The organism is Vibrio sp. 2092 (genome assembly GCF_033339635.1).
GTDB classification, from domain to species: Bacteria; Pseudomonadota; Gammaproteobacteria; order Enterobacterales; family Vibrionaceae; genus Vibrio; species Vibrio alginolyticus.
In genome coordinates, this window is sequence record NZ_JAWOUY010000003.1 from 115,343 (window position 1) to 173,013 (window position 57,671).

Annotated in this window: 48 protein-coding genes (2 of these 48 running past the window's edge); 26 read left to right on the forward strand and 22 right to left on the reverse strand. The window is 44.4% G+C overall.

Annotation, left to right across the window (positions count from 1 at the left end; all coding sequences use genetic code 11):
- Positions 1-506, forward strand: partial view of a TatD family hydrolase gene (locus R7P80_RS06960; protein WP_005380129.1) — the 3' portion only. 268 nt of this gene lie to the left of the window's left edge; 506 of the gene's 774 nt are visible here — the last part of the coding sequence; its start codon lies beyond the left edge, outside the window; the stop codon is at positions 504-506.
- A 204-nt stretch (positions 507-710) separates the two neighbouring features.
- A complete protein-coding gene (locus R7P80_RS06965; protein WP_005380131.1) occupies positions 711-1,994 on the forward strand; it encodes a NupC/NupG family nucleoside CNT transporter in 1,284 nt (427 codons plus the stop codon).
- A gap of 358 nt (positions 1,995-2,352) precedes the next feature.
- Here R7P80_RS06965 and R7P80_RS06970 read toward each other — a convergent pair whose 3' ends face one another.
- Entirely contained in the window at positions 2,353-2,487 is a 135-nt protein-coding gene (locus tag R7P80_RS06970; RefSeq protein WP_005391675.1) for a hypothetical protein, read from the reverse strand.
- A 90-nt stretch (positions 2,488-2,577) separates the two neighbouring features.
- Between R7P80_RS06970 and deoC the strand changes: the two genes are divergently transcribed.
- The 4 genes from deoC to deoD all read left to right on the forward strand — a co-directional run bounded on the left by deoC (position 2,578) and on the right by deoD (position 6,932).
- A complete protein-coding gene (gene deoC / locus R7P80_RS06975; RefSeq protein ID WP_005380133.1) occupies positions 2,578-3,354 on the forward strand; it encodes a deoxyribose-phosphate aldolase in 777 nt (258 codons plus the stop codon).
- Between the two features lie 97 nt (positions 3,355-3,451).
- Positions 3,452-4,780, forward strand: coding sequence for a thymidine phosphorylase (deoA, locus tag R7P80_RS06980; protein WP_225491532.1), 1,329 nt, complete (start codon positions 3,452-3,454; stop codon positions 4,778-4,780).
- Positions 4,781-4,848: 68 nt separating this feature from the next.
- Entirely contained in the window at positions 4,849-6,069 is a 1,221-nt protein-coding gene (locus R7P80_RS06985) for a phosphopentomutase (RefSeq protein ID WP_017820430.1), read from the forward strand.
- Positions 6,070-6,212: 143 nt separating this feature from the next.
- A complete protein-coding gene (gene deoD / locus R7P80_RS06990; RefSeq protein WP_005380140.1) occupies positions 6,213-6,932 on the forward strand; it encodes a purine-nucleoside phosphorylase in 720 nt (239 codons plus the stop codon).
- Positions 6,933-7,026: 94 nt separating this feature from the next.
- Here the strand turns inward: deoD and R7P80_RS06995 are convergent, their stop codons facing one another.
- On the reverse strand, positions 7,027-7,632 hold the full coding sequence (locus R7P80_RS06995) for a YtjB family periplasmic protein (RefSeq protein WP_005391677.1): 606 nt from the start codon (positions 7,630-7,632) through the stop codon (positions 7,027-7,029).
- A 91-nt stretch (positions 7,633-7,723) separates the two neighbouring features.
- Here R7P80_RS06995 and serB point away from each other — a divergent pair, with 91 nt between their 5' ends.
- Positions 7,724-8,704: a phosphoserine phosphatase gene (gene serB / locus R7P80_RS07000; protein WP_225491531.1), complete on the forward strand. Its 981-nt coding sequence runs from the start codon at positions 7,724-7,726 to the stop codon at positions 8,702-8,704.
- 63 nt (positions 8,705-8,767) lie between these two features.
- Here the strand turns inward: serB and R7P80_RS07005 are convergent, their stop codons facing one another.
- Positions 8,768-11,116 (reverse strand): PilZ domain-containing protein, encoded by a 2,349-nt coding sequence (locus tag R7P80_RS07005; RefSeq protein ID WP_170890502.1) that lies wholly within the window; start codon positions 11,114-11,116, stop codon positions 8,768-8,770.
- A gap of 136 nt (positions 11,117-11,252) precedes the next feature.
- Between R7P80_RS07005 and radA the strand changes: the two genes are divergently transcribed.
- Positions 11,253-12,632, forward strand: a complete 1,380-nt coding sequence (gene radA, locus R7P80_RS07010) for a DNA repair protein RadA (protein ID WP_005386443.1) — start codon at positions 11,253-11,255, stop codon at positions 12,630-12,632.
- 215 nt (positions 12,633-12,847) lie between these two features.
- Positions 12,848-14,938, forward strand: coding sequence for an elongation factor G (gene fusA / locus R7P80_RS07015; RefSeq protein ID WP_005386444.1), 2,091 nt, complete (start codon positions 12,848-12,850; stop codon positions 14,936-14,938).
- A 96-nt stretch (positions 14,939-15,034) separates the two neighbouring features.
- Here the strand turns inward: fusA and R7P80_RS07020 are convergent, their stop codons facing one another.
- Complete coding sequence (locus tag R7P80_RS07020; RefSeq protein ID WP_170893994.1) at positions 15,035-15,982, reverse strand: LysR substrate-binding domain-containing protein; 948 nt, start codon at positions 15,980-15,982, stop codon at positions 15,035-15,037.
- A 106-nt stretch (positions 15,983-16,088) separates the two neighbouring features.
- Between R7P80_RS07020 and R7P80_RS07025 the strand changes: the two genes are divergently transcribed.
- Positions 16,089-16,289, forward strand: coding sequence for a DUF1127 domain-containing protein (locus R7P80_RS07025; protein ID WP_224721253.1), 201 nt, complete (start codon positions 16,089-16,091; stop codon positions 16,287-16,289).
- Between the two features lie 68 nt (positions 16,290-16,357).
- Here the strand turns inward: R7P80_RS07025 and R7P80_RS07030 are convergent, their stop codons facing one another.
- Positions 16,358-18,049 (reverse strand): AMP-binding protein, encoded by a 1,692-nt coding sequence (locus tag R7P80_RS07030; protein ID WP_170893995.1) that lies wholly within the window; start codon positions 18,047-18,049, stop codon positions 16,358-16,360.
- Between the two features lie 477 nt (positions 18,050-18,526).
- On the opposite strand from R7P80_RS07030, the gene R7P80_RS07035 reads away from it, so the two are divergent.
- A complete protein-coding gene (locus tag R7P80_RS07035) occupies positions 18,527-19,522 on the forward strand; it encodes a transporter (RefSeq protein ID WP_005380160.1) in 996 nt (331 codons plus the stop codon).
- A gap of 224 nt (positions 19,523-19,746) precedes the next feature.
- On the opposite strand, the gene R7P80_RS07040 is transcribed toward R7P80_RS07035, so the two are convergent.
- Genes R7P80_RS07040 through R7P80_RS07055 form a run of 4 tightly spaced genes read right to left on the reverse strand, consistent with a single transcriptional unit; the run spans position 19,747 to position 22,324 of the window.
- Positions 19,747-20,313, reverse strand: coding sequence for a hypothetical protein (locus tag R7P80_RS07040; protein WP_025768212.1), 567 nt, complete (start codon positions 20,311-20,313; stop codon positions 19,747-19,749).
- Between the two features lie 54 nt (positions 20,314-20,367).
- On the reverse strand, positions 20,368-21,045 hold the full coding sequence (locus tag R7P80_RS07045) for a C39 family peptidase (protein WP_005380165.1): 678 nt from the start codon (positions 21,043-21,045) through the stop codon (positions 20,368-20,370).
- Between the two features lie 5 nt (positions 21,046-21,050).
- Complete coding sequence (locus tag R7P80_RS07050) at positions 21,051-21,374, reverse strand: hypothetical protein (RefSeq protein WP_005380167.1); 324 nt, start codon at positions 21,372-21,374, stop codon at positions 21,051-21,053.
- 20 nt (positions 21,375-21,394) lie between these two features.
- The gene (locus R7P80_RS07055) at positions 21,395-22,324 is read right to left on the reverse strand and encodes a hypothetical protein (protein WP_005391691.1); all 930 of its coding nucleotides are present in this window, start codon (positions 22,322-22,324) and stop codon (positions 21,395-21,397) included.
- 568 nt (positions 22,325-22,892) lie between these two features.
- On the opposite strand from R7P80_RS07055, the gene R7P80_RS07060 reads away from it, so the two are divergent.
- The gene (locus R7P80_RS07060) at positions 22,893-23,537 is read left to right on the forward strand and encodes a helix-turn-helix transcriptional regulator (protein ID WP_005380169.1); all 645 of its coding nucleotides are present in this window, start codon (positions 22,893-22,895) and stop codon (positions 23,535-23,537) included.
- Between the two features lie 128 nt (positions 23,538-23,665).
- On the opposite strand, the gene chrA is transcribed toward R7P80_RS07060, so the two are convergent.
- Complete coding sequence (gene chrA, locus R7P80_RS07065) at positions 23,666-24,805, reverse strand: chromate efflux transporter (RefSeq protein ID WP_064354266.1); 1,140 nt, start codon at positions 24,803-24,805, stop codon at positions 23,666-23,668.
- A gap of 112 nt (positions 24,806-24,917) precedes the next feature.
- Here chrA and R7P80_RS07070 point away from each other — a divergent pair, with 112 nt between their 5' ends.
- The gene (locus tag R7P80_RS07070) at positions 24,918-25,838 is read left to right on the forward strand and encodes a LysR family transcriptional regulator (protein WP_079400319.1); all 921 of its coding nucleotides are present in this window, start codon (positions 24,918-24,920) and stop codon (positions 25,836-25,838) included.
- Between the two features lie 48 nt (positions 25,839-25,886).
- Here R7P80_RS07070 and R7P80_RS07075 read toward each other — a convergent pair whose 3' ends face one another.
- The 4 genes from R7P80_RS07075 to ebgR form a co-directional block, all read right to left on the reverse strand.
- Positions 25,887-27,320 (reverse strand): amino acid permease, encoded by a 1,434-nt coding sequence (locus tag R7P80_RS07075; protein ID WP_193292265.1) that lies wholly within the window; start codon positions 27,318-27,320, stop codon positions 25,887-25,889.
- Positions 27,321-27,398: 78 nt separating this feature from the next.
- Complete coding sequence (locus R7P80_RS07080; protein ID WP_025525301.1) at positions 27,399-27,851, reverse strand: beta-galactosidase subunit beta; 453 nt, start codon at positions 27,849-27,851, stop codon at positions 27,399-27,401.
- A 3-nt stretch (positions 27,852-27,854) separates the two neighbouring features.
- Positions 27,855-30,953: a beta-galactosidase subunit alpha gene (gene ebgA / locus R7P80_RS07085; protein ID WP_225491529.1), complete on the reverse strand. Its 3,099-nt coding sequence runs from the start codon at positions 30,951-30,953 to the stop codon at positions 27,855-27,857.
- A gap of 347 nt (positions 30,954-31,300) precedes the next feature.
- Positions 31,301-32,287 carry a transcriptional regulator EbgR gene (ebgR, locus tag R7P80_RS07090; protein ID WP_005494135.1) on the reverse strand — a complete coding sequence of 329 codons (987 nt, stop codon included), beginning with the start codon at positions 32,285-32,287 and terminating at the stop codon, positions 31,301-31,303.
- 379 nt (positions 32,288-32,666) lie between these two features.
- On the opposite strand from ebgR, the gene galE reads away from it, so the two are divergent.
- The 7 genes from galE (at position 32,667) to R7P80_RS07125 (ending at position 41,753) form a co-directional block, all read left to right on the forward strand.
- Complete coding sequence (galE, locus tag R7P80_RS07095) at positions 32,667-33,713, forward strand: UDP-glucose 4-epimerase GalE (protein ID WP_064354263.1); 1,047 nt, start codon at positions 32,667-32,669, stop codon at positions 33,711-33,713.
- Between the two features lies 1 nt (position 33,714).
- On the forward strand, positions 33,715-34,767 hold the full coding sequence (locus tag R7P80_RS07100; protein ID WP_005482347.1) for a UDP-glucose--hexose-1-phosphate uridylyltransferase: 1,053 nt from the start codon (positions 33,715-33,717) through the stop codon (positions 34,765-34,767).
- A gap of 109 nt (positions 34,768-34,876) precedes the next feature.
- A complete protein-coding gene (gene galK / locus R7P80_RS07105; RefSeq protein WP_064354262.1) occupies positions 34,877-36,037 on the forward strand; it encodes a galactokinase in 1,161 nt (386 codons plus the stop codon).
- Between the two features lie 9 nt (positions 36,038-36,046).
- Positions 36,047-37,111 carry a galactose-1-epimerase gene (galM, locus tag R7P80_RS07110; protein ID WP_064354261.1) on the forward strand — a complete coding sequence of 355 codons (1,065 nt, stop codon included), beginning with the start codon at positions 36,047-36,049 and terminating at the stop codon, positions 37,109-37,111.
- A 399-nt stretch (positions 37,112-37,510) separates the two neighbouring features.
- Complete coding sequence (locus R7P80_RS07115) at positions 37,511-39,142, forward strand: sodium/sugar symporter (RefSeq protein WP_064354260.1); 1,632 nt, start codon at positions 37,511-37,513, stop codon at positions 39,140-39,142.
- Positions 39,143-39,205: 63 nt separating this feature from the next.
- On the forward strand, positions 39,206-41,047 hold the full coding sequence (locus R7P80_RS07120) for a DUF294 nucleotidyltransferase-like domain-containing protein (protein WP_225491528.1): 1,842 nt from the start codon (positions 39,206-39,208) through the stop codon (positions 41,045-41,047).
- Position 41,048: 1 nt separating this feature from the next.
- A complete protein-coding gene (locus R7P80_RS07125; RefSeq protein ID WP_064354258.1) occupies positions 41,049-41,753 on the forward strand; it encodes a 3'-5' exonuclease in 705 nt (234 codons plus the stop codon).
- Positions 41,754-41,768: 15 nt separating this feature from the next.
- Here the strand turns inward: R7P80_RS07125 and R7P80_RS07130 are convergent, their stop codons facing one another.
- Positions 41,769-42,767, reverse strand: a complete 999-nt coding sequence (locus tag R7P80_RS07130) for a substrate-binding domain-containing protein (RefSeq protein WP_017447736.1) — start codon at positions 42,765-42,767, stop codon at positions 41,769-41,771.
- A gap of 176 nt (positions 42,768-42,943) precedes the next feature.
- On the opposite strand from R7P80_RS07130, the gene R7P80_RS07135 reads away from it, so the two are divergent.
- Positions 42,944-43,276, forward strand: a complete 333-nt coding sequence (locus tag R7P80_RS07135) for a tRNA-binding protein (protein ID WP_005494151.1) — start codon at positions 42,944-42,946, stop codon at positions 43,274-43,276.
- A gap of 69 nt (positions 43,277-43,345) precedes the next feature.
- Here R7P80_RS07135 and R7P80_RS07140 read toward each other — a convergent pair whose 3' ends face one another.
- On the reverse strand, positions 43,346-43,897 hold the full coding sequence (locus R7P80_RS07140; RefSeq protein WP_225491527.1) for a gamma-glutamylcyclotransferase family protein: 552 nt from the start codon (positions 43,895-43,897) through the stop codon (positions 43,346-43,348).
- Between the two features lie 184 nt (positions 43,898-44,081).
- Between R7P80_RS07140 and R7P80_RS07145 the strand changes: the two genes are divergently transcribed.
- Positions 44,082-45,266, forward strand: coding sequence for an NnrS family protein (locus tag R7P80_RS07145; protein WP_005391701.1), 1,185 nt, complete (start codon positions 44,082-44,084; stop codon positions 45,264-45,266).
- 73 nt (positions 45,267-45,339) lie between these two features.
- On the opposite strand, the gene R7P80_RS07150 is transcribed toward R7P80_RS07145, so the two are convergent.
- The 5 genes from R7P80_RS07150 to R7P80_RS07170 all read right to left on the reverse strand — a co-directional run bounded on the left by R7P80_RS07150 (position 45,340) and on the right by R7P80_RS07170 (position 51,687).
- On the reverse strand, positions 45,340-46,293 hold the full coding sequence (locus R7P80_RS07150) for a CorA family divalent cation transporter (protein WP_005391702.1): 954 nt from the start codon (positions 46,291-46,293) through the stop codon (positions 45,340-45,342).
- A 275-nt stretch (positions 46,294-46,568) separates the two neighbouring features.
- Positions 46,569-48,128 (reverse strand): glycerol-3-phosphate dehydrogenase, encoded by a 1,560-nt coding sequence (gene glpD / locus R7P80_RS07155; RefSeq protein WP_225491526.1) that lies wholly within the window; start codon positions 48,126-48,128, stop codon positions 46,569-46,571.
- Positions 48,129-48,304: 176 nt separating this feature from the next.
- A complete protein-coding gene (locus tag R7P80_RS07160) occupies positions 48,305-49,096 on the reverse strand; it encodes a DeoR/GlpR family transcriptional regulator (protein ID WP_005380192.1) in 792 nt (263 codons plus the stop codon).
- A 159-nt stretch (positions 49,097-49,255) separates the two neighbouring features.
- A complete protein-coding gene (gene glpK / locus R7P80_RS07165) occupies positions 49,256-50,773 on the reverse strand; it encodes a glycerol kinase GlpK (protein ID WP_005380193.1) in 1,518 nt (505 codons plus the stop codon).
- A gap of 59 nt (positions 50,774-50,832) precedes the next feature.
- On the reverse strand, positions 50,833-51,687 hold the full coding sequence (locus tag R7P80_RS07170) for an MIP/aquaporin family protein (protein ID WP_005380195.1): 855 nt from the start codon (positions 51,685-51,687) through the stop codon (positions 50,833-50,835).
- A gap of 896 nt (positions 51,688-52,583) precedes the next feature.
- On the opposite strand from R7P80_RS07170, the gene glpT reads away from it, so the two are divergent.
- Entirely contained in the window at positions 52,584-53,948 is a 1,365-nt protein-coding gene (gene glpT, locus R7P80_RS07175; protein ID WP_005380199.1) for a glycerol-3-phosphate transporter, read from the forward strand.
- A 56-nt stretch (positions 53,949-54,004) separates the two neighbouring features.
- Positions 54,005-55,060 (forward strand): glycerophosphodiester phosphodiesterase, encoded by a 1,056-nt coding sequence (glpQ, locus tag R7P80_RS07180; protein WP_005380201.1) that lies wholly within the window; start codon positions 54,005-54,007, stop codon positions 55,058-55,060.
- An 88-nt stretch (positions 55,061-55,148) separates the two neighbouring features.
- On the opposite strand, the gene dapD is transcribed toward glpQ, so the two are convergent.
- Positions 55,149-56,180, reverse strand: coding sequence for a 2,3,4,5-tetrahydropyridine-2,6-dicarboxylate N-succinyltransferase (dapD, locus tag R7P80_RS07185; protein ID WP_225491525.1), 1,032 nt, complete (start codon positions 56,178-56,180; stop codon positions 55,149-55,151).
- A gap of 446 nt (positions 56,181-56,626) precedes the next feature.
- Between dapD and R7P80_RS07190 the strand changes: the two genes are divergently transcribed.
- Positions 56,627-57,241 carry an AHH domain-containing protein gene (locus R7P80_RS07190; RefSeq protein WP_225491524.1) on the forward strand — a complete coding sequence of 205 codons (615 nt, stop codon included), beginning with the start codon at positions 56,627-56,629 and terminating at the stop codon, positions 57,239-57,241.
- Positions 57,231-57,671, forward strand: the 5' portion of a protein-coding gene (locus tag R7P80_RS07195) for a hypothetical protein (protein WP_225491523.1). It continues 156 nt past the right edge of the window; 441 of the gene's 597 nt are visible here — the first part of the coding sequence; the start codon lies at positions 57,231-57,233; its stop codon lies beyond the right edge, outside the window. The genes R7P80_RS07190 and R7P80_RS07195 overlap by 11 nt, the downstream gene beginning before the upstream one ends.

Consider the following 57,671-nt stretch of genomic DNA (forward strand, 5'->3'; position numbering starts at 1 on the left):
GCGTGGCAATAGGAGAGTGTGGTTTAGATTTTGCCATTGATGTTGATCCACAGTTGCAAGAAAAGATACTTGAAGTTCAATTTGAGCTGGCTAGACGCTTCGAACTCCCAGTTATTTTACATAGCCGAAAAGCGCACAATCGCCTAATTCAAATGGTGAAAGCGGCGAATCTCCCTAGAGGTGGTGTGCTACACGCTTTTTCTGGGAGTTATCAGCAAGCCATGGAGTGGGTCAAATTAGGTTTTTTTATCGGTGTAGGAGGAACGATTACCTACCCAAGAGCCAAGAAAACACGCGACGCAATTCAAAAATTACCACTCGAAAACCTAGTAATCGAAACAGACGCACCAGATATGCCTATACTTGGATATCAAGGGGAGTCAAATCACCCAGCCAAACTCATTCACGTCTTTAATGAGCTCGTAGAGTTGCATAACGGCCGAAAGCAATCGATTGCCTCTCAACTGTGGAAAAATAGCAATTTTGCTTTCTCGATATGTGAATAGAATCTAAAGATGTGGTTTGAAATCGAAAACGTTTTCCTGCTTATTGTGAATTAACTCACAAAGCTGGTTGAATCAATCATGAATCTTATAGGAAAGTGTGAGGCTGGCATTACTTTAATTGATTCTGCATGAGTATAATTGCCCCCGCTTTATAGCTCCATTTTGTAACACGCCAATAAATAACTTATAAGGAAGTCATAAACTATGAGCCTGTTTATGAGCCTAATCGGTATGGTAGTGCTTCTTGCGATTGCAGTGGCATTTTCTAACAACCGAAAAGCTATCAACTTTAGAACTGTGGGTGGCGCATTCGCTATCCAATTCGCATTAGGTGCATTTGTTCTGTATGTACCTTGGGGCCGTGATCTACTAAACGGTTTCTCTTCAGGTGTTTCTAACGTTATCAACTACGGTAACGATGGTTCATCATTCCTGTTCGGTGGTCTTGTTTCTGACAAGATGTTCGAAGTATTCGGCGGCGGCGGTTTCATCTTCGCATTCCGTGTTCTTCCTACACTGATCTTCTTCTCTGCACTGATTTCAGTTCTTTACTACATTGGCGTTATGCAATGGGTTATCAAGATTCTTGGTGGTGCACTACAAAAAGCGCTAGGCACTTCGCGTGCGGAATCAATGTCAGCGGCAGCTAACATCTTCGTAGGTCAAACTGAGGCACCTCTAGTTGTTCGTCCATTCGTTCCAAAAATGACTCAATCAGAGCTATTCGCGGTAATGTGTGGTGGTCTAGCTTCTGTTGCTGGTGGTGTACTAGCTGGTTACGCATCTATGGGTGTTCCACTAGAGTACCTAGTTGCGGCATCATTCATGGCAGCACCAGGTGGTCTACTGTTCGCTAAAATTCTTCACCCTGAGACTGACCAGCCTCACGAAAGTATCGAAGAAGCGATGGACGGCGGTGACGACAAACCAGTTAACGTAATCGACGCAGCTGCGGGCGGTGCGGCTTCTGGTCTACAACTTGCGCTTAACGTAGGTGCAATGCTAATCGCATTCGTTGGTCTAATCGCGCTAATCAACGGTATGCTAGGTGGCATCGGTGGTTGGTTCGGCATGCCAGAACTAACACTAGAGCTAATCCTAGGTTACGCGTTCTCTCCACTAGCATTCCTAATCGGTGTTCCATGGGCAGAAGCTGTAACAGCTGGTTCATTCATCGGTCAGAAAATCGTAGTGAACGAATTCGTTGCTTACTTGAACTTCACACCATATCTAGGTGAAAACGCTCAAGTAATCGCGGCAACTGGTGAAGTAATGTCTGAGAAGACAACAGCTATCATCTCATTCGCACTATGTGGTTTCGCGAACCTTTCTTCTATCGCGATTCTACTTGGTGGTCTAGGTAGCCTTGCACCAAACCGTCGTAGTGACATCGCTCGCATGGGTGTTAAAGCAGTTCTTGCAGGTACGTTGTCTAACCTTATGGCAGCGACAATTGCAGGCTTCTGCTTAAGCCTTGCAGCACTATAATTAGAATCGGTTCTTAATATATAGACGCCGTTTTACATCATGCCCTGTAGCAAGAGATTGCTGCGGGGCATTTTTCGTTTTTCGGGCTCCAAAATTTCATCGGGTGTTTGCCTTAGTCGAGGTATTACGCAGTCAATGGAATAGGGGCTAGGAAATTTTGAGATACAAACCGTTTGCGCTCTATTTGGTGCTACAGTTTTGCGGTGAAACTCTATAATGTATTAATCACAGGATAGTGGTTAAGCTTGATTCTTAATCACGTAATGAATATTACATAATCGATGGGCAAATGAATTGCCCTGCAATATCAGATCTAATAGGCGTTTTGCTTTGTGATGTGATATTAAAGACACCGCAATCATAGATTGTTGTGCCATAGGCCAAACTGGTACTGTGCGGTGACAAGGATAGCAATTGGCATATGATAAATTTTCGCTGTATATGCCGAGTCTTCAGGGAACCAAGTCCGTTCATTAATAGACTGTTTAGCCATTTACTCACATTGTCTCGACTTGTTGATTATAGTTAAAGACGTGATGTAAGGCTGAGTAGTGAATTTTTTGAATATTGATCGGAGATAGAAATGAGCGATTTAAAAGCAGCAGCGCTACGTGCACTTAAACTTATGGACCTAACTACGTTGAATGACGATGACACTGATGCAAAAGTGATCTCACTATGTCATGATGCGAAAACAGCAGTAGGCAACACAGCTGCAATTTGTATTTACCCTCGCTTTATTCCTATTGCTAAGAAGACACTTCGTGAGCAAGGTACGCCAGAGGTTCGTATTGCAACAGTAACGAACTTCCCACATGGTAACGACGACATTGAAATCGCAGTTGCTGAAACAAAAGCGGCGGTTGCTTACGGTGCAGACGAAGTTGACGTAGTTTTTCCTTACCGCGCGCTAATGGCGGGTGATGAGAAAGTAGGCTTCGAACTAGTTAAGCAATGTAAAGAAGCTTGTGGTGACATTCTTCTTAAAGTGATCATCGAAACAGGTGAACTAAAAGAAGAAGCACTAATCAAGAAAGCATCTCAAATCTGTATTGAAGCAGGTGCTGACTTCATTAAAACTTCAACTGGTAAAGTGCCAGTAAACGCAACACCAGAATACGCTCGCATGATGCTTGAAGTTATTCGCGACATGGGTGTTGCAGAAACTGTTGGTTTCAAACCAGCAGGTGGTGTGCGCACTGCTGAAGACGCAGCAGCATACCTAGCAATGGCTGACGAAATCCTAGGTGACAACTGGGTTGATGCTCGTCACTACCGTTTTGGTGCGTCTAGCCTGCTAACCAACCTACTAAATACATTAGAAGTATCGGACGACGTCGCTGATCCAACAGCGTACTAATTCCAATAATACGTCTGAACGGTAGCACCTAAACGGGTGCTACCAAACCTCTTCTATCCTACTACAACCATGGCTCAAAAGAGCTTGGGAGGCACTAATGTATTTACCACAAGAAATCATTCGTAAAAAACGTGACGGCGAAGTCCTAACCGCCGACGAAATCAACTTCTTTATTCAAGGCGTAGCGAACAACACGGTATCTGAAGGTCAGATTGCGGCGTTTGCTATGACGATTTTCTTTAATGAAATGACCATGGATGAGCGCATCGCCTTAACGTGTGCAATGCGTGATTCGGGCATGGTTATCGACTGGAGCCACATGAACTTCGGTGGTCCAATTGTCGACAAACACTCAACCGGTGGTGTGGGTGACGTAACTTCTTTAATGCTTGGCCCAATGGTGGCAGCGTGTGGCGGTTTCGTACCTATGATCTCTGGCCGCGGTCTTGGTCATACAGGCGGTACGCTGGATAAACTTGAATCTATCCCTGGTTACAACATTACGCCGAGCAACGATGTTTTTGGTCAAGTAACCAAAGACGCTGGTGTGGCGATCATCGGTCAAACTGGTGACCTTGCTCCTGCGGATAAGCGTGTTTACGCGACTCGTGATATTACCGCAACGGTAGACAATATCTCCCTGATTACGGCGTCGATCCTTTCTAAGAAACTGGCGGCGGGTCTGGAATCGCTAGTGATGGACGTAAAAGTGGGTTCAGGTGCATTTATGCCAACTTACGAAGCGTCTGAAGAGCTAGCAAAATCAATCGTTGCGGTAGCAAACGGTGCTGGCACTAAAACTACGGCAATTCTTACGGACATGAACCAAGTATTGGCGTCTTCAGCGGGTAACGCAGTGGAAGTTCGTGAAGCGGTTCGTTTCTTAACGGGTGAATACCGTAATCCTCGTCTACTTGAAGTGACCATGGCTTCATGTGCTGAAATGTTAGTACTTGGCAAGCTTGCTGAGAACACAGAAGACGCACGCGCAAAACTGATGGAAGTGCTGGATAACGGCAAAGCGGCTGAGTGCTTCGGCAAGATGGTTGCCGGTTTAGGCGGCCCTGCGGACTTCGTAGAAAACTACGACAACTACTTAGAAAAAGCAGCAATCATTAAGCCAGTTTACGCAACAGAAACGGGCATTGTCTCTGCAATGGATACACGTGCTATCGGCATGGCTGTGGTTGCTATGGGTGGTGGTCGTCGTGTTGCTACTGATGAAATCGACTACGCAGTTGGTTTCGACGAGTTCATCCGCCTAGGTGAGGTCGCAGACAGTGATAAACCTCTTGCGTTCATCCACGCTCGCACTGAAGAGCAATGGGAAGAAGCGGCAAAAGCACTGCGCAGTGCAATCAAAGTAGGTGGTGAATACACACCAACTCCAGAGGTTTACCGCCAAATTCGTGCAGAAGATATCTAATAGAACAAGCAATTACACAAGGCCTACTCAACCATAATAAAAAGCCGAGTGGGCCTAAGGAACGAGCAATGAAAAGAGCATTTATTTTAGTACTAGACTCATTCGGTATCGGTGCAACTGCCGACGCTAAAGAATTTGGTGATGTAGGTTCAGACACACTAGGTCACATCGCTGACCAATGTGAAAAAGGCTTAGCAGATAACGACAATCGCCAAGGTGCACTTCGCCTTCCAAATCTATCGAAACTTGGTTTGGCAATGGCGCATAAAGAATCGACAGGTCGCTTCGCACCTGGACTAGACGCAGACGCTGAAATCATTGGTGCATACGGTCATGCAGCAGAGCTTTCTTCAGGTAAAGACACGCCGTCTGGTCACTGGGAAATCGCAGGTGTTCCTGTTCTGTTTGACTGGGGTTACTTCACTGACAAAGCAAACAGCTTCCCGAAAGAACTGACTGACCGCATTCTTGAGCGTGCAGGTCTTGACGGTTTCCTAGGTAACTGTCACGCGTCTGGTACTCAAGTTCTTGACGATCTTGGTGAAGAGCACATGAAGACTGGCAAACCAATCTTCTACACGTCTGCTGACTCTGTATTCCAAATCGCATGTCACGAAGAGACTTTCGGTCTAGACCGTCTACTAGAGCTTTGCCAAATCGCACGTGAAGAGCTAGAAGATTACAACATTGGTCGTGTTATCGCGCGCCCATTCGTTGGTGCTGGTAAAGGTCAATTTGAGCGTACAGGTAATCGTCGTGATCTTTCTGTAGAGCCACCATCAGCAACGGTTCTTCAGAAGCTCGTTGATGAGAAGCAAGGCAACGTGGTTTCTATTGGTAAGATTGCTGATATCTACGCAAACTGCGGCATCACTAAGAAAGTGAAAGCGACAGGTATCCCTGCATTGTTCGAAGCAACGCTAGAGCAAATCAAAGAAGCGGGCGACAACACGATCGTATTCACTAACTTTGTAGACTTCGACTCAGCTTACGGTCACCGTCGTGACGTAGCGGGTTACGCAGCGGCACTTGAGTACTTCGATGGTCGTATCAACGAAGTGCTAGAGATTATGGAAGAAGACGATGTGCTTATCCTAACGGCAGACCACGGCTGTGACCCAACATGGCCAGGCACTGACCATACTCGTGAGCACATCCCAGTATTGGTTTATGGTCAAAAAGTACCAGCTGGTTCTCTTGGCCGCCGCGAAACATTCGCAGATATCGGTCAAACATTGGCAAGTTACTTCGGTACTTCTCCAATGGATTACGGTAAGAACTTCCTATAATTAGTTAGGTTTTTGAAAACTAGGAGCTCGATTGCTCCTAGTTTTATGTTTGCAGTATGTAAATGCTGCTTGTCGGAAATGAGAATACTCTGGCTTATATCGCCTTAAGCGCGGAGCGCTAGAGAAAGGTTAAGGAAAAGAAAATGGCAACTCCACATATCAATGCTGAAATGGGTGCATTTGCAGACGTCGTACTGATGCCTGGTGATCCACTACGTGCAAAATACATCGCAGAGACTTTCCTTGAAGATGTCGTTCAAGTGTGTGACGTTCGTAATATGTTTGGTTACACAGGCACATACAAAGGCCGTAAGATCTCGGTAATGGGCCACGGTATGGGTATCCCATCATGCTCGATTTACGCGACTGAACTAATCAAAGACTTCGGCGTGAAGAAAATCATCCGTGTTGGCAGCTGTGGCGCAGTGAATGAAGACATCAAAGTGCGTGATGTTGTGATCGGCATGGGTGCATGTACTGACTCTAAAGTGAACCGTATCCGCTTTAAAGGTCATGACTTCGCGGCAATCGCAGACTACAACATGGTTCGTGCGGCAGAAGACGCTGCAAAAGCTCGCGGTATTGACGTTAAAGTTGGTAACCTATTCTCAGCAGAGCTTTTCTACACGCCAGATCCAGAAATGTTCGATGTAATGGACAAGTACGGCATTGTTGGTGTTGAAATGGAAGCGGCTGGTATTTACGGTGTTGCGGCAGAATACGGTGCAAAAGCTCTGACAATCTGTACGGTTTCTGATCATATCAAGACTGGCGAACAGACTACATCTGACGAGCGTCAAACGACATTCAACGACATGATGCTAATCGCACTAGATTCAGTATTGCTTGGTGACGAAGAGTAAGCGACGAAGAGTCATTCTATTTTTCGCTCTCAAGAGCTAAAAAACAGCCCGCACATTGCGGGCTGTTTTTATATGAGTTATTAGCGCTACCTAGTTACTTGGTTAGCAGAAGGTTTGGCGCTTTTTTACGACGTATCGGTTGTCGACGTAAAATCAAGATGAACAACATACCACAGACAAAGCTCATTAAGACCATCATGTACATATAACGATCACTCTTGCGATAGTGGTGGTCAGAAATAGCCGTCACCCGGCCCGTCTCAAAGGTCACGCGAACAAAACCGATAAGCGCACCATCTGCAAAAACTGGTTCAACCAACTGCTGGCGACCAATGGAAGCTGTTGCCAAAGGCGTATCCAGGCCAAGAACTTCGCGTACCGATAATGCCTCTTCACTAGATGCTAAACGTACACCCTGTGCATCGTAGATTGTTGCATCAAACACTAAACGGTCTTGTGCTAGCTGGTTTGTTAGCTGAAGTAATCGTTCTTGATCTTTAGTTAAAATCATCTCACTGGCAGAAAGAGACGCCTGTGAAATCAAAACTTTGGTGAGTGTTTCAAGCTGTTGTGCTTGAATTTTCTCATTACCCTTACTGATCACAACACTGTTTTTTATTGTGATAAACAACATCACACACAGCAGGATTAGTGCCAGAATTCTTAGGGCATTCCTTACTGAGAACAAAGATTCACTCATGCTCTTTACTCATCCATTTAAAATAAAACAAAGACTTGCCTTTTTAGTTTGTTGAGGTAACGTTTTAGCAAAGTCATAAGGGATTATATACATGGACGCGTCAAAAAGCTTGCCTATCAGAAAACATACGACACTTTTAAAACGATTACCCGAGACTCGATTTGCCTCCCAATTAGATAAAGCAAAAGCAAACTGGATCGTATTTGCTGAGTACCTTTCGCCAAGTCACTTCGAAGACATTGATTTCTTCACCGGCTTTTACAACCCGATACTAGAAACGTGGAAAGTTGGCCAATATGAAGTAGCCCTGATGGCCGGAGAGTTGACTCCTCAACATGAAACGATCTTACAAAGTCTCAACCTAGATTACGCCTCGCTTAATGAAGTGCCCGATCTATCAACCCAAGGGTTGATTGTATTTGATATGGATTCAACGGCGATCCAGATAGAGTGTATTGATGAAATCGCGAAACAGGCAGGAGTAGGGGATGAGGTCGCTGAAGTCACTGAACGTGCCATGCAAGGTGAGCTGGATTTTGAGCAAAGTTTACGTCAGCGAGTTGGTAAGCTCAAAGGTGCCGATGAATCAATTCTTGAACAAGTTCGTTCCCAGTTACCATTCATGCCGGACTTTGAAGCGCTAATTGCGACGTTGAAAGCCTTGGGCTGGAACACAGCGATTGCTTCCGGTGGTTTTACTTACTTCTCTGATTACATCAAAGATAAAGTCGACTTAGATTTTGCTCGCTCCAATCAATTAGAAATTATTGACGGCAAACTCACGGGTAACGTACTTGGTGATGTGGTAACGGCGCAGATGAAGTCTGACATTCTAGTGGAACTGGCGGATGAATATGAAATTGAGCAGCACAACACGGTTGCTGTCGGTGATGGCGCTAATGATCTTGTGATGATGTCGGTGGCAGGATTAGGGATTGCGTATCACGCAAAACCAAAAGTGGAAGCTCAAGCGCAATCTGCGATTCGCTTTGCTGGGTTGGGCGGTGTGCTCTGTATTTTATCTGGCGCATTGGTGAAGCAGCAAAAGGTTAGCTGGAAAGCTAAACCTTAACCATCCATTCAAAAACACCGCCAGAAAGGCGGTGTTTTTTTTCAATTTGGTATGACTTTGAATTTACTCGGTTAACTCCAATCTAATTACAACCTCTTCAGTAATGTCTTCAAATTCACTGTAACCAACGAGCGCCGTCAACTCTTTTTCTAACTTGCTCGCTTGATGTACACCAAATTGGGTTAAGTCACTTAAATCTTGTTGCAGTAATGATGTCATCGGATCGAAAATTGGTGCAGTAGAAAGGCGAAGCACGTAAAAGTCACCCATCATTCGCGCTTTCTTTATAAATTGAATCCGCTCTTTTACGCTGTTGAACTCTTGATGAAGCTTTGACTCAATGCCTGTAATTTTATTGCCTACTTTTGCGGCGCTTATGTAGATATCCTGATGTCTGGCTTGAGCACCTTCTACACGTTTTATTGGCTCTGCGATTAATGTGCTTGTCCGGCCTTTAAAGATAGGTTCAAGTGACAACAGTTGGTCATGCCCAAGACGGGCAAAAAGTTCAATGTGTTTAGGTAGCGGCAAGTTCACCCCGATAACGGGGGTTTTTATTGAAGATGACGTACTCTTACTGATAAAAATGGGCGTGCTCAGCGTACGCGAGAGCAACATGCAGTGCAGCCTTTCAAGTAGAGCATTACTTGGTAGCGTCTCTTTTTGCGGGATTAGCTTGTCTTGATTGTGCTCGATAATGCTGTTGAAAAAAGCGATTACCTTCATGGTTTGGCTGCTTTCATCAATAACTAACTGCACGCTACAACCATCTGGGCTTACACGAATTACTCGGTATGGTACCGACATTAACGGCAATTTTTTATCGTAGAGTTGTAATTCTCGAAAGTTGATTCTTACCTCTTGCCCAGAACGTAACATCGTGGGCTCACTTAGCCTAATTCCGAGTCCTCGTTTGGAAAGGTCAACAGTACAGCCGCCTGTTTTAGTTTGTCCTGAGTACAACTCTAAAGGTGTTTTAAAACGATAACGAGGCTCTTTACGACGAGACTTTGCATCAAAATAAATGCCCTTTGGATTGCCAATAACTCTTCTCGGATGGCGAAACGCGTTTAACGTATTAGCGGGTAAGCGCGGCTTTTCAGTTAGCAGGTAATCCTGCCCTGACTTTTCGTCAGCAATTTCTTGCAAAATACCAATATGAGTCAGTGATTGAGACGTTTCTGCCAACTCTGGAGAGAATGCTGCTAGGTCTTCCTGTTCTTGCTCTGATAGTTCAAAGATTGAAATTCTAAAGGCGCGCCAACTCTCTCGTTTGCCACCTAAATGCCAAAATAGCTGGCGCTGTTCGCGAGTTGCTTCAGGGCGAAACATCGAATAGAAATAGGTTCGATTCTCGTGCTCGTGAGTAAATGAATAAAGGACATTGGTTGTTCCTTTCACACCAGGCTTAATGAGTGACGCGATGCGTTGCTCGTTGAATAAGGAACCAAACATTTGCTGGTTTCTCTCATCGTGCCAGTATTGCCAAAGCTTTTGATTGTTTGGCGTTAACATTGCTAATTTTAGGTCACTACCATCAAAGAATAGAGGCAAGCTGCTGGTGTGCTTTAGTGCGATGTGCTCATAACCGCGAGTTCGAGCTCGAATAATCTTGTCTTGATTGTCGTGACGAGCCCTTTTAACAGCACTGTTGAGCGCTTCATCTATCACTCTGGTGACGACATTGGTATCAGTTAAGCGTATGGTTCTGAGGTATCGAACTGAGTCATTTTCGTAACAGTCATCAACCGCGAGTATGCGGTATGCAAGCGGTTTCTCTATACCTGCAACGTTAGATTTGCTGGCAAATTCAGTAAACGTGACCTGAATAATTTCCCCAAGGTTATATTTAAATGCGCTAGGGACTTTGAACTTTGCGCCAGAGCTAGATAAATCAATGCTTAATCCATGAAGAAGCTGTCCTTTAGAACGGCAAATTTCAACTTGAGATTGGACTTTCAAGCGTTTTTCTTGGCGCTTTAAATCGTAGCCTAGGTGAACGGGTTCTGCTAAGAACGGGCTTTTAGGATCCGTTAACGATTGCGTTTTTTGCTGAGTAAGGCGCTTGCTCATTACGCGAAAGTTATTTCGCGTGTTGACCAATGCTTCCCACATTCCTTCCGTGTAGCAGCCAAACTTTTTGATGTTTTTATGGTAAGCGTTGAAAGCAACATCATCCAACCAATGTGGAATACCATCCAAAATATACTCGCGACATTCGCCTTGAACGCGACCTCGCAAATCAATGCTTTTTTTGCATGGAGCCATTAAGCGGTTAAGTTCCATTTTAACCAAAATTTTGGCCGAAGGCGGCTCTTCCTCGGTCAGTTGGCCAAGGACAAAGTCAAAGTCATTCGTACCGTAAACGGGAATGAGTCGTTCTGCGAGCGAGAGAATTTCAGATTGCTGCATTATTTCTGTTAGAGTATGTCGTTACTTTAAATTGTATCGGCTAAGCGAAGTAATACTTAAGTATATCAATAGTTCATTTCAGTTCAGGTCTGACTTGGCTGTGCTTAGTCACATTTGTAGAAAAAATTGAGGCATCATGGCGAAAGCAAAACGAGCGTATGTTTGTAATGATTGTGGCGCGGACTTTCCCCGTTGGCAGGGGCAGTGTAACGCATGTGGTGCATGGAATACGATAACAGAAGTACGTATCGCTGCATCGCCAACCGTTGCTCGCAATGAACGCTTAAGCGGCTACGCTGGTTCCGCAACAGAAGCTACGGTTCAAACGCTATCCGAAATTGATCTGCAAGAAGTACCTCGCTTCACCAGTGGGTTTAAAGAGCTTGACCGCGTGTTGGGTGGTGGTGTTGTACCAGGTGCCGCAATTTTGATTGGTGGTAACCCTGGCGCTGGTAAATCAACCCTTCTGTTGCAAACCATGTGTAGTTTATCTGCGCAAATGCCAACGCTTTACGTAACCGGTGAAGAGTCATTACAGCAGGTGGCAATGCGTGCTTCCCGATTGGGCTTGCCGAAAGATCATTTAAAAATGCTATCGGAAACGAACGTCGACAAAATTTGCCAAATCGCCGAAAAAGAGCAGCCTCGTATAATGGTGATAGACTCGATTCAGGTGATGCACGTTTCTGATGTTCAATCGTCGCCTGGCAGTGTTGCTCAGGTACGTGAATCTGCGACGGCTCTGACACGATACGCAAAACAGAATAATGTTGCGGTATTTATTGTTGGTCACGTAACAAAAGATGGTACCCTTGCGGGCCCTAAAGTTCTTGAACACATTATCGACTGTTCGGTACTACTCGATGGTGGAACGGATAGCCGATTCCGCACTTTGCGTAGTCATAAAAACCGTTTTGGCGCTGTGAATGAGCTTGGTGTCTTTGCAATGACAGGCCAAGGATTGAAAGAAGTGAGTAACCCATCTGCGATCTTCCTTTCTCGTGGTGAAGAAGAAACATCAGGCTCTTCCGTCATGGTGGTTTGGGAAGGTACGCGCCCTCTGCTAGTAGAGATTCAAGCGCTGGTGGATTACTCGCAGTTAGCCAACCCTCGTCGTGTTGCGGTCGGCTTGGAGCAGAACCGCCTATCACTTTTGCTTGCTGTGTTGCATAAGCATGGTGGCTTACAAATGGCAGACCAAGATGTCTTTGTTAATGTGGTTGGCGGTGTTAAGGTGACGGAGACAAGCGCTGATCTTGCTTTAGTTATGGCGCTTTTATCGAGTTTTCGTGACCGTCCACTCCCTAAAGATGTGGTGATTTTTGGTGAGGTAGGGCTTGCGGGCGAAATCCGTCCAGTACCAAGTGGGCAAGAGCGTTTGAATGAAGCGTTCAAACATGGTTTCAAGAAAGCCATCGTGCCAGCAGCCAACATGCCGAAAGGTGGCATCCCTGGCATGCAAATTCACGGCGTTAAGAAATTGTCGGAAGCTATAGAGGCTTTTGACGAGCTGTAATGCTCATAAGAATGGTATTTGTGCAATCACAAACTGTTCTATTCGTCCTCAATAAAATGCGAATAAAGTACATAAATTGCTGTGTTTGACTATGCTTTGGGGACGGAAATTTCACGTTAAAATTTTTTTTCTTCCATCCGCACGCAAGGGTATCAGTATTGACAGAATGTGATATACTCTGCGCGCACTTTATACCTTATTAACAGAGTAAGACAATGACTGATTTATCAAAATACAGAAACATTGGTATTTTTGCTCACGTAGACGCGGGTAAAACTACCTCTACAGAGCGTATCCTAAAGCTAACTGGTAAGATCCATAAGATCGGTGACACTCACGACGGTTCAACTACTACTGACTTCATGGAGCAGGAAGCTGAGCGTGGTATCACAATCCAGTCTGCAGCAACAACTTGTTTCTGGAACGATCACCGTCTAAACATCATCGATACTCCTGGACACGTTGACTTCACTATCGAAGTTTACCGTTCTCTAAAAGTACTTGACGGTGGTATCGGTGTATTCTGTGGTTCTGGTGGTGTTGAGCCTCAGTCAGAAACTAACTGGCGTTACGCTGACGAATCACACGTATCACGTCTGATCTTCGTTAACAAACTAGACCGTATGGGCGCAGATTTCTACAAAGTTGTAGATCAAGTACAGAACGTACTAGGTGCTACACCTCTAGTTATGACTCTACCTATCGGTATCGAAGAAGATTTCGTAGGTGTTGTAGACGTACTAAGCCAACAAGCTTACGTATGGGATGAGTCTGGCCAACCAGAGAACTACGAAGTTCAAGATATTCCAGCAGACATGGTAGAGAAAGCTGCTGAATACCGTGAAATGCTAATCGAAACTGCTCTAGAGCAAGACGAAGATCTAATGATGGCTTACCTAGAAGAAGGCGAAGAGCCATCTCTAGAAGACATCAAACGTTGTATCCGTAAAGGTACTCGTGATCTAGCATTCTTCCCAACTTACTGTGGTTCAGCGTACAAGAACAAAGGTATCCAACTTATTCTTGACGCGGTAATTGATTACCTACCATCTCCAACAGAAGTTGATCCACAGCCTCTAACTGATTCAGAGACTGGTGAGCCAACTGGTGAAGTTGCGACTGTATCTGCAGACGAGCCACTACGTGCTCTTGCATTTAAGATTATGGATGACCGCTTCGGTGCTCTAACCTTTATCCGCATCTACTCTGGTAAGATGAAGAAAGGTGACACAATCCTTAACTCTGCAACTGGTAAAACAGAGCGTATCGGCCGTATGGTTGAGATGCACGCGGACGAGCGTAACGAGATCGATTCAGCACAAGCTGGTGACATCATCGCTGTAGTTGGTATGAAGAACGTTCAAACTGGTCACACTCTATGTGATCCTAAGCACGAATGTACTCTTGAGCCAATGATCTTCCCAGATCCAGTAATCTCTATCGCAGTTAAGCCTAAAGATAAAGGCGGTTCTGAGAAGATGGGTATCGCGATCGGTAAAATGGTTGCAGAAGATCCATCATTCCAAGTTGAGACTGATGAAGATTCAGGCGAAACTATCCTGAAAGGTATGGGTGAACTTCACCTAGACATCAAGGTAGATATCCTTAAGCGTACTTACGGCGTTGAGCTAGAAGTTGGTGCTCCACAGGTTGCTTACCGTGAAACTATCACTCAAGCAATCGAAGATAGCTACACGCACAAGAAACAGTCTGGTGGTTCTGGTCAGTTCGGTAAGATCGACTACCGCATCAAACCAGGTGAGCCAAACTCTGGCTTCACGTTCAAATCTACAGTTGTTGGTGGTAACGTACCTAAAGAATTCTGGCCTGCAGTTGAGAAAGGCTTTGCGTCAATGATGGAGCACGGTGTTCTAGCTGGCTTCCCTACTCTAGACGTTGAAGTTGAACTATTCGACGGTGGTTTCCACGCAGTTGACTCTTCAGCTATCGCTTACGAAATCGCAGCGAAAGGTGCATTCCGTCAGTCTATGCCTAAAGCTGGCGCGCAACTTCTTGAGCCAATCATGAAAGTTGACGTGTTCACTCCAGAAGATCACGTTGGTGACGTAATCGGTGACCTTAACCGTCGTCGTGGTATGATCAAAGACCAACAAGCAGCGTCTACTGGCGTACGTATCAAGGGTGATGTACCTCTATCAGAAATGTTTGGTTACATCGGTACTCTACGTACTATGACTTCTGGTCGTGGTCAGTTCTCTATGGAGTTCTCACACTACGCACCATGTCCAACAAACGTTGCAGAGCAAGTAATTGCTGACGTTAAAGAGCGTAACGCTAAGAAGTAATTCTTAAGTTAACTCTATAACTTGAAAGCCCCGCTTAGTGCGGGGCTTTTTGTATTTAGCAGTCTTATACGCAGAGCGTGTTTGTTTTGATGATTGTTATGATGCCGTTCTAGTACTGTTGCCTTTTAGGTCAATGGTCCTAAAGTCTGGTACCACTGACTTTTCAAATATTTCTATTTCTTCCTTCAACCATTGCGCAAACAATTGAGCTTTAGGTCTTTTTAAGTAGCCTTTTGGCGCGCATAAGTAATACGCAAAATTGGGCTTGATGGCGATATCTCCAATTCGGACCAATTTGCCAGAACGAAAATATTGATGAGCTAAACTGTGTTTTACCAATGCGACGCCTTGAAGTGATAGTGCAGCCTCAAGCACGAGATGTGATCCACTGTATTTTAAGGTAGGCTTTGCTGCGCAGTGACCCAAGGTTGCTAACCACATATTCCAATCAAGATCAGGCCAAACATCTTCAATCAGCTCAGCTTTGCTTAAATCCTCGATGTTATAGATCCCGTGCTCTTTCTGATACACCGGATGACAAGCAGGATAAAAAGCTTCGTCCATCAGCCATTGTGATTCTAAATTGGGATATTTTCCTAAACCGTAACGAACACATAAATCTATCTGGCTATCTTGAAAAGACACCAAATCATTGGTTGGTTCTAATAGCAAGGCGATATCAGGGTGACGCTGGCGAAAAGCCGTAATCTTCGGGACCAACCAATGATGAGCGAAAGAGGGGAGTGTTGATATCGAAAGGTGGTTCGGGTTTGGATCTTGATTGACTAATCTAACCCCTTGCTGCAAATGAGCAAACCCTCTTTCTGCCTGAGTAAACAGTAGCTCTCCCTCAGGTGTGAGCACGATTTTTCTGTGCTGACGAACAAATAGGTCCGTGCCTAAGAACTCTTCTAAATGACGAATTTGCTGACTAATGGCCGCTGGCGTAACAAACAGTTCTTTTGCTGCCGTTTTAAAGCTTCCTTCCTTTGCTGCAACGAAAAAGTAATACAAGCCCTGTAAGGGAGGCATTCGATCTTTCACATTAGTTTTCCTTAACTCTATGGCAGATTCTATCGTTTGAGGATATCAGCGTAGTCGCTGATTATTAAGTGGTCAACATTGTATAGGAATCTCTGAAATGGAAAACATGACACACACTTGTGAGCGTACTATACCTACTGCCCATCAGAGCGGGTTACAGTTAATTTATTCTAAACTGGCGGCTTGGAGAAGGAACTATAAGACACGTCGTCACTTGAGAGAGTTACCAAAGCACCTTTGGGACGATATTGGATTAGGTGAAAGGGAGATTAGTTGTGAAGTGAGTAAGCCATTCTGGAGAGAGTAGTCTATGAGTTTGATTCAAGCTCAAAGTTAAGCTGCACTCCCCAATGGTGTTGAGGAGTGCAAGCAAAATTACAAGTCTTCTTCCCACACGACCAATTCATCTTTTGGCCAATTGTGGCCTATCTCATGATACTTTTGTTCGAGCACATGACGTTTAATTTTAAGTGTTGGCGTCAGTACGCCATTTTCTATACTCCAAGGTTCTTTAATCATTAACACGCCTTTGATTTGCTCATGAGAGGCGAGTTCTTGATTCATCCTGGCAATAACTTTACGTGTGGTACGTGCGTATCGCTCTCGATCAAAGTTAGGGAAGTCATGTGGCACAACCAAAAGAATCGGAGCGGGTAGCCCTAAACCGATGAGACACATCATCTCTACGCGACTGTACTCGAAAAGCTTTTTCTCGATAGGAACCGGAGAGACAAATTTACCTTTGGCGGTTTTGAAGTTATCTTTTTTACGGCCTTGAATCGTTAGATAACCATCTGAATCGATAGCGCCGATATCGCCTGTGTGTAGCCAGCCCTCTGAATCAAAAGACTCTTGGGTGGCAATGTCATTTTTGTAGTAGCCAGAAAATAGCCCTTTGCCACGCACCATGATTTCATCATCAGCTGCGATTTTTAACTCAATGCCTGGCCCTGCATTACCGACACTACCAATTTTGTCAGCTCTAAATGGGTAGTTGAGCGTGCTGTAGGCAAATGATTCCGTCATCCCCCAAGCCTCTGTGATATCAAGGCCCACTGAGTGGTACCATTCCAACAGCGCTGGCGATACAGGTGCGGAGCCACAGCCTAATACTCGAGCCTGATCTAAACCTAGACCATTTGCTAGCTTTTTCTTGATCAAAGAATTGACGAATGGGATTTTCAACAGAATATTGAGCTTCTTCTGTGGAAGTTTGTCTTGAATACGTTGCTGGAATAGCGTCCATAATCGTGGGACGGAGATAAACAGAGTTGGTCGGTGCATCTTCACATCTTCGATAAAAGTGTCCAGTGACTCTGGAAATGCTGTTGGCACGCCACCCATAATCGATGAACCGAAGATATAAACACGCTCTGTAATATGAGCGAGCGGTAAATAAGAGAACAATCGGTCGTTTTCTTGGATACCAATATGATTGATCAGTTGCTGAACAGACCAACTGAATGCGCCGTAAGTTAGCATCGCGCCTTTCGGTAACCCTGATGTGCCTGAGGTATACACCAACGACATTAGCTTGTCATCGTAATGCTGCGGACGCTCTTCACTTGGCACTGCATCAGCAATGAGCGCTTGGTATTCGTGCTTACACTTTGGTGCCGTGTCATAAGGTAGAGCGATGCTAATGAGTTCAGGCATAGCATCAATGACTTGCTGAGTTGCTTTGGGATCATCGAGTTTTCCGCCAATGATCGCTTTACTTTCACTATGAGTCACACAGTATTCGATGGTGTCTGCACCGGCGGTAGGAAAGATTGGCACACTGACATAGTCACCAAGCATCATAGCAAGATCGCAAATAAACCATTCTGCACAGTTTTTAGATACTAACGCGACTTTGTCGCCAGGCTTTACACCAAGCGTGCGTAGTGCGCTGACAAGTTTTAAGGCTTGATCTGCAACATCAGAGAATGTGTACTCAACAAACTGTCGGTTAATAATTTGTTTTAGGTAGACCTCATTTGGACGCTCTTGAGCCCATTTGAGGATCATTTCATTTGGTGGTGGGAGAGCGCAACCAGCAGCGCTATTTAGATTCGGCTGATTCATTTTAAGTGACTCCATGTCTTCTCATTGTATTTATAATTGTTAACGCATTGTTAACTTTAGCATGTTAAATCGCGACACGGGAATGCATTTTGATGAAATATGTGGGGAAGATAGCGTTAGTTATGGTTGAAGTCGGAGCGACTCGATCTAAAAAAGCAATGTGATTGATGCTACGCAAAAGAGAACAGGCTTTTCAGCTGTTATGTCATATCGACTTCATACTAAGAGCACAGGTAAGCAATTTATTTTATTAATAATATTGCGAAAACATAGAATCTATCCTAATTATTTATTAACTAGTGGCTTAGTGTTGAAGATAAGTATAAATGTCTCCTAATTTCTTCAAAGCGCCAAACTTAAAGGTATGTCGTGGTTTTGAAGTAGCTATACTAATCTTACTTTGGAAAGTTAGGAGCTTCACCTCAAGCTATTGCCTGAGATTACTTGGGTACGATCATCAGCAAAAGGAAAGATGTGATGTTACGGAAGACTTTACTGGGTACCTATCTTTGTAGTTTATTCATTGCGGGGAATGCATATGGTGCTGAAGGAGATGATATTCCTCAGCGCGCCCAAACGGTTGGTGATGTTATTGAGCGCCCAGGCGTTCTCACACCTAAAGGTAAATGGTCATTTGATTCGTCTTTAAGCTATACACAAAACTCTTCAAACAAAGTATCTGTTGTTGGGTATACAGTCTTACCAACTCTGATTGTTGGGCGAATTGAAGTGAGTGATTCGGATAGGACTACAGTAACCGTTGGATTAACTGCTCGGTACGGTTTAACAAACGCCACAGAGTTAGAAGTTAGAGTGCCGTATGTGTATCGTAATGACCAAGTTTCTACGCGCCCCATTCAAGATGGTTCAAACAGTGAAGTAGTAAACACAACGGTGGATGGCGGAGGGCTTGGTGATGTAGAGTTCGCATTGAGGCACCAGTTTAACTTTGAGTCTGCGCCATACTGGGTAGGTGGCCTTAGAGTAAAGTCGGATACAGGACGATCGCCTTATGATGTTTCTATTGAAGATGGAAGCAACTCATTTAGTGATGTCCCTACAGGTTCGGGTTTTTGGAGTTTTGAGCCTAATTTATCTCTTATTCACCCTGTTGATCCTGCGGTCTTGTTCGCTAGTCTAAGTTATATTTATAACTTAGAGGATACTGTTACAGTTGGCGACACAAAAGCTGATGTTGAACTTGGAGACACTATTTCTCTTTCAGGAGGAATGGGGTTTGCGGTGAATCCTGATCTTTCATTCTCTTTAGGACTTAGCCATAAAACTATTTTAAAAAGCAAAGTAAATGGCAGATCGGCAGATGATGCTAAGTTGCTTCAATTAGATGCATTAACTTTTGGTATAAACTATGCCTTTAGTGAACGCTCATCTATCAATGTTAGTGCTCAAGCTGGTCTTACAGAAGATACTCCCGACTTTCAATTAACAGTACGAGTACCTTTTAATTTGTAAAATGGATATTAGGCCCTTGAGTCTTGGGCCTAATTTATCGTTAGCGCCTAGTGTTCGCATTATAAATTGATTGGATTATATTGGATAAAGTAGGTATATATTCTTAAAATGATGGTGGCCGATTGATATATCGAACTTTCTTTTGGTATGTAATCATAGATCTCAGTCGTTTCTAATATCAAAGAAGCTTAACGTGACAATTTTTCAGATAAAAATGGAAATGCTCATTGAAGGTGGTTCAATAAGGCGTCTTCTAATTGTTGGTTTGCTTTGATTTCCCGTATTACCCCATTTACTTGAGCATCAATGTCTACGAGCGTGCTAAGTCCAATAATACTGTTATCTTTCGTGTTTTGAATAATATTGATAATACTTGAATTTATAAAGTCTGAACTTATTATATTAGGATTTTGAGACGAAGGCATTTTGGGTGAATCTATAGAATCATCTCCAATAATATTGCCTTCACCAAATTGTATGATGTTAACAATACCCTGGTTGAAAACATCTCCACTTTGATTTTCACTATTTGCGCTAATGTTTTTTAAATTACCATTTTCAATTACTAAGTTGGCAATATTTGTGTTCAAAATATCATCGCCATTTATAGTCGTAGTAATGCTTAATCCAATATTAATAATATACTCGTCCGTAATTTGGAAACCACCTCGATATTCTTCTAAAGATAAATTTGAAAGAGGAGTAAGTTCTTGCAGGCCAACATCTTTAGCATTCACATTAAAATGAGGTATTAGCATACAAAGCACTAACAAAAATTTATTGTAGTTCATAATGTAGGCCTTTCAGGTTGTTAAGTTCTTAAAGTTATTTAAAACAATGTTATATTAATTTTCACCGGAAACTGGGAGAGTAATGCTAAATACCCCTAAGGAATCTCTAGACACTCCTGTTTTTAATGGTGATCTTTGATATACGGTGAAATTATCATTGGTTATAAAGCTAGACCGTCCCATTTCCGCTTCGTTACGGACCAGTAACACAATTCCTTGGTAATATTTTTCAAACTCATCCAGTTTCATTATCATGGTTCCTCTAGAGGGGTCTCCTAGAATAACTGAGTGATTGTTTATACCTCTGATGACAACAAAATGCATATACCCGTCGAAATTAACGAGAGTAATCCCAGGGACGCCGACTTCTTTAATTTTCTCCAGTCCTACTTGAAAGCCGTCAGAACGTAACCCTATGGAATCCAAGTAAAACTTCATATCCAACAAAGAAAAACCTTTCTCTTTGATTTTTTCTTTATCACCTTTTTCAAACATGCTTTTGAAGATATCTTGTTCAGATGACTCTGTTGCATAATGAAAAGTGAGAAGAGAAGCCAGGGCGGCAGAGCCACAGCTGAAGTCATACTGTTGGCGAAAAACATCACCGAACACTATTTCTTTGTAGCTTTTAACAGGAACAGAGTAATGTGCTCGGTAAGGTAGCAGTTCTAATGAAATGGCTGATGCTGAATAAACGAGCATCAGCCAAATTAAGTTATTTAATACTTTCATATTGTTTACTTGAGTGTCAGGTTAACGACGGTAGAGTTCTGGATTAAAACGTTGTTTCCGCTGTTCTGAATTACGTTGGATATACCCGAACTGTCTGCGAACGCTCCACTTGATAGTATATTGTTACCACTCACGGTGTTTGACGCGACATTATCTGACGAAATACCATTGATATCTGATTCTGCATAAACCAAGTCGAGTTCAACATTTTGTCCACCTCTTGATTCATTCATGATATCCAAGCTAACTTCTCCGCCAGATAATGCAATGTCATCAGCGAGTGCAGTGCAGGCAACTATCATACTCAAAGTACAGATTGCCAAACGCATCGCTTTCTCCTACTAGTCGGTTACTCACCCCCAGTAAACACACTTGCATTAGTTGTAACAGATTGTTGTACAAGTGAATTTGAACCAGCATTTTGACCAACGGTAGTAATACCAGCTGCACCACCAAGACCACCAAGGGTGTTCATGTTTTCAACTCGAACTCGAGTATCATCCGCGTTAGTTGCATAAATAACTGATGCACCTGTAACACCACCCATTAGGCTTGAGCTCGCAACAACCATATCTGTATCCATATGGACTTGATTGAAGCTATCAACATTTGTTGAGCTCGAGTCACTTTGATAGTTACTATTGTCGTTAAAGCTGTTCGAGTTTGTTGTGCTTGAATCAGCGTAGCTACGGTTATCACTCTGGTTACGGTTGTCGCTTTGATTACGATTATCGCTGTTATCGTTAAAGCTACTGTTGATACTAGAGTCACTGTTGTCGTTGTTGCTACGTCTTACAGTAGTACTAGAGTCGCTGTTGTCGTTGTGGCTTCTATTTGTGTTAGTACTTGAGTCACTACTATCACTATTTAGGCTCACATCAAGATCAGCACTGGTACTGTTGTCGTTAGCGTTAGATGTACTATTGTCGTTGTGGCTTTGAGCTGTGTTAGTGCTCGAGTTTGAGTTGTCGCTGTTGTTATTAAAGCTGTCATCAACACCAAGAGTTGCACTGTTGTCAGTGTCGCTGTTGTCGTTGAAGCTATGACCAATACCTAGTGACGCACTATTATCGCTGTTGTCGTTGAAGCTATCACCAACACCGAGAGATGCGCTATTGTCACTGTTATCATTGAAGCTGCCAGATAAACCGATATCGGTATTAGCGCTGTCAGTCCATTGCATGTTGTCGTCTCCATCATCGATCTCATTCGCGATTAGAGAGCCACTAAATAAAATTGCTGACATTGCTAAAGCAAGCCCTGTTTTGTTTAGAGTCATAACGATTACTCCATTTCCTGTTATTCCTGATTAAAAATGACTGCACTTAACTTCTTGCTGCTTCCTTCAAATGTTGTGGGAAGCGATGAAATTATAAGAAAGGATCAGTGAAAGCTGTTCTCATTATTGAGAATGATTCAGGCTGGAAGGGAGTATTTAGGTACGTCTATTTAAAGTATTAAAGAAAAAAATAACATAATCATAATGTTATTTTTTGTATTTACTTTAAGTACTCATCAAGTATGAAATGAAGCCAATATAAAGAAGTAATTTGTTCTATTGCACTGAGCGGAGCAGTCATCCATTTTTTATAAATGGCATTTTATCCAATTATTATCTTTATTATTTAATATTATAAATCATATCCTTATGCTAACACAGGTTGAAAAGTATGGATAAAAACACAACAGGTTCATACTTTTTAAGTCTTTTTCGGTGCTGAAAAGCAATGCGATATCATTCTGAAGTGCTATATTTTCTACTTAAAATGAAGATAAATTCTCTTTGCTGCCTCCAATTAATTTTCTAACGGGGGTTGGTGAAACAGGTAAGTTAATGTGGTGGGACTATGGAAAAGAAGCACTTGATACTGCTAGCTGAGAGTAATTTACAAAGTAACTTAATAAAAAAACAGCTGTCTTCCATTCATGATGTCGATGTAAAGATAATGCAACCAGATGAAGTGGTGTTCAGAAGTCACTCACTCAGTATCGATTTGATGTTTATTGATTACGATTTTATGCGTCAGCTTGAAGTACAAGGAAAGTTACCAGATTTTGATCTATTTGGGTGGTCCTTTATGCTTCACAACGTCCCTTGTGAAAAAGTACAAACGGACTTACTGCATTGGAAGTTGTTAAAAGGAATTTTGCTCCGAAGTGCATCAGTGACACATATATGTGATGGCGCGGAATACGTACTGAAAGGTGGGTTGTGGCTACCAAGAATGTACCTAGAGAAGTTAGTCCTCAATTATCGGCATGCAAATTTGTCCGAAGAACAGCAGCATGATGAGTTAACATGCAGAGAAAAACAGATTCTAGAGCTACTTGTGTACGGCATTTCAAATCAACAAATTGCTTCAAGACTTTTTTTATCTGAAAGTACAGTGAAAAGCCATATATACAAGTTGTACAAAAAACTCGATGTCCATTCTCGTCATGATGCAGTTAAGTTGGTAAGAATGAACAATGGCTTAACCGAGAGAAGTTAAGTCATAATTTGTGATGCTCTTTTTATCGGGGTCTGTTCCGTTTTCACTATCTAATCTAATCTAAGCAAGGGCACTCGTATTTGAGTGCCCGTGGTTTATCTAGATTCAATAGTTGGCGTATCAGCAGGCTACATCATGCCCGTGACAAGGCCTGCTGCCACAAAAAACACGATCATCCATAGTACCGAAAGGTTGAGCTTTTTGTGTAGATAGAAACCCGCAATCACTAACGCCATGTCGATGGGAGCAACAACTGCGCTGCTAAATACTGGCTGGTAAAGTGCCGCGAGTAGTAACCCTACTACCGAGGCATTTACACCGTTGATGGCGCCGGAGACCAGCGGTTTGCCTGCCAGTGCTTGCCAGTTTTTAAGAACGCCAAGCAGTAAAAGAAACCCTGGGAGGAATACGCCAAGCGTTGCGATCAGAGCGCCTAAAATTGGCGTATCCGAAAGCTCATAACCGATAAAAGTCGCAAAGGTGAACATTGGCCCCGGTACAGCTTGTGCAGCGGCGTAGCCTGTTAAAAATGCATCTTGGCTGAGCTGGTCGCCAACAATGTTTTGCAGAAGCGGCAGAACCACATGACCGCCACCAAACACTAAGCTACCAGCTTGGAAAAAATCACTAAACAGCCCAAGCAAAGGTAACGTATGAGCCACTAACGGTAAGCCGAGTAAAAGCACCGCAAATAGAGCCAATGGCGCGATAGACGGTTTAAACGACTCGGCTGATGGCGCGGAGTCTTTCTTTAGATATCGCATTCCGACAAAACCTGCTGCGATCAACACGAACATTTGCGTCATGATGCTTGGTGCCACCAGCAACGCAATCGCAGTCGCGACGCACACACCCGCGGTCAGTTTACTTTGGCAGAAGTTTTTGTACATGCCCCAAGTCGCATCCGCCACGACGACGACTGCGAGCAGTTTTAGGCCGTGAACGATGTTTTGGAACACTGCGGTGTCGGTGATTTGGCTGCTCACCATCGCCAGCGCCAACATGATGGCCACTGAAGGAAGCGTGAATCCGACAAATGCTGCGCATGCGCCACCTAAACCGCCACGTTTATAGCCTAAAGCAAAGCCAACTTGGCTTGAGCCCGGTCCCGGCAAAAACTGACTGAGCGCGACAATTTGCGCGTACTCGCTGTCATCAAGCCATTTCAGTTTCTCAACAAATGTTTGGCGAAAATAACCAATATGAGCCGCAGGGCCGCCGAAGCTGAACCAACCCAGCCAGAAAAAAGTTTTGAATATGGTGAACATGTCGAACCTGTTTATCTAAAAAGCATTGTTGCTAATTTATCGAATGCTCTAAAATGACTCAAATTGATGATTTTAATTTCATCTATGAATGAAATGGGATGAGGATGTTGGAGTGAAAGAGGACATTCAGTGGCGCAACATTGACTTGAACTTATTGGTGACGTTTTCCTACTTGTATCGCTATCGAAGCGTTAGCGTCGCGGCAGAGAAAAGTTACGTTAGCCAGTCGGCGATGAGTCATAGTTTGTCTCGTTTAAGGTTGTTGTTTGACGACCCGCTTTTTGAGCGAAAAGGGCACAAGATGGAGCCCACCGAGCACGCTCACCACATCGCGCCAACTGTGCATCACTTATTGGATTCTATCGCCAAAGACTTGCTCACTAAGTCTGCCTTCCAACCTGAAAATTACGCGGGTGTATGTCGCATCGGGTTAACGGATTATGCCGAGTTTATCTTTGCTCCTCGGCTTTACGACGAAATACGCCAGCGCGCACCAGAGGCGCAGATCAGTTTTATTAACGTCAATCGTAGCAACTACGTGGCATTAACTGAGCATGAAAAGCTCGATGTCATTATTGGCAGCATGCCAGTGTTGGATGACAACTTTGAGAGCTTGTACTTGTACACGGAAAAACACGTGTGTATGTGTGATAAACAGGTATTGAAAGGGGAAACACAGCTGTCTCTGGAAGCGTTCGCGAACATAGAGCAAGCTCTGGTAAGTCCTGATGGGAGCTTAAAGACACAAGTAGACCAAAAGCTCGCAGAACATGGCTTGAGCCGTAAAGTCACCGTGGCGTCGCGCAACTTTCTCACTATTCGGCATTTATTGAAAAAGCGCGATCTCATTGCCATCGTGCCAGAAAAAATGGCGTTGGCGGAGGGCTTTTCGGACGATCTCATTACTATTAAGCCGCCGATCGCCGTTGCGGATTTTGATATTGCCATGCTGTGGCATTCCAGCCGAAACAATGAAGACAAAGGCATTTGGCTACGCGAGTTGGTTTCTTCGACCATCACCTCTCACATATAAAAAAGGGCACCAAAGGGTGCCCAGAATGTTTGTCATTGAGAGTCTGTGTTATACCGCTTGCGAAGCTGGCGCGGCTTCTTTTATACGCTCTTCCTGATTCAATGATTTCTCGTATTGGCTGTACTTCCACCAAGCAAAGCCAAGGAAAATCACGATACCACCAACGTTGTAGAAAATGATGGTCATGATGTCGGCCCCTGTAGGGAAGGTCGATGCTAAGAAACCAACCGTAAAGATAGCGATCAGTACCGATACGGTAGCAATGCCCATTTTGCGTGAGCCCATTCTGAAATCACGCTCGACGTGATCCAGTTTCAAGCGCAGATTCAGGTACGCCAGCATGATGAACAGCGGTGGCAGCATGGATGCCGCTGCGGTCATGTTGATCACGGTGTTCATCAGATCTTGAGCGGTGTTAGAACCTAATGTTGGGATGATCATCAGTGGGATAACGATAAGGAACTGATACCAAGCTGCGCGAGCTGGTACGCCGTTTTCGTTCAGCTCTACGGTTTTCTTACCAAAAATGCCTTCTGGAATCTCAGAGAAGAAGATTTTCACTGGCGTTGCTGTCCACATCAGTAGAGAGCCAAACATAGCGGTGAAGGATACCAAGCCTACGAAGCGGTTCATCAATATTTCTGGCAAACCAAAGTACGCAGCCAAACCTTCAAATACTTGAACCGATCCGCCCGTGTATTTTAGGGTTTCGCTAGGAACAAATACGTTAATCAAAACAGACGCAATTGAGTAAAGCACGCCGATAAAGATACCTGCGATGATGATGACTTTAACGAACGATTTCGAGCCGCCTTTCACATCGTTTACGTAAACCGCGACCGATTCCGCACCGCCTGCCGCCATAAAGATCCATGTAGTAATGCCTAAAAATGCCCAGCTGAAATCAGGGATCATCGCTTCTAAAGTAATTGGGTCAGCCGGTTCTACACCGCCGATCAACGCTGCGCCAGCCAGTAAAATGTACGACATTGTCAGTAGCAGCATGAGGGAGGAGGTCACCGACGTAATTGGCCCCAACATTTTCGCTCCGTTTGTCGATACGTAGGTCGCAAACGCAAACAAAATCATACTGAGCACGGTAGTGGTGAATGGCGTCAGAATGTATTCATAGCCCAAGAACGCGTAAGACGCATAAGCGATAACACGCGGCAGCAAAGACGTGAAGAAGAATAGGTTAACGAACCAATAAGTGTAGGCAGAGATAAACGCCCAGCGACCACCGAGTGAGCTTTTTACCCATGCGTAGACCCCCGCTTCAGAATCTTTATTCAGAGATACGAATTCTGCGATGATCAAACAGAAAGGGATGAAATAAAAAATGGTCGCCAGAAAGAACATTGGCGCAGAAGCTAGACCGATCTCGATGTTGTTATTGATTACGTTATTAAAGCTAAATACTGCGGCAAAGGTGAGGGACAACAACCCGAATTTGCCTATCGTATTACGTTTGGATTCAGACATGTTCTATCTCCGGTGAATCACGTTGGAATTGTAGGGAGGAAGGGCTTGTAATGCTGTGACCACAGCCCTTCTCTTGTTTTATTTATTTAGGAAGTAGCCATCTTCGATGGTCACTTTGAGCACCACTTTTCTTACGCGGTTGTCTCCATGGAAGCGGTACGCTTCACTGTTTTCAAAAATCGCCACTTGGCCTTCGCAAAGCTCACGTATTTCACCCTGACCAGAAAAAAATTCGCGGTCGGTTTCATCACGATAAGTTTGTTCTAGTGTCAACGCGGTTTTATCCGCGAACTCAACGGTTTCTAGGCCTTCGAGGTAGTAATGCACATCGAAGTAACGACGGTTACCGATGAACGTTTCGGTTTGTTTCGCGATGCCGTCTTCAACCATGTAAACCAGTGAATCGCCAATCGAGTGCATCACGCCATCTTTGATGTTGCCGATGTTGCCAATGGCTTCCACACAGCGGTTCCATTTACGACCGTTGCGATATACCTGTTTGAATTGCTCTAAGCTGTCTAACACGATCATGGGTTACGCCTCGTTGACTGGTTGAGTATTGGTTTGAGTGAAAAACGCGTTGTCGAAATCATGGTTTGCCATCACTTGTGCGTTGCAATCGCCTGCTTGCAGTGGCATCAGCGTCAAACCGTAACGGAACTCGTCCATGTACACGCGGTAAGAGTCGAGCACTTCGCTGCCCCATGAGTTCGAGCCTAACCCCATCACTTGATGGTCAAGGTTAAGGGTGATGTAGCCACTCTTTTCTAGCTCGATCGTATGTTGCGCTTCATGCAGATTTTGGTTGGTGTAGAACCACGCGCTGAAGTTGATTTCTTGCTGAGGTTTCACCAATAACCCTGTGCCATGACGGTTGGTGAGTGAGGTCCATCGCACGTGTTGGCGGTTGCCATTGTTTTGCGGGAACGGGTAGTTCTCGAACATGTCCGCCACGTTGGTGTGGTACAGATCGATGATGTTGGCTTGGCGGCTGTCTTGATAGTTCTCTTCAGGGCCGCGACCGTAGTAACTCACTTGATCAAAGCTGCCGTTAATGCCTAAATCCAAGCCAATGACCGGAATCACGTGAGGGTAGTCGCCGTAGCGCTCGCCACTCAGTTCCACATTCAAATGGCCTTGCGCGTTGATTTGGTAGCGGTAGGTACAACGCATGCCAAAATCGAACACAGGTGGCGAAACAATGCTGCTGGTGGTGATAAGGATGGCATCTTCGCTCGCTTCCACGCTCAGCGTGCGGAAGTGTTCCTGCATGATTTGCAGATGCGCAGGGTGCCACAACCCTTCGTACTCTTGTTTGTGGTTATCAATCATTGGTTTGAAGAAGTTCAATCTTGGCTCTGATTGAATCAACTCTTCACCATTCACACGCCATGAGGTCAGTTTGCCGTTTACTTTCGAGAAAGTGAGCGTGAAGTTATGACCTGTGATCACGTGCTCTAGGCGGCTTTCTTCAAGTACCAATGGTTGAACATTGTGGTTGACCAACGCAGGCAACGTCGCGGTGTTTTCTTTCAGTTGGAATTGATACACCGCAATTTCATGGTTGGCTTCGCTGTAAAGCGTGCGACTGTCTTTGCGTACGGTGAAGTTGATGAAGGCTTCGCGCTCATCCAATTCTGGTAAGTCGATGCTTACTTCACGAGCGCTGTTTGCGGCCAGTGCTTCGACTTTAAACTGCACGCTACGCAAGGTTTCGCCTTCGGCACGCACATCAGCAGTAATGGTGTAATCATCGAGGTTGGAGAACCACAATTTGTTCTCAACGATGAAGCGAGCATGGCAACCTTCGACGGCGCGGATTTTCACCGGTGCAATGACTTGTTTGTATTCTTTGAGACCTGGGCCCGGGGTTTGATCTGGGTAAATCAAACCATCCATACAGAAGTTGTAGTTGTTTGGGTAATCGCCGTAATCGCCGCCGTATTTGTAGAACTCTTGGCCGTGTTCATCACGCGCTAGAATGCCGTGATCACACCATTCCCAAACGTAGTGACCTTGAATGTGGTCGTGCGCATAGAACACGTTTTGGTATTCCGTCAGACCACCCGGCCCGTTACCCATCGCGTGTGCGTATTCGCAGATAATGCGTGGCTTCTCGTGTGGGTGTTCGCCAAAGTAATTCATCAGTTGAGCGCGTGAGTACATAGTGGAAATCACATCCACCACTTCAGCATCGCGGTCTTCTTCGTAGTGAACCAAACGGGTGTCATCAAGGGCTTTGGTTGCGGCGTACATGGCGCGGATGTTACAGCCATAACCCGATTCGTTACCGAGTGACCACATGATGATCGATGGGTGGTTTTTCTGTGCGTGCACATGGCGCACTGCGCGATCAACAAACACCGCTTCCCATGCTGGATCATTGGTGATACGGCTCAGGTCGCCAACGTTGGCAAAGCCGTGGGTTTCCACATCGGTTTCTGCCATCACAAACAGGCCGTAAATATCACACAGCTCGTAGAAGCGTGGGTCGTTCGGGTAGTGTGCGGTGCGAACCGAGTTGATGTTGTGTTGCTTCATCAAAATCAGATCTTTTTCCACGCGGTCCATGCCCACTGCGCGACCTTTTAGGTGGTCGTTGTCATGACGGTTTACACCATGCAGCATCACGTATTGATTGTTGATGTAAAACAGGCCATCGCGCACTTTGATGTCACGGAAACCCACGCGTTGTGGGATCACTTCCACTACGTTGCCTTGGTGATCTTTTAAGGTGATGAACAAGTGGTAAAGGTAAGGATTTTCAGCCGTCCAATGCGTTGGATTCACCATATCAATCGCAAAGCTTGTTGAGTGGTGGTTTTGGATAGTCAGTGAATCGCATTGACCACTGGCTACGACAGTGCCTTTGTCATGCAGCGCGTATTCCAGCGTGTAGCCAGACGCGATAGCGGTGGAAAGGTTTTCCAATTCGACTTGAGCACTGAGCGTCGCACTTTGGTAATCGTCGGCGAAGTCGGTGCGAATTGTTAGGTCTTGGACGTGAATGTTCTCTTTTCCGATTAGGTAAACGTCACGGAAGATCCCCGCCGTCCACCACATGTCTTGGTCTTCAATGTAAGTGGAATCGGCCCACTGCATCACGCGTACAGAGAGTAAGTTTTCGCCTTGTTGGACGAACTTGGAAATGTCGAATTCCGCTGTGAGTCGGCTGCCTTTGCTAAAGCCGACGTACTCGCCGTTTACGTACACTTCAAAGCAGGTTTCCACGCCGTCGAACTTGATGATGGTTTGTTGGTTATCCCACTGTGGACCAAGTGTAAATGTGCGTTGATAAGCGCCCGTTGGGTTGTCGGTTGGTACAAACGGGACGTCGATCGGGAATGGGAAGCCCTCATCGGTGTATTGCAGATCGCCGTGGCCTTCCATTTGCCACATGTTTGGGACGGTAATGTGTCCCCAGTCGTTCATTGTTTGTGAGTAAAACGCATCAGGCACCAACATTGGGTTGGTGAAATAACGGAATGTCCATTGGCCGCTGAGCAACATAAAGCGGCGACTCAGTTCACGTTGAAAGGTTTGTGCGCTCTGAACAGAGTCGTAGGAGAAAAAGTACGCACGCGGTGCCATACGATTCTCGTGTAAGTGTTGGAAGTTTTCCCAATTGTTCACGTTTTGATCTCCCCTCGGCTTGGTGCGCTTATGTTGGAGTGCGGATTGGTTTCATCGCGGCTCAACATCAGTGCAAAAATAACGGCCGATGTATTGTGAAAAATGCTTATGAATAATCTGAGAAAGATATTAGTAAAAGTTTTACTAAAATAAATTATTGAAAACGTTTTACTTTAACTTGGTCACGTTTTAAATGACCAATGTTGAGCAAGATGTGATCAGCGTAAAGGAATGCGTTCTAGATTGTTTTGGAAAGTAAAAACAGTAAAAATTCGGTAGAAAGTAAAAGAAGAAATAAAAAAGCACTGAAAATTCAGTGCCTTATTTGAGCAGTTTTGAGGGTGTTTTTATCGAGTTGTGCCGCGTAGCTTGAGCTTGCTTGGAACGTACACTTGAAGGGGCAGTGCGCGTCCGTCACGGTATTTTTCTACTAACAAGTTCACGCCTTGAATACCCATCATTTCAGAATGAATACGAACGGTAGATAGAGGTGGGAAGGTAAAGCGCGCGGTAGGAATGTCGTTCACGCTGATCAGCGCAATATCATCAGGAATGTTTAAACCAAACTCATGCACTGCTCGTAACACACCAATCGCAATGGAGTCCGAAGCAATGAACATCGCTTTTGGGAAATCGCCTTTGGCCAGCATCTCTTTCGCTAAGTCATAACCGGACAAGCTAGAGAAATCGCCACGATAAATGTCGTCTTCAGAAACCACACCTTTTAGACTGCCGTAGTCCACAAACGCATTTTCACGAATGTCTGCGGTGTTGGGCTCGTCTTGTCCACCAATAAATCCGATACGCTCGTAGCCTTGTTGTACAAAGAAATCAACCACTTGCTTGCTGATTCTTACAAGATCGATATCAACGCAATCGTAAGGACTAGTTGGATCTGAAAAGTCGATGTAACAGATGCTATCGGCTAGGCGTTTAGGTAACTTATTGACCACCTTTTGGTCGACTTTTCCGACTAAAAGGACACCCGTGATCTTTTGCGTTTCAACATCAATTTCGCTGTTGTAGCAATTGGTTAGCGTAATGCCGAGTTTGTCGCACTGAGTTTCAATCCCATGACGAATCGACAAGTAGTACGGGTCGTTCACTTCTGCTTCTTGTTTGTAATTGTACAAGGCCAAAAAGTGATGTTTTTGCTTGGCTTCTTTGGTGGCTTTCTTCGAGCTGCTGGTGCGGTACTCCAGCTTTTCTGCGATTTCTAAAATGCGGCGTTTGGTTTCTTCTTTAACGCTCAACGTCGGATCGTCATTCAAAACTCGCGATACGGTTGCAAGTGAGACGCCCGCTTCAGTGGCTATATCTTTTAGTGTTGCCATGTACATTTCCCGTTGGCATTGCTCACAGTCCAAGTGAGAACTCAATAATCTGGCTATTGTAAACAGCTACTTAGGGATGCACAAACTTTTAGTAAAATCGTGCGATCCACGAAAGAGAGCGGTATCTGCTCGACTCATCTTCACTGCTCATCATCCTTCTGGTTTAATTTAACTAAAGTCGGCATCTAAAATAAGGCTTTTGTGTAATTCTGTGGAAACGTTTACACAATTTGAATTCGATCACGGATCTGGATCGAGATTGGTTGCTAGACTTTTAGCCAGTTAAGAAATGGGCGTACCGATTCGATGCAATGGCGATTGGCTTTTAGCGCATCAGAGTGAGGTATGAACAGAAAGCAGCAAACGTGGAGAAGCAAAAGTGAAAGTTCTTGTCACAGGCGGTATGGGATACATCGGTAGTCACACTTGCGTTCAGATGATTGAAGCGGGAATGGAACCTATCATCGTTGATAACTTGTGTAACGCCAATCTGGAAGTGTTAAACCGTATTGAAGCGCTGACAGGCAAACAGCCTGCGTTCCACCAAGGTGACATCCGTGACGAAGCATTTTTGGATACGCTGTTCGCGCAGCACGACATCCAAGCCGTGATCCACTTTGCTGGCCTCAAAGCGGTTGGCGAATCGGTGGCAAAACCACTTGAGTACTACGACAACAACGTCAATGGCTCATTGGTGTTGGCGCGCAGCATGCGTAAAGCGGGCGTGAAAAGCATCGTATTCAGCTCATCGGCAACGGTTTACGGTGACCCAGAAATAGTGCCGATTACGGAAGATTCACCAACAGGCGCAACCACCAATCCATACGGACGCAGCAAATATATGGTGGAGCAGTGCTTAAGCGATCTGTTCCATGCTGAAAACGACTGGAGCATCACCTTACTGCGTTACTTCAACCCAGTTGGCGCGCACTCATCGGGCTGCATGGGGGAAGACCCACAAGGTATTCCTAATAACCTGATGCCATTTATCGCCCAAGTCGCTGTTGGTCGCCGAGAAAAACTCTTGGTATTCGGTAACGACTATCCAACCCCTGACGGCACTGGCGTACGTGATTACATCCATGTGATGGATCTGGCCGACGGCCATATTGCGGCTTTGAAATCGGTGGGTGAGAAATCGGGTTTGCACATTTACAACTTAGGTACAGGTAAAGGCTCGAGCGTACTTGAGATGGTGGATGCGTTCGCGACCGCTTGCGGTAAACCAGTGCCTTACGAGTTATGCCCGCGTCGTCCTGGGGATATTGCTGAATGTTGGGCAAGCACGGAAAAAGCCGAGCGTGAACTAGGCTGGAAAGCAACACGCACGGTGGCTGAAATGACCGCTGATACGTGGAACTGGCAGTCAAAAAATCCCAATGGCTATTCCCCTAGTTTGAAGAATTTTAAAGAGTTGAGTAAGTAACATGTCGAATGTCGAATTTAACCCAGTGGATCATCCACACCGCCGTTACAACCCTCTGACTGGGCAATGGATTTTGGTTTCACCTCACCGTGCTAAACGCCCTTGGAGCGGCGCAGATGAAAAGCCCGCATTGGATGAGCTACCAAGCTATGACGGTAAATGTTTCCTTTGTCCAACCAACGAACGTATCTCTGGCGATGTTAATCCAGACTACCAAGGCACCTATGTGTTCAATAACGATTTTGCTGCGCTGATGGTGGATTCACCAGATGCACCGGAGTCAAACAACCCGCTATTCAAAACGCAAGGCGTGCGTGGTTTGAGCCGAGTGATTTGCTTCTCGCCAGATCACAGCAAAACCTTACCGGAGCTGCCAGTGGATAAAATTCGTGGCGTGATTGATACATGGAATGAGCAAATTGAAGAGCTCGGCAAAGAGTACGTTTGGGTTCAGGCGTTCGAAAACAAAGGTGAAACCATGGGCTGTTCTCAGCCGCATCCACACGGTCAAATCTGGGCGAACAGCTTCTTACCAAATGAGATCGAGCGCAAAGAGCACAACCTAAAAGCGTACTACCAAGAACACGGCAGCAACTTGCTGGTAGATTACGTGCAAGCGGAACTCAAAGACGGCTCACGCATTGTGGTGGAAACCGAACACTGGCTGGCGGTGGTGCCTTACTGGGCTGCTTGGCCGTTCGAAACCATGTTGTTGCCGAAAACGCACATTCGTCGTATGAGCGAACTCAGCGATGAGCAACGAGACGATTTAGCGCGAGCGATTAAGAAGCTGACCAGCCGTTACGACAATTTATTCCAATGCTCTTTCCCTTACTCGATGGGCTGGCACTACGCGCCGTTTTTTGACCAAGGTACAGACATCGACCATTGGCAGCTTCATGCACTTTTCTATCCGCCACTACTGCGCAGTGCCACGGTTCGTAAGTTCATGGTGGGCTACGAAATGCTGGCAGAAAGCCAACGCGATCTCACCGCAGAGCAAGCCGCGCAGCGTCTGCGTGATGTGAGTGATGTCCACTACAAAGAATGCTAAGTCTTTAAATTGGACTGATTACGAATAACGGGATAGCGCGACTTTACAGATAGAAAGTTAGGCTCAACGCGCTATCCCACACAAATTACTATTTTAAGAGAACGTCCCTATGTCTGAACTTATCCAAAATGTGAAAGCGTCATTTGAGCAAGTGTTGGGCTACGCACCTAGCCATATTATCCAAGCGCCTGGTCGTGTGAACTTGATTGGTGAGCACACCGATTACAACGATGGTTTTGTCCTACCGTGTGCCATTAACTACCAAACGGTCTTGGCGGCGGCAAAGCGTGAAGACAATATTGTGCGTGTGGTGTCGGTCGATTATGGCAACGCAGTGGACGAATTCGATATCACGCAAGCCATTACCTTCCAGCAAGACAAAATGTGGGCGAACTACATTCGCGGCGTGGTGAAGTGTCTTCTGGCGCGTGGCTACCAGTTTACTGGAGCGGATATTTCAGTCAGTGGCAACGTACCTCAAGGCGCGGGTTTGAGCTCATCGGCGGCATTGGAAGTGGTGATCGGTCAAACGTTTAAAGTGCTGTTCAATCTTGAAATCAGCCAAGCCGAAATTGCGTTAAACGGTCAGCAAGCAGAGAACGAATTCGTCGGTTGTAACTGCGGCATCATGGACCAAATGATTTCAGCGGAAGGGCGTGAAAATCACGCGATGCTATTGGACTGCCGTAGCCTAGAAACGGAATCGGTTTCCATGCCAGAAGAGATGGCAGTCGTGATCATCAACTCGAATAAAAAACGTGGTTTGGTCGACAGCGAATACAACACTCGTCGTCAGCAATGTGAAGAAGCGGCGCGTATTTTCGGTGTGAAAGCTTTGCGTGATGTGACGATTGAGCAGTTCAACGAGAAAGTCGCTGAGCTGGATGAAATGGTGGCCAAACGTGCCCGTCATGTCATCACAGAAAACGATCGTACGGTAGAAGCGGCGCAAGCGCTACGAGCACACGACATGAAGCGCATGGGTGAGCTGATGGCCGAGTCTCATGCCTCGATGCGCGATGATTTCGAAATTACGGTAAAAGAAATCGATACGCTGGTGGAGATAGTCAAAGAGGTGATCGGCGATCAAGGCGGCGTGCGCATGACTGGCGGTGGCTTTGGTGGTTGCATCGTGGCACTTGTACCGCCAGCACTGGTTGATGATGTGAAAGCGGCAGTTGAAGCGAAATACCAAGCGGCTACGGGCTTAAAAGAGTCGATTTATGTCTGCCAAGCCAAAAATGGTGCGGGTTTGGTTGAAGTGCTGTAAGGAATGATGATGAAAGCCTATTTTCAACAACTAGAACAAGCGATGGCGCAAACGCCGTCGTTTGATGGCCAAACTGCGACTCTGATTCATTTGACCAACGCGAATGGTATGACAGCGTCGTTTATGGATATTGGTGCGACGTGGTTGAGTTGCACATTACCGGTAAATGGTGAAAACCGTGAAGTGTTGTTGCGCTCACCAAATATGGCTGAACACATGAAGCAAGACGCTTACTTCGGTGCCATTGTTGGCCGCTTTGCTAACCGAATTGCGAAGGGGCAGTTTGAGATAGACGGAGAGAAGTATCAACTTGGTATCAATAACGGTGAAAACTCACTGCACGGTGGCCTAGAAGGGTTTGATAAACGCCGCTGGAAGGTTGAAGAGCAAAATGATCAACAGGTCACTTTTTCACTTCGCTCCCCGGACGGTGACCAAGGCTATCCGGGAAACCTCGATGTGAAGGTGATGTACACGCTCACTGACGAGAATGAACTAGCTATCGCCTATGATGCTAAGACCGACAAAACATCGCCAGTGAATTTAACCAATCATGCCTACTTTAACTTGGCTGGTGAGGCGAGCCGCGCGAAAAGTTTGGATCATACTTTACAGCTCAATGCTGGGTATTACTTGCCAACGGATGCGGGGTTAATTCCTACCGGTGAACAAAAACCAGTTTCGGGTACCAGTTTCGATTTCACCGAACCAAAATCGATTGGCCAAGAATTTCTTGCCGAGCAAGATCAGAAAACTGCTGGTGGCTACGATCACGCCTTTGTATTCATGCCTGAAGTGACCGATGGCGTGTCTGTCACTGCGGTTTTAATTGCACCAAAAGAAGATGTGGTGATGAAGGTGAAAACCACCAAGCCTGCCATCCAGTTTTATTCAGGGAATTTCTTAGCCGGTACGCCCGGTGCAAGTAAAACTTACGAACGCTATGACGGCCTAGCATTGGAAACGCAATACTTTCCAGACGGGCCAAACAAACCAGAATGGGGACTCAACAATGGGGTGTTGATCTCTGGGGATTGCTATCAGCATCAAACTACTTATCAGTTTGAATTTTAGATAGCACTTCTGCCCTTTGAACTTGCAGCGGCAGCGATGCTGCAACTCCAACGACTTTGGGTGTTATGGTGGGCTACATGCCCACCTTTTTTGTTTTTGATATGTATTTTTACTAGGAAGTTTAAATCACTTTCCTCACTTTCGACACAATACTGTACGGTGGATGATCCCCGTAATTTCCTACTTATTACTCTTCGTTTTACCTTTATTGTTATCGTTTACATTTTTGTTGATTTTAGAGAGTTTTAATTAAATGACACTTCTCTTAATATTTGTGATCTTTAGCTCGTTATAAGGTTTTTAGCGTAATATGTATCAATATGTGTGATTTGAGTTACATTTCATTTGAGTGGTAACGTTTACACTTTGCGGCGTAAACAAAACTACAGGATGAAACTGATGTCGAATATAGAACATGGTCTAAGCTTTATCGACATAATGGTCTTCGCCATTTATGTCGCAATTATCATTGGGGTCGGACTTTGGGTATCTCGTGATAAAAAAGGCACTCAGAAAAGTACGGAAGATTATTTCTTGGCGGGAAAATCTTTGCCTTGGTGGGCTGTCGGTGCTTCGCTAATTGCTGCAAATATTTCTGCGGAACAATTTATAGGAATGTCTGGTTCAGGCTATTCAATCGGCTTGGCTATCGCATCTTATGAATGGATGTCGGCAATAACATTGATTATTGTTGGTAAGTACTTTCTACCTATTTTCATTGAAAAAGGAATCTATACCATTCCCGAATTTGTTGAAAAACGCTTCAATAAAAAACTAAAAACAATTTTGGCCGTTTTTTGGATTTCCTTGTACATTTTTGTAAACCTAACTTCAGTACTGTATTTGGGTGGTTTGGCTCTCGAAACCATTTTGGGTATTCCGTTGATGTACTCAATTCTAGGTCTTGCGCTATTTGCGTTGGTGTACTCAATTTACGGAGGTTTATCGGCAGTAGTATGGACCGATGTCATCCAAGTGTTCTTCTTAGTTTTGGGTGGTTTTATGACTACCTACATGGCAGTGAGCTTTATTGGTGGTACGGACGGTTGGTTCGCTGGGTTGTCTAAAATGGTCGATGCCGCTCCAGGCCACTTTGAGATGATCTTGGATCAAAGTAATCCACAATACATGAACCTTCCTGGTATTGCCGTATTAATTGGTGGTCTTTGGGTAGCAAACTTATACTATTGGGGATTTAACCAGTACATTATTCAAAGAACGCTTGCTGCAAAATCAGTATCGGAAGCTCAGAAAGGTATTGTTTTTGCTGCATTTTTGAAACTTATCGTTCCGTTTCTCGTGGTATTGCCAGGTATTGCCGCTTACGTTATTACTTCGGACCCAAAACTAATGGCAAGTCTTGGTGATATTGCAGCAACAAACCTTCCAAGTGCTGCTCATGCGGATAAAGCATATCCTTGGTTGACTCAATTCTTGCCTGTTGGTGTTAAAGGGGTTGTTTTTGCGGCTCTTGCTGCTGCAATTGTTTCTTCACTAGCATCAATGCTTAACTCAACTGCCACTATCTTCACCATGGATATTTACAAAGAGTATATCTCCCCAGACTCCGGAGACCACAAGCTGGTGAACGTTGGGCGTACTGCGGCTGTTGCGGCATTGATTATTGCCTGCCTAATTGCCCCAATGTTAGGTGGTATTGGCCAGGCATTCCAATACATCCAAGAATATACAGGTTTAGTTAGCCCTGGCATTTTGGCTGTATTCTTACTTGGCTTATTCTGGAAGAAAACAACCAGTAAAGGGGCTATTATTGGTGTCGTAGCATCAATACCATTTGCTTTGTTCTTGAAATTTATGCCACTTTCCATGCCATTTATGGATCAAATGCTATACACATTATTGTTTACAATGGTTGTTATCGCATTTACAAGTTTGAGCACATCAATTAATGATGATGATCCTAAAGGTATTAGTGTTACATCATCGATGTTTGTAACAGATCGAAGCTTTAATATCGCTTCTTACGGCATAATGATTGTTTTGGCAGTGTTATATACATTGTTCTGGTAAAACCATTCTTTATTATACTCCGCTCTTTTTTGAGCGGAGTTTTTCTAATTAAAAGAGTGTCATATGGATTCAACCTTGCTGCCAAATGTCGTTTCTTTTTTTAAAACGATAGAGCCATTTCATTTACTTCCTGACCATGTTCTTGATGCTATCGCTACGAACACAGATATTGTTTATTGGGGAAAGGGAGAGAGCGTCTCCTTAGTTATGCCTGAAGGAAAAAATTTATATATTATTCGATCTGGAGTTATCGAACAGAGATTTCCTAATGGTGAATTAAGAGCTAGATTAGGCGAAAATGATGTATTTGGATTTAATTTAGAACAGGATAAATATAAAGTAAAAACCATTGAAAATTGTTTAATATATAAAATTAATTATGCGTTCTTACTAAAAGAAGTTTCGAATTTTAAAAATGTTGTTAACCAGCTTGCAATCCGTGCAAGTCAACGTCTCACTTCAAGTATTAATGCACAGTATTCACAAGCAGAAAAAAGCCTGTTTTTTAAAAGGGCTAGAGATTTAGCCAATCATAATGTTGTGGTGGTGCATACAAACCAAAGTATCCAGCAAGTGGCACAAATCATGAGTAAAAAAGGCTGCACTTGTGCCTTGGTTACCAATGACAATGCCTTGGTTGGAGTGGTTACCGAGACTGACATGACAAGTAGAGTGGTTGCTGAGGCGTTTAATATCTATAGACCTGTTGAGGATATTATGAACGCTCATCCTCAGAGTGTTGACCAAAATGAGCCCGTGATTTCTGTGCTCAATCTGATGATGAAACACAATATTCGTAATATCCCTGTTCTTGACAAAAATAAACAGGTTTTAGGTTTGATTAGCCCTCAAGAGTTAGTTCAGAGGCATGGCATCCAGGCTGTTTTTTTGATTGAAAAAATCAGTAAGTGTAATAGCCTAGAGTCGCTTTCATTGTTAGTAAACGAACGTCAGGCAGTGTTTGAGGCTATGATAGAATCGCATTTGCCAGCCAATGTAATTGGGCAAGTTTTAATGATGATTTATGATGCCTTTACCTGTCGATTGATTAAATTAGCAGAAAGAAACGTGGGTTTACCTCCTTGTAATTATGCTTGGTTAGCGGCGGGTTCGCATGCGAGAGGAGAGGTTCACTTAGGTTCTGATCAAGATAACGCTTTAGTACTTGATGACTCAGCAACAGAAAGTGACCGAATTTATTTTCGACATTTTGCTATGTATATATGTAAAGGATTAGCGGAATGCGGGTATCCTTTGTGTAATGGGCGTTTTATGGCGGCTACACCAAAGTGGAATCAGCCATTATTCATCTGGAAGCAGCTCTACAGAAAATGGGCAAACAATCCAGAATACAATATGTTACTAAATCTTAATGTCTTTCTTGAAGTGCGCTTTGTTTCCGGGGATAGGTCACTATTTGATGAACTAAATAGTGAACGCGAGCGGTGTACCAAAAATAACCCTCATTTAATCGCAGCCTTAGTTAGAAATTTAATATCACACCGTCCACCACTAGGGATATTCAATAACTTAGTGTTAGAAAACAATGGTCACAACGAAAAATCGCTGAATATTAAAAAGTCTGCGATTGGTCTGGTGGTCGATATCGCTAGAATTTATGCTCTTCATAAAGGCGGAGGTATGTTGTCTACGGAAGAAAGATTCGATTTTGCGTATGATACAGGATTGATTAATAGCACTTCACATCAAGACTTGATAGGGACTTATCGTTATGTAACGCAATTACGTTACTCACATCAGCTGCAATGCTTACAAGGTGGAAAGCCAGTAACGAATGCTATATTTCCTGAGCATTTTGGCAGCTTTGAAAGACAACACCTCAAAGATGCTTTTCGCATAATACGCGGTTATCAAGACACGTTAAAAATGAAATTTGGCTCTTAGTATGTTTGGCTACTCATTCCAGTCAATTGAACATCTAGAACACGTGCGCAGAGAGCTAGAAAAATCTAGCTTGCCAGATGTATTTAACTCTATAGGAAATACGCCTCTACCTGGAGCTTTATCGGACGCTAGAGAGTTAGACACGTTAGTCTTGGACTTTGAAACGACAGGATTTAATCCTGAAGTAGATAGAGTAATCAGTATTGGATGGGTCGAAATTCGAAACAGCAATATTCGTCTAAATAGTGCACGTCATATCTTCATTAATCATGCAATTGATATTTGTCATGAGTCAGTCAAAGTTCACCATATCAGGCCTGAAACGTTGCATGTATCGGGGATTTCAGAACAAGTTGCTTTCACTCAGTTGCTGGATGTAATTGCTGGTAAAATTCTTGTTGCACATGGCTGCATTATGGAGCAGAAGTTTTTAGAGCAATACATCAAGATGAAGTACCAGAATTTGAAGTTGCCATTAATATGGTTAGATACATTAAAAATCGAGCAATATCGCACCCAACTGAGACCTACTCGGTCTGACTGGCGGTTAAGTTCAATTCGAAAGGAACTCAACCTACCAACATATCAAGCCCATAACGCACTAAATGATGCGATAGCGACTGCCGAACTATATCTAGCACAGATTAATTGCTTGTTTGGCCTTTCATCTGCGCCATTACATGTTTTAGTTAATGCTTCGCGCTAACATTTAACGCATATATCAACAACGCTCAACAGAATTTCTTCGTACCAAAGTTGGGCTAAAAATAATGGTTTCGTCTTCAATTTTTTCGTCACGAGATAGCGCCAAAGCCAAACGGGCGGCGCGTTCTGCCATCATCTCGATTGGGTAGCGAATAGTGGTCAGGCTAGGGTGAACAAAGCGGGCGATCAAGCCATCATCGAACCCGACCATAGATACCTTATTTGGTACGTCAATGCCATTTTGATCTAACGCTGCCAGTGCGCCAGCGGCCATGTAGTCGTTGTAGGCCACCACTCCAGTAATCTCCAAAGATTTGGTTAACAGGTTGGTCATCGCAACTTCGCCACCATCACTGTTGGGCTCACCGTATTCGATGTAGCTTTTGGAGAGTTCAATACCATGTTCTTTCAATGCGGCTTGGTAACCTTGCAAGCGCTCATCGGTATCTTCGATATCGTGGGATGAGGCAATGCAAGCGATTTTGCGATGCCCGTGACGAATCAAATATTCTGTCGCGAGGAATGCTCCTTTGCGGTTATCAAGGGAAATACAGCGTTCGGCCAGCTCTGGGATATGACGATTGATAAGCACCATACCTTTCACCTCTTGGGCGTAGCCAATTAGCTCCTCATCAGATAAGCCTTTCGAGTGGATGACTATTGCATCGCAACGGCTGTTGATCAGCAATTCTAGGGCTTGACGCTCATCTTCTGGATTATGGTAACCGTTGCCAATCAAGATATGTTTGCCATTTTCGCGCGCGACATTATCGACGGATTTGACCAGCGTGCCGAAGAAAGGATCGGACACATCACTCACCAACACACCCATGGTATTTGTGCTTTGACTCACCAGTGCACGAGCTGCGGCATTGGGTCTGTAACCCAATTTGCTCATTGCTTTGGTGACCGACTCTACCGATGATTGACTGGCTTTTGGGGACTTGTTGATCACGCGAGAAACCGTTGCGACCGAAACACCGGCTTCTTTCGCGACATCCTTGATCGTTGCCATATAGAACCTTTAGTGGCTAAAAATTTTGACTGGAAGTATTAAACACCCATTGTGTAATAAGTGCAATTTGATAGGGGATTTGCTTTCGGAAATGAGATCTTTACCACTTGTATTTATTAAGCTTACTGATAGTGTAAACGTTATCTTTTTAGTAAAACTTTACTGAGGTTTTAATTATGGAAACTATTGCTTACTCTGATTTTGCCAAACTGGAAATTCGTACCGGAAAAATCATTGAAGTGGCTCGTCATCAAAATGCAGACAAGCTGTACATTGTGCAAATTGATATTGGTGAAAAAACACTGCAAACCGTAACCAGTTTAGTACCTTATTACACCGAGGAAGAGTTGATGGGCAAACAAGTGGTCGTGTTGTGTAATCTTGCCAAAGCCAAAATGCGCGGCGAAACCTCAGAATGTATGTTGTTGTGCGCAGAAACGGATGATGAATCCGAAAGTGTGTTGCTAACTCCAGAAAGAGCGATGCCGACTGGGGTGAGAATTGTTTAATCAGTTCACTGGTCGCTCTACTGTAAAAACAGCTCTTAGTTTAGAGCTGTTTTTACAGATGGGATTGAGCTACGAATTTTGGGCAAGCAGATTATCAATCAACTCGTAATGATGCTCTTGCACGCCTGCAAGGTTGCCATATTTAGGTTGGTGGCGGTCATTTTCTTTTGCGTGTTGCCAGCCAATGGTGTGACGCACGAAATGCTCTGCAAACGCATGAGATACTTCTAAGCAACCTGCTAGCACGGTATCGACATAGCTTTGCATGATTGGGCTTTTTACGCACGGTGGTAATGGCTCGTCTTTTACGTAAACCCAGATGCTATGTTCTTGGTTAAAGTTCGCTTCCGTTTCGATTTGATCTGGCTGAATTTGAATACGATGATAACCACGCTCACGGCGATCGAATTCTGCGAGAGCCTCTTCATTCACTTCGAGTAAAACGCCGTTGACCTGCCCATCGCCTTGGTTTACAACCAGAGGAGACAGAGTGTAGCTGTCATCAATTTTTCCCCAGTAGCGCACCAGTCCATGAGCAATGACGGGAATGGCTTCTCCCGTTTGTCCGGTTAACTTACGTGACGCAGAATTAATCAAACTGCCATAGCCAAATATGTACATCTTCGTTGCATCCCTTAGCTGATGGTTGTGTCTCTCACCGTTTATACCTAACCCGCCTCTGAAGCACAACTTTACCTCTTAAGTATAATCTTAACTCTTAACATGTATTTTTTATATATGTTTATGGTAGCATCAATATTGTAGTTGAGTTAACCAGCATCGAGAGACGCTTGAGGGCAAGATAATGCTGAATATCACCGATAAAAAAGTAGAAGAAAAAATCCCCGCATGGCTGCGATTAGGCTTTCGGCCGTTTTTTCTGTTTGGGTCGATTTACGCCATTGTTGCGATTGCGTTGTGGGTGTGGATGTTCCAAGGCGGACAGCCAAACGCATTAGCCGTGCCTGCATTGTGGTGGCACGTACATGAAATGTTGTTCGGTTTTTCGATGGCCATTGTAGTTGGCTTTGTACTGACCGCGGTACAAAACTGGACTGGCATTAATGGTACCAAGCATTACATGCTTCTGGCTTTATTTGGCTTGTGGTTAGTGCCCCGCATATTGCTTTGGACACCAGCACCGTTATGGTTAACCAGCAGTATCGAAGCGGTATTTTTACTGTTTGTCGCCTATGAGGTGGGCATTCGTGTGTATCGAGCCAAAGGTTGGCGTAATTTGTTTTTCGTTCCACTGTTTCTTTTAGCCATCTTTGCGAACTTTGCAAGCTACGCAACGATAAAAGGTATGCCGCCCTTTAGCTCTTCAGCGGTGTGGCAAGCAATGCTGTGGTGGTTTACCTTGCTGTTGTCAGTGATGGGCGGACGTGTGATTCCATTTTTTACTGCGCGTCGATTTAATTTCGAAAAAGCGCAACCATTGGCTTGGTTAGAGTGGTTCGCGAACTTGCCATTGGTAATGCTATTTGTGCTGAGCTTTTTCCCTGTGACGTTTGCAGAACTAGGTAGTCCTTTGATGCTATTTGCAGGTGTTGCTCAGTTGGTGCGTTTTGTTCGCTGGAAACCTTGGTTAACCCTGAGCGAGCCTTTAGTGTGGTCGCTGCATGCTGCGTATTTGTGTTTACCACTAAGCTTAATTTTGCGAGGCGTCTGGGGAGATGCATTTGCCAGCCATAACCTCATTCACCTGTTTGCGATAGGTGCGTTAGGCGGTTTGATTTTAGCGATGATTACACGGGTGACGATGGGACATACTGGTCGCATGATCTACAAAGGGCCAAACATGAGCCTTGCGTTTGCAGCAATTACCGCGGCAGCTTTGGTTCGCAGTTTCGCCGTGATCTTTGATCCAGCGAACATGATACTGTGGATTGATATCAGCGGCGGATTATGGATTGTTGCGTTTGGGCTATTTGTGTGGCGCTTTGGTGTGATGCTTGTGACCCCTCGTGTGGATGGTCACCCCGGATAAGATTCTAATGTGAGTAGAGAAAAGAGGAGCCGCGTGCTCCTCTTTTGGTTTTTGTTCTTTATAGGTTTAGTGTTTATTCGTCTTCGTCGTCCGCTTTATTCGTGAGCCCCAAGCGTTTAAATAGCCACCACTCTAGACCAAAAATGACAATTAAGGCGATGCAGAACCAGGTGAATGCCATGGTGGATTCCACGCCTGGCATTCCACCAACATTGATACCGAGTAAACCTGTTAAGAAGCTGGTTGGTAGAAAAATCGTTGCTACCAAAGTAAACAGGTAACTGTTTTTATTGGTTTTCTCATCACGATGATGTTTGATCTCTTCTTGGAAAAGCGCCACTTCTCCAAGATAAAACTCAAGTGTTTCATTTATGCGCGTAATATTATTGTGTGCGAAGCGATATTGATGAGGTCTCAAAGCAATCAATTCTGATTCTGACTCCACAAGATCACGGATAGCGTACTGCTGAGGGCGAATAAAACGCTTGATAGAAATCAGTGCTTTTTGAGTCGCCATATGTTTGTACGTCGACTCATCATTCACGTCGAACTGGTTTAGTGTTTCTTCAATCGTATCAAGGTAAATGTCTATTTTACTGTTTAATCCTTCAATGATCTGATGAAGTAAACTGGCAAGACTTTTTGGGCCTTTGTGTTCCGCTAATGCTTGGCGAATCTCCATGATCGCGCGTGATGGAATTTTACGAGTTGAAATGAGTGCGCCTTGAAAGTAGAGAATTCGAATACTAAGCATATCTTCTGGTGATGCATTGCCGTTCATATTGACGCCTCGTAAAATCAACATGAAGTTCTCGTCATCCAAAGGATGGAAAGATGGTCGACTTTCGTCGGCTAATAGATGATCAACCGTAGCTCGAGGTACTTGGTTTTGCTCCAGCCAACCACGAATATCAGGATGCAGCCGTTCGCAATGGTACCAATGCTTAGCTTGAATTTGCTCTGCCGTGGTGGATTGTTGAGTTGCTTCTGGGGTTGAGAAGTCCCAATGTTCAATCATAAAACCCATTTTCTTTTCCTTGTTTGAGCCGATACCAAAATAACCTCAAGATACTTCTTTCGCGAGAATTGCATTGCCATACAGAGGCAATACTCTGAGTACGGTACTCTGAAGTCATTGATGCATTATTTTTCAAATGAGTATGATTGTATTTAACGCCAAATGTCTATGAATAGTTGTTCTTATTTGCAATCGAGTGGAGCGCACCAAGGTGTTGTGCTTAAACAACAAAACAAAAAGCCTGCAACTAAGCAGGCTTTATTGTGGGGGAGGGAGGGGAGCTGTTAGCCAACTTGAGAAAGATTAACCACTTTCTGTTGTAGCTTTTTCTTTAAATAGTCCGTTAAGGCCTGTTTTTCTTCCTCGTTCATGTAAAGACCAAGCTTAGTACGGCGCCATAAAATGTCTTCATCGGTCATTGCCATTTCATGGCTCATTAAGTAATCGATCTCACGTTGGTAAACACCACCTGCTTGTGCCGAGAACGTTTGTCCTAAGTCAGCTTCACTTGTTGTGCCTTCCATTAAGTTCCAGGTTTGGGTACCAAACTGTGTGACATAACGAAGAATCAATGCTTCTGGCGCCCAAGTGTATTTAGCGTGAATTTGTTTAGCTAATTGTTCACGACTACAGCTGAAGTTACCACCAGGAAGGGTTTGGTTGGCCGTCCAGTCTTTACCCATTTCAGGTAGGAACGGAGCAAGTTTCTTCATTGCTGCTTCACCTAACTTACGGTAGGTCGTTAACTTACCACCAAAAACAGAAAGCAGAGGTGCATGGTCGTATTCCGCATCGAGCTCTAGCGTGTAGTCTCGTGTGATTGCTTGCGGAGAGTCAGATTCATCGTCACATAAAGGACGAACACCGCTGTATGTCCAAACTACATCTTCGCGAGTCAACTGGTGGACAAAGTGTTGGTTTACGATATCAATGAGGTAATCGACTTCGTCATCTGAGATCGACACTTCACGTGGGTCACCTTTGTATTCCACATCTGTTGTACCAATGATTGAGAACTTATCTAAGTAAGGAATCATAAATACGATGCGATTGTCTTTGTTTTGAAGGATGTAGGCTTGCGGTTCGTTGTGGATACGAGGAACAACGATGTGCGAGCCTTTGATTAAGCGAATGTTACGAGGAGAGGCTTGCTCTAATCCATCATCAAAGAACTGTTTTACCCAAGGCCCCGCAGCATTGACTAACGCTTTCGCTTTACGTTCGAAACGTTGGTCTGTCATCACATCGTGAATAGTAACATGCCAGATACCACCTTCACGGTGTGCTTTTTCCACACGGCAGTAGTTACGCACTTCAGCATGGTTTTCGCGAGCCGCAAGAACGTTCAGTAATACTAAACGTGCATCATCAACCCAACAGTCAGAGTATTCGAAACCCGTTTTCATTTCTGGTTTTAGCAAGCCAGATTTCGCAAGGTTGACGGTTTTACTGCCTTGCAGCGTCGTACGTTTACCCAAGTTATCGTAAAGGAAAAGGCCACAACGAATCATCCAAGCTGGGCGTAGGAATGGGCGATGCGGTAAACGGAAACGCATTGGTAGTGCGACGTGTGGTGCTTTACGAAGAATAACCTCACGCTCTGCGAGCGCTTCCGAAACTAAACGAAACTCGTAGTGTTCAAGGTAGCGTAAACCGCCGTGTATCAGTTTAGAACTTGCTGAAGAAGTCGCAGATGCGAAGTCATTTGCTTCATATAAGCCAACACTCAAACCTCGGCCTGCTGCGTCTGCCGCAATACCAGCTCCGTTAATGCCGCCACCGATTACGATCAAGTCTAAGGTAGTGGATGAGCTAGTAGTGGAAGCATTATTTTGTATACTCATAAATTTGACCTCTTGGTGAGCGAACGAGCATTTTAGAACATAATGTAATCCTAGCTCAGGTTTCGTTTGTGATCATCTATTATTTTCGTTTGTGAGCGTTTTGTGTGATTTAGACACAAAAAAACCTCTGTCTAATTAAGACAGAGGTCATTTGAGGGGGAATTATACGATTGACGTTACTCGTTTTCGGAGTTTGATTCGTTAGCTTCAACCACTTCAAGTGGGATAGAAGCTTCCTTCAAAATTGACAAGATTTCTTCTGGTGGCTGCTTATTGGTAAAGATCATGTTGAGCTGTGCAATATTGCCTAGTTTCACCATAGCATTGCGCCCGAACTTGGTGTGGTCTACGGCCAGAAATACACTACGGCTATTGTCAATGATCGCTTGTTTTACCCGGACTTCGTGGTAATCAAAGTCTAATAGCGAGCCATCGAAGTCGATACCGCTAATGCCGAGAATACCAAAGTCGAGACGGAACTGTTTAACGAAATCGAGGGTAGCCTCGCCAACAATACCGCCGTCTCTGCTGCGGACTTCTCCACCCGCTAAGATGACTTTGATTTCAGGGTTAGGGAAAAGAATGGTCGCAACATTGATGTTGTTGGTGACAACACGCAACTGTTTATGGTTTTTATTGAGCGCTCGCGCAACTGCTTCTGGTGTAGTGCCAATATCGATGAATAGTGTGGCACCATCTGGAATGTGTTTGACTACCTCGTCTGCAATGACATCTTTTTCATTGAAGTTGAGCGCTTTACGCGTGTTGTAAGATGTGTTTTCAGAACTGAGAGGAATAGTGGCTCCACCGTGATAACGACGAATTTTGTTGTCATCGGCGAGTTCATTGAGATCGCGTCGGATGGTTTGTGGGCTGACATTGAATCTTTCTACCAACTCATCCGTGCTGACATAGCCTTGTTTTTTCACCAGCTCAACAATCTGCTGGTGTCGAGGTATTTGCTTCACTTACCACTCCCTTGTGCATTGGTAACGGCCAATGCTTCAAATTCGAAGCTCTATTGTGCTCGAATTTGCTCGTTGTGAGAAGTAAGCGAGTTCAGGAATCGGGGATAAAGCGCAAAAAGAGCGCACAAATGGCGCTCTTTTTTTCTTATGGAGATGAGATTAATCTTCTTCGTCGTGAAGTTCAGACCAGGTTTGTGCACATTTCACTGCACGTTTCCAGCCCTTGTAACGACGATTGCGTTTTTCTTCATCATCGTGTGGCTCAAAGGTGCGATCAAGTACCGCTTTATTCTGCAACTCATCAATGCTATCCCAGTAACCAACTGCAAGGCCGGCAAGGTAGGCTGCACCAAGAGCGGTAACCTCAGTTACTTGAGGGCGGTGTACTTCTGTGTTCAATACATCGGATTGGAATTGCATTAGGAAGTTGTTCGCTACTGCACCACCATCGACGCGAAGGTTCGCAAGCTTAATGCCTGAGTCAGCTTGCATCGCATCCAGTACGTCACGAGTTTGATAAGCGATGCCTTCCAATGTTGCACGGATGATATGGTTTGAATTCACACCGCGAGTAAGGCCGACAATCGTGCCACGTGCGTAGGCATCCCAGTATGGAGCGCCTAAACCAGTAAATGCAGGCACGACATAAACGCCGTTTGATGTATCCACTTTTGTCGCGAAGTATTCAGAGTCTTCTGCACCGTTTAGGATTTTCAATTCATCGCGTAGCCATTGGATAGAAGCTCCACCCATGAATACGGCGCCTTCAAGTGCATAAGCTGGTTCGCCTGCAGGACCACAAGCCAAAGTAGTTAGAAGGCCATGTGTCGAAGTGACTTTTTCTTGGCCAGTATTCATTAGCAAGAAACAACCCGTACCGTAAGTGTTTTTCGCTTGACCCGCTTCAACACACATTTGGCCGTAAAGCGCCGCTTGTTGGTCACCTGCGATTCCAGAAATAGGAATACGAGTACCGCCTTTACCACCGATGTTGGTTTTACCGTAAATTTCCGATGAGCGCTTCACTTCTGGCATCATAGATGCTGGGATGCCAAGCTCATCTAACATTTTTTGATCCCAACATAGATCGTTGATGTTAAACAGCATGGTACGCGATGCGTTAGTGTAGTCGGTTACGTGAACGCGACCTTGAGTCATCTTCCAAACTAACCAAGTATCGACAGTACCAAACAAAAGCTTGCCTGCTTCTGCGTCTTCTCGTGCGCCTTCAACATTGTCCAGAATCCATTTAACTTTGGTACCGGAGAAGTAAGGGTCAAGCACCAAACCAGTGTTGTCACGTACATAGTTTTCGAGACCGCGTGCTTTTAAATCTTCACAGATATCAGCAGTACGGCGACATTGCCATACGATCGCATTGTAAACGGGTTTACCTGTTTCTTTATTCCAGACGATGGTCGTTTCACGCTGGTTAGTAATACCGATAGCCGCTAATTGGTCGCTACGGATGCCAGACTTAGCTAGAGCTTCTACTAAGGTAGAGCTTTGTGTTGCCCAGATCTCCATTGGATCATGTTCAACCCAACCAGCTTCTGGATAAATCTGAGTAAATTCGCGTTGCGCGACGCTTACGATGTTCGCATCATGATCAAGAATCACTGCGCGAGAGCTTGTTGTACCTTGGTCTAGGGCAACAATGTATTTTTGCTCAGTCATGGTAAGAATCCTTTTGTTTCGTTATTTATATTTTAGTAAATGTTCGAGTTACGTCAGTTTTAAGCTCTAGCTTCTTCTGTTTCTTCTTCCGTCTCACATTGGTTTGGAATCGTACAACCGTGGCCTTGTTGTGGAAGGTAAGCGGCAATCGCTTTTGGATACAACCAACCACCAAAACACGCACCTGCAATCGGAGCAAGTAAAGGCACGATAAAGTAAGGAATGTCTTTAGCACCTGTCAGAGCGTAATCCCAACCTGCGAAGTAAGCGAACAGCTTTGGTCCAAAGTCACGAGCAGGGTTCATCGCAAAGCCTGTTAGTGGACCAAGTGAACCACCGATGACGGCAATCAAAATACCGATTAATAGAGGGTTCATTGCGCCACGTGCCGCGCCGTTATTTTCATCGCCCAGAGCCAGAATCGCAAACATCAGCACAGCAGTGATAACGAATTCCACAGCAAAAGCACCAAAGAAAGAGAGGGAGGCATGCGGATAGGTTGAGAAGATACCAGCAGTTGCTAGTGCATCTTGGCTGCTGCGAACGAAGTTATGAGCGATTTCGTAGTCGGTGAAAAGGTTGCTGTATAAGCTGTATACCAATGCAGCAGAACAGAATGCCCCAAGCATTTGAGCGATAATGTATGGCACCACTTTCGCCTTATCAAAACCATGGAACATAGCAAGTGCGATGGTAACGGCAGGGTTGATGTGTGCACCAGAGACGCCAGCCGTACAGTAAATAGCGATGGCGACACCGAAGCCCCATACAATACTGATTTCCCATTGTCCAAATGATGCGCCTGTTAGAACTAAGGCTGCAACACAGCCTACGCCGAAGAAAATAAGTAGTCCTGTACCGATAAACTCGGCCAAACATTCTCCGAGCAGAGAGGGGTGTTTGTTCGTTGTCATGTTAAAAGTCCTTTGATCATTTTTGCCTGTCTAGCACGATACTATTGTGCATATATAAACGTTTGCGAAAACAAACGAGCGTTAAAAATGAGCGTTTGAGCATAAATTTGTTAATCAAAGTCTTCGTTTTTGTTAAATGGCGCATCTTTTAACCGGAAAAGAACACAACGAAAATAATTTATTTGTCACGAGGCCAGTGATGAGAGCGCTCAAATTACCGATGTGAAAAAGAATGCACAACTGGTAAGAGGAGTTTTGTGAAGCTGCTACGTGCTTGGAGACTTATTGCACAGAACTTGTGTAGCAATTAACCCTAAAGGAGTAGCGGAATGTCAAATGTATCAAGGGATAGCAGTGATATAAAAAATACGCTGTCATGTTTGGACTTTTAGAAAAAATCGTCATCCCATTGGTACCAATAGGATGAGTTGATAAGAGAATAAACGCTGTTAATGTCTTGTGTTTGTGAATCATTGCTTCGGCTTGTATTCAAATAAAAATTGTTTTTTTTATTTCGTTTGATGCTAAACGTGATCGTTTTTCAGCTTTTTAGTTATTAGTTGGTTCGGAGCGAGTAGGGCAGGCGTAAATCGCCCTTTTTACGGTTAGTTTATGTTCTAATTCGAGCCTTTGTTTCAAAGGTTTCGAATTGGAATGCTCAAGTGAGAGGTTTGAACATCAGTTTAATATTAACGAATCTTGAGTAAAGTTGAACGATGATCTAATTAATGCTCATATAATTTACTGTATTTACTTATATTTAATCCATGTGCAACATTTGTCACAGAAATAAAATCCTAACTCCATACAATTCATGAACTTTCGAACGAAGATTTATTTTGTTTCGTTCGCTCCTTTTGTGTTTTTACCATCGCATACAAAATAATGAGGTTCCTATGTTTGGAATATTCAAACCTAAGGCGCACATTGATCGTCTGTCCCCTGGCAGCATCGATAGCACCTACTCTCGCCTCCGTTGGCAACTCTTTATCGGTATCTTTGTTGGCTACGCCGGTTACTATCTAGTTCGTAAAAACTTCAGTTTGGCGATGCCTTATCTTATCGAGCAAGGCTTTAGCCGCGGAGACTTAGGTGTCGCCTTGGCAGCTGTTTCCATTGCATATGGTCTCTCTAAGTTTCTAATGGGCAGCGTTTCAGACCGCTCCAACCCTCGCTATTTCCTTAGTGGCGGCCTATTGATGTCTGCATTAGTGATGTTTTGCTTTGGCTTTATGCCATGGGCGACTGGTAGCGTCACTGCGATGTTCATTTTGCTTTTCTTAAACGGTTGGTTCCAAGGGATGGGGTGGCCTGCTTGTGGCCGAACCATGGTGCACTGGTGGTCACGTAAAGAGCGTGGTGAGATCGTTTCGGTTTGGAACGTGGCGCACAACGTGGGTGGTGGCTTGATTGGTCCACTATTTATTCTTGGCCTGTGGGCATTTAACGATGATTGGCGCACTGCATTTTATGTTCCTGCATTTTTCGCCACGTTGGTTGCTGTGTTTGTTTGGATGACGGTTCGCGATACCCCTCAGTCTTGTGGTCTGCCTCCTATTGAAGAATACAAAGACGATTACCCAGATGACTATGACAAGTCCCATGAACAAGAAATGACAGCGAAGGAAATCTTCTTCAAATACGTCTTCAACAACAAACTTCTTTGGTCGATTGCAATTGCAAACGCATTTGTTTACCTAATTCGTTACGGCGTACTGGACTGGGCACCTGTTTACCTAAAAGAAGCGAAGGATTTCTCGGTAGATAAATCGTCATGGGCTTATTTCTTGTACGAATGGGCTGGCATTCCAGGAACACTATTGTGTGGTTGGATCTCTGACAAATTGTTCAAAGGTCGTCGTGCACCTGCTGGTATCTTATTTATGGTGCTAGTGACAGTTGCAGTGATGGTTTATTGGTTTAACCCTGCGGGCAACCCAACAGTAGATATGATGGCGCTTATTGCAATTGGCTTCCTAATCTATGGTCCGGTTATGCTGATCGGTTTGTACGCACTTGAACTCGCTCCGAAGAAAGCCGCAGGTACTGCCGCTGGTCTTACTGGTTTGTTTGGATACCTGGGTGGGGCAGTTGCCGCAAACGCGATTTTGGGCTACACCGTAGACCACTTTGGCTGGGATGGTGGCTTTATCATCTTAGTGGGTTCTTGTATTACTTCTATCGTGTGTTTGATGTACGCCTTCTTAGGTGAACGTGCGCACCACGAGCAAAAAGAGCGCGAGAAGGAAGCGCTAGCGTAATATTTATTTAAAGAGGCAGTGGAATACTGCCTCTTCGCTTTATCAAGGAAATAACAATGAAAACAAAGTCAGTATGTCTTACTTTTTTAGCACTTAGCCTCTCTGCTGGTGCGATTGCGAAGCCGCTTGTCATTGCGCACCGTGGCGCATCGGGCTACTTGCCTGAGCACACGCTAGAAGCCAAAGCACTTGCTTACGCAATGAAACCTGACTACATAGAGCAAGATGTGGTAATGACGAAAGACGACCAGTTGGTCGTGTTGCATGACCATTATCTCGATCGCGTAACGGATGTTGCGGAGCGTTTTCCTGATCGTGCACGTAAAGATGGTCGTTATTACGCGATTGATTTCACTCTGGCGGAAATCAAATCCTTGCGAGTTACCGAAGGGTTCAACATCGATGAGAAAGGCAACAAAGTAGCGGGCTATCCAACCCGATTCCCTATGTGGAAATCTGATTTCACCGTGCCGACGTTTGCTGAAGAGATTGAGCTGATCCAAGGCTTAAACAAAACGCTGGGTTATGACATCGGTATTTACCCAGAAATTAAAGCGCCTTGGTTCCATCGTCATGAAGGTAAGGACATTTCTAAAGCAGTACTTAAAGTCTTGAAGCAGTACGGTTACGGCTCTCAAGACGACAAAGTCTACCTTCAGTGTTTTGATGCGAATGAACTTCAACGCATCAACAGTGAACTTATGCCTGCAATGGACATGGACTTAAAGCTCGTTCAGCTTATGGCTTACACGGACTGGAACGAAACTATGGTGTACAAAGGCGACAAGGCAACACCATACAGTTATGACTGGATGTTCGAAGCCGACGGAATGAAGAAAGTAGCGAGTTACGCGGAAGGAATTGGACCTTGGAAGCCGATGCTGGTGGATGATAAGTCAACTAAAGACAATATCATCATCAAGCCGTTGATGAAGGCTGCAAAAGACGCTGGCTTGCAAGTGCATCCATACACGTTCCGCGCCGATCCAGGACGCATTCCCGCGTACACTGACAGCTTTGAAGGCATGATGGATGTGTACTATAACCAAGTAAAAGTGGATGGTTTGTTTACTGATTTCCCAGATAAAGCGGTCAGCTTTTTAAATCAGTAATCAGCACTCACGCATTTTGCTTTAAGCTAAAAAATCCCCCAACAGTTTCCTGCTGGGGGATTTTTCGTAGGGCTAATTCACGAATGAATTAGTTGTTTTTATGCAGTTCGCTGTTCAGTTCAACCGCGCTCTTGTTAGCAAGACATTCGATTTGACCTGTTACAGAGTTACGACGGAACAGTAGGTCAGAAACACCAGCAAGATCGCGGGCTTTCACCACTTCGACTTCTTGACCTTCAGAATCTAGCATGCGCACTTTAGAACCAGCAGTTACGTACAGACCTGATTCGATAGTACAACGGTCACCCATTGGGAAACCAAGACCTGCGTTCGCGCCTAGTAGAGAGTTTTCACCGATAGAAACCACAACTTTACCGCCGCCAGATAGCGTACCCATGATAGATGCGCCGCCGCCGATGTCAGAGCCGTTACCAACCATTACGCCAGCAGAGATACGACCTTCAACCATGCTCACGCCTGTTGTACCTGCGTTGAAGTTGATGAAGCCTTCGTGCATTACTGTTGTGCCTTCGCCAACGTGTGCGCCAAGACGTACGCGAGAAGTATCAGCGATACGAACGCCAGTTGGTACTACGTAGTCCACCATTTTAGGGAACTTATCTACGCAATCTACGCTTAGTGCACGACCCGCTAAGCGAGCTTCAATTTGACGCTCTGCTAGTTCTGGTAGATCGATTGGACCTTCGTTAGTCCATGCGATGTTGTGCAGTAGACCGAAGATGCCGTCTAGTACTGTGCCGTGTGGCTTAACTAGACGGTTAGAGATAAGTTGAAGTTTTAGGAAACCTTCAGCAACGCTTTGTGGCTGCTCGTCAGTTGCAAGAATAACCAGTACAAGTGGTTGTGCTGATTCTGCTGCTTTTGCTGCGAAAGATGCGTTTGCTGCATCGCCGTTTGCTTCAAATGCTGCTGCTAGTTCTGCACTTTGTGCTGCAGAGATCTCGATAGCTTGGTTGCCTTGCTCGTAACCTGCTACTGCTGCTAGTGCATTAACAAGCGCTTCGCTTGGGTTAAGAACTGGGTTTGGGAAAAACGCTTCGATGATTTTGCCGTCGCGGTTTTTAGTTGCCGTACCAAAGGCTAGAGAGAAGAAAGCCATAGTTGATCTCCATGTGTTGAGTCTTGTGTCTCGTCTGTTCACTGACAAGAAATAATTAAGTTGTCGGTCATCATAAAGAGAGTGTTGGGGAGTTTAAAGAGGGGAAATGGAGAAAGTCCGTAGATGGATACCTTTTGTCTTTTTAGAGATATGTTTGTCTGATGAGAAATGTGGCTACGAGGTGGTCTATTGGGGGAGTTTTGCTGAAACGATAGAAGGCAGTTTCTTGTCTCGGCTCTAGAAAGAAAGGGCGTTTTCCTATTCTGGCGAGTTCTTTCGAGATACAGAGGTATGTTTTTAATTGTTTAGAACAAGGTGTCGTATAAGTTCAAATAAATTTGGCGCAAGCTTGAGGCGGCTCGGTTTTGAGATAAATAATTCTTTATATTCATATTGATTCATATTAAGGTTGATCTACGTTTTTAAGCATTTTCAATGAGATCAGTATGGGTAAAAAAGTCGTTACGGTTACAACGTCTGAGCTGGAAAGAGATTTGTTTAATGTGACTGGTGATAAGTTATTCGCTTCCAAGCAAGCTTCGCAATTTCAAATATTTTATGCAGGTTCAGTGATAGATTCTATTAAGTATAAGAGAGGGGTGATATCCAAAGATGATCTTTTACTTAATCAACATATAAGGTGGGAGCATAATAAGGCCCATAGTTATCGCTTGGCCAAAAACATCCTTAAAAAAACAGGGCAATGTCGTCCTAAGAATGTAGCTGCTCATCATATTGTATCATGGAAAGACATTAGAGCTGCAAAGTCCAGAATGAGGCTATCAGCATTTCGAATCGATATAGATAGTGCGGAAAATGGTGTATTTTTACCAAGATGGAATAAACATGTGCCCCATTCGCAAATGGTTGAAGCTTATTCTCACTCCTGTATCCATACTTCATTTTACTATTTGAACGTTGAATATTTACTTGAAAATACGATTGCTCAGGATGCAGATAGAGAAGATATCGTTGAGGTTTTAGAGGATATTGGAGACGACTTGAAAATGGGCATGTTTCCAATAACCAGAAAAATAAGGGCGAATGAAATTGCAGTTTAAAAAACAAACTTTTACTAAGGTATTTGGTATTCAGCCAGATGTGGATAAATATTTATATCTAGAGCACACGAGCCTATTGGGTTTAGACGACGTGAATAATGAAGTTTTACCAATATTCAATGGAGCTTCAAAAATATCAACTTGGCAACCATTGACACTTGATTGGCTCCGGCATGATGATTCCGATGACTTAATAAAACCAATGATTGCTGCCTGGGGTAGCTGTACGTACGTAGTTCGCCATGATATAGCGAGCTTGTTCAAAGATACGCTCGGAGATTGTTGTGAATTCCTACCTGTAAATGTGGATAACTCCATTTGGTATGCACTTAATGTGACTTCTAAATTGGATGCATTACATACTGAACTGTGCGAGATAAACTACAAGCCAAATGGCAGAGTTCATAGAACTAGACCATATAAGCGTTTT

Bases quoted from the DNA above. Each gene is read 5' to 3' on its own strand.
- R7P80_RS06965 (WP_005380131.1), top strand. From the start codon at position 711: ATGAGCCTGTTTATGAGCCTAATCGGTATGGTAGTGCTTCTTGCGATT.
- R7P80_RS06970 (WP_005391675.1), bottom strand. From the start codon at position 2,487: ATGGCTAAACAGTCTATTAATGAACGGACTTGGTTCCCTGAAGACTCG.
- deoC (WP_005380133.1), top strand. From the start codon at position 2,578: ATGAGCGATTTAAAAGCAGCAGCGCTACGTGCACTTAAACTTATGGAC.
- deoA (WP_225491532.1), top strand. From the start codon at position 3,452: ATGTATTTACCACAAGAAATCATTCGTAAAAAACGTGACGGCGAAGTC.
- R7P80_RS06985 (WP_017820430.1), top strand. From the start codon at position 4,849: ATGAAAAGAGCATTTATTTTAGTACTAGACTCATTCGGTATCGGTGCA.
- deoD (WP_005380140.1), top strand. From the start codon at position 6,213: ATGGCAACTCCACATATCAATGCTGAAATGGGTGCATTTGCAGACGTC.
- R7P80_RS06995 (WP_005391677.1), bottom strand. From the start codon at position 7,632: ATGAGTGAATCTTTGTTCTCAGTAAGGAATGCCCTAAGAATTCTGGCA.
- serB (WP_225491531.1), top strand. From the start codon at position 7,724: ATGGACGCGTCAAAAAGCTTGCCTATCAGAAAACATACGACACTTTTA.
- R7P80_RS07005 (WP_170890502.1), bottom strand. From the start codon at position 11,116: ATGCAGCAATCTGAAATTCTCTCGCTCGCAGAACGACTCATTCCCGTT.
- radA (WP_005386443.1), top strand. From the start codon at position 11,253: ATGGCGAAAGCAAAACGAGCGTATGTTTGTAATGATTGTGGCGCGGAC.
- fusA (WP_005386444.1), top strand. From the start codon at position 12,848: ATGACTGATTTATCAAAATACAGAAACATTGGTATTTTTGCTCACGTA.
- R7P80_RS07025 (WP_224721253.1), top strand. From the start codon at position 16,089: ATGACACACACTTGTGAGCGTACTATACCTACTGCCCATCAGAGCGGG.
- R7P80_RS07030 (WP_170893995.1), bottom strand. From the start codon at position 18,049: ATGAATCAGCCGAATCTAAATAGCGCTGCTGGTTGCGCTCTCCCACCA.
- R7P80_RS07035 (WP_005380160.1), top strand. From the start codon at position 18,527: ATGTTACGGAAGACTTTACTGGGTACCTATCTTTGTAGTTTATTCATT.
- R7P80_RS07040 (WP_025768212.1), bottom strand. From the start codon at position 20,313: ATGAACTACAATAAATTTTTGTTAGTGCTTTGTATGCTAATACCTCAT.
- R7P80_RS07045 (WP_005380165.1), bottom strand. From the start codon at position 21,045: ATGAAAGTATTAAATAACTTAATTTGGCTGATGCTCGTTTATTCAGCA.
- R7P80_RS07050 (WP_005380167.1), bottom strand. From the start codon at position 21,374: ATGCGTTTGGCAATCTGTACTTTGAGTATGATAGTTGCCTGCACTGCA.
- R7P80_RS07055 (WP_005391691.1), bottom strand. From the start codon at position 22,324: ATGACTCTAAACAAAACAGGGCTTGCTTTAGCAATGTCAGCAATTTTA.
- R7P80_RS07060 (WP_005380169.1), top strand. From the start codon at position 22,893: ATGGAAAAGAAGCACTTGATACTGCTAGCTGAGAGTAATTTACAAAGT.
- chrA (WP_064354266.1), bottom strand. From the start codon at position 24,805: ATGTTCACCATATTCAAAACTTTTTTCTGGCTGGGTTGGTTCAGCTTC.
- R7P80_RS07075 (WP_193292265.1), bottom strand. From the start codon at position 27,320: ATGTCTGAATCCAAACGTAATACGATAGGCAAATTCGGGTTGTTGTCC.
- R7P80_RS07080 (WP_025525301.1), bottom strand. From the start codon at position 27,851: ATGATCGTGTTAGACAGCTTAGAGCAATTCAAACAGGTATATCGCAAC.
- ebgR (WP_005494135.1), bottom strand. From the start codon at position 32,287: ATGGCAACACTAAAAGATATAGCCACTGAAGCGGGCGTCTCACTTGCA.
- R7P80_RS07100 (WP_005482347.1), top strand. From the start codon at position 33,715: ATGTCGAATGTCGAATTTAACCCAGTGGATCATCCACACCGCCGTTAC.
- galK (WP_064354262.1), top strand. From the start codon at position 34,877: ATGTCTGAACTTATCCAAAATGTGAAAGCGTCATTTGAGCAAGTGTTG.
- galM (WP_064354261.1), top strand. From the start codon at position 36,047: ATGAAAGCCTATTTTCAACAACTAGAACAAGCGATGGCGCAAACGCCG.
- R7P80_RS07115 (WP_064354260.1), top strand. From the start codon at position 37,511: ATGTCGAATATAGAACATGGTCTAAGCTTTATCGACATAATGGTCTTC.
- R7P80_RS07120 (WP_225491528.1), top strand. From the start codon at position 39,206: ATGGATTCAACCTTGCTGCCAAATGTCGTTTCTTTTTTTAAAACGATA.
- R7P80_RS07125 (WP_064354258.1), top strand. From the start codon at position 41,049: ATGTTTGGCTACTCATTCCAGTCAATTGAACATCTAGAACACGTGCGC.
- R7P80_RS07130 (WP_017447736.1), bottom strand. From the start codon at position 42,767: ATGGCAACGATCAAGGATGTCGCGAAAGAAGCCGGTGTTTCGGTCGCA.
- R7P80_RS07135 (WP_005494151.1), top strand. From the start codon at position 42,944: ATGGAAACTATTGCTTACTCTGATTTTGCCAAACTGGAAATTCGTACC.
- R7P80_RS07140 (WP_225491527.1), bottom strand. From the start codon at position 43,897: ATGTACATATTTGGCTATGGCAGTTTGATTAATTCTGCGTCACGTAAG.
- R7P80_RS07145 (WP_005391701.1), top strand. From the start codon at position 44,082: ATGCTGAATATCACCGATAAAAAAGTAGAAGAAAAAATCCCCGCATGG.
- R7P80_RS07150 (WP_005391702.1), bottom strand. From the start codon at position 46,293: ATGGGTTTTATGATTGAACATTGGGACTTCTCAACCCCAGAAGCAACT.
- glpD (WP_225491526.1), bottom strand. From the start codon at position 48,128: ATGAGTATACAAAATAATGCTTCCACTACTAGCTCATCCACTACCTTA.
- glpK (WP_005380193.1), bottom strand. From the start codon at position 50,773: ATGACTGAGCAAAAATACATTGTTGCCCTAGACCAAGGTACAACAAGC.
- R7P80_RS07170 (WP_005380195.1), bottom strand. From the start codon at position 51,687: ATGACAACGAACAAACACCCCTCTCTGCTCGGAGAATGTTTGGCCGAG.
- glpT (WP_005380199.1), top strand. From the start codon at position 52,584: ATGTTTGGAATATTCAAACCTAAGGCGCACATTGATCGTCTGTCCCCT.
- glpQ (WP_005380201.1), top strand. From the start codon at position 54,005: ATGAAAACAAAGTCAGTATGTCTTACTTTTTTAGCACTTAGCCTCTCT.
- dapD (WP_225491525.1), bottom strand. From the start codon at position 56,180: ATGGCTTTCTTCTCTCTAGCCTTTGGTACGGCAACTAAAAACCGCGAC.
- R7P80_RS07190 (WP_225491524.1), top strand. From the start codon at position 56,627: ATGGGTAAAAAAGTCGTTACGGTTACAACGTCTGAGCTGGAAAGAGAT.